The sequence below is a fragment of the Rhodococcus sp. AZ1 genome (assembly GCF_054979605.1).
In genome coordinates this window covers 282725-337886 of record NZ_JBUEQF010000001.1, presented here as the reverse complement: position 1 = coordinate 337886, position 55162 = coordinate 282725, and the positions used below count along the sequence as shown (strand labels likewise).

65 protein-coding genes (2 of these 65 cut by a window edge) are annotated in these 55162 nt (G+C 67.0%); 19 read left to right on the top strand and 46 right to left on the bottom strand.

Annotated features, from left to right (window positions below; all coding sequences use genetic code 11):
- On the bottom strand, positions 1 to 111 hold the start of the coding sequence (gene rpsH / locus ACY48E_RS01565) for a 30S ribosomal protein S8 (protein WP_462870498.1). Its footprint begins 288 nt before the window's first position; only the first 111 of its 399 coding nucleotides appear in the window; it begins with the start codon at positions 109 to 111; its stop codon lies off the left edge, out of view.
- A gap of 327 nt (positions 112 to 438) precedes the next feature.
- Here rpsH and ACY48E_RS01560 point away from each other — a divergent pair, with 327 nt between their 5' ends.
- Positions 439 to 684 (top strand): type II toxin-antitoxin system HicA family toxin, encoded by a 246-nt coding sequence (locus tag ACY48E_RS01560; RefSeq protein WP_462870287.1) that lies wholly within the window; start codon positions 439 to 441, stop codon positions 682 to 684.
- Complete coding sequence (locus tag ACY48E_RS01555) at positions 681 to 1067, top strand: HicB family toxin-antitoxin system (protein WP_462870286.1); 387 nt, start codon at positions 681 to 683, stop codon at positions 1065 to 1067. Before ACY48E_RS01560 ends, ACY48E_RS01555 begins: the two co-directional genes overlap by 4 nt.
- A 67-nt stretch (positions 1068 to 1134) precedes the next feature.
- On the opposite strand, the gene ACY48E_RS01550 is transcribed toward ACY48E_RS01555, so the two are convergent.
- Genes ACY48E_RS01550 through ACY48E_RS01540 form a run of 3 tightly spaced genes read right to left on the bottom strand, consistent with a single transcriptional unit; the run spans position 1135 to position 3225 of the window.
- Positions 1135 to 1887 (bottom strand): AIM24 family protein, encoded by a 753-nt coding sequence (locus ACY48E_RS01550; protein ID WP_462870285.1) that lies wholly within the window; start codon positions 1885 to 1887, stop codon positions 1135 to 1137.
- A 13-nt stretch (positions 1888 to 1900) separates the two neighbouring features.
- A complete protein-coding gene (locus tag ACY48E_RS01545) occupies positions 1901 to 2596 on the bottom strand; it encodes an AIM24 family protein (RefSeq protein WP_462870284.1) in 696 nt (231 codons plus the stop codon).
- 5 nt (positions 2597 to 2601) lie between these two features.
- Complete coding sequence (locus tag ACY48E_RS01540) at positions 2602 to 3225, bottom strand: AIM24 family protein (RefSeq protein ID WP_462870283.1); 624 nt, start codon at positions 3223 to 3225, stop codon at positions 2602 to 2604.
- A gap of 239 nt (positions 3226 to 3464) precedes the next feature.
- Here ACY48E_RS01540 and ACY48E_RS01535 point away from each other — a divergent pair, with 239 nt between their 5' ends.
- The 6 genes from ACY48E_RS01535 (at position 3465) to ACY48E_RS01510 (ending at position 7762) form a co-directional block, all read left to right on the top strand.
- On the top strand, positions 3465 to 3872 hold the full coding sequence (locus ACY48E_RS01535) for a VOC family protein (RefSeq protein ID WP_462870282.1): 408 nt from the start codon (positions 3465 to 3467) through the stop codon (positions 3870 to 3872).
- Positions 3873 to 4233: 361 nt separating this feature from the next.
- Entirely contained in the window at positions 4234 to 4860 is a 627-nt protein-coding gene (locus ACY48E_RS01530) for a hypothetical protein (RefSeq protein ID WP_462870281.1), read from the top strand.
- Positions 4861 to 5764: 904 nt separating this feature from the next.
- A complete protein-coding gene (locus tag ACY48E_RS01525; protein ID WP_462870280.1) occupies positions 5765 to 5977 on the top strand; it encodes a transposase in 213 nt (70 codons plus the stop codon).
- A 106-nt stretch (positions 5978 to 6083) separates the two neighbouring features.
- Entirely contained in the window at positions 6084 to 6527 is a 444-nt protein-coding gene (locus tag ACY48E_RS01520; protein WP_462870279.1) for an IS3 family transposase, read from the top strand.
- Positions 6470 to 6835: a DDE-type integrase/transposase/recombinase gene (locus ACY48E_RS01515; RefSeq protein WP_462870278.1), complete on the top strand. Its 366-nt coding sequence runs from the start codon at positions 6470 to 6472 to the stop codon at positions 6833 to 6835. The genes ACY48E_RS01520 and ACY48E_RS01515 overlap by 58 nt, the downstream gene beginning before the upstream one ends.
- 519 nt (positions 6836 to 7354) lie before the next feature.
- The gene (locus ACY48E_RS01510; protein WP_462870277.1) at positions 7355 to 7762 is read left to right on the top strand and encodes a VOC family protein; all 408 of its coding nucleotides are present in this window, start codon (positions 7355 to 7357) and stop codon (positions 7760 to 7762) included.
- A gap of 443 nt (positions 7763 to 8205) precedes the next feature.
- Here the strand turns inward: ACY48E_RS01510 and ACY48E_RS01505 are convergent, their stop codons facing one another.
- The 11 genes from ACY48E_RS01505 to ACY48E_RS01455 all read right to left on the bottom strand — a co-directional run bounded on the left by ACY48E_RS01505 (position 8206) and on the right by ACY48E_RS01455 (position 22257).
- Entirely contained in the window at positions 8206 to 8583 is a 378-nt protein-coding gene (locus ACY48E_RS01505; protein ID WP_462870276.1) for a hypothetical protein, read from the bottom strand.
- An 11-nt stretch (positions 8584 to 8594) separates the two neighbouring features.
- Positions 8595 to 9455 (bottom strand): hypothetical protein, encoded by an 861-nt coding sequence (locus ACY48E_RS01500; protein WP_462870275.1) that lies wholly within the window; start codon positions 9453 to 9455, stop codon positions 8595 to 8597.
- Positions 9456 to 9572: 117 nt separating this feature from the next.
- Positions 9573 to 10421, bottom strand: a complete 849-nt coding sequence (locus ACY48E_RS01495) for an energy-coupling factor ABC transporter ATP-binding protein (RefSeq protein WP_462870274.1) — start codon at positions 10419 to 10421, stop codon at positions 9573 to 9575.
- A complete protein-coding gene (gene cbiQ / locus ACY48E_RS01490) occupies positions 10418 to 11149 on the bottom strand; it encodes a cobalt ECF transporter T component CbiQ (protein ID WP_462870497.1) in 732 nt (243 codons plus the stop codon). The genes ACY48E_RS01495 and cbiQ overlap by 4 nt, the downstream gene beginning before the upstream one ends.
- An 11-nt stretch (positions 11150 to 11160) precedes the next feature.
- A complete protein-coding gene (locus ACY48E_RS01485; RefSeq protein ID WP_462870273.1) occupies positions 11161 to 11523 on the bottom strand; it encodes an energy-coupling factor ABC transporter substrate-binding protein in 363 nt (120 codons plus the stop codon).
- Positions 11516 to 12199 carry an energy-coupling factor ABC transporter permease gene (locus tag ACY48E_RS01480; RefSeq protein ID WP_462870272.1) on the bottom strand — a complete coding sequence of 228 codons (684 nt, stop codon included), beginning with the start codon at positions 12197 to 12199 and terminating at the stop codon, positions 11516 to 11518. The genes ACY48E_RS01485 and ACY48E_RS01480 overlap by 8 nt, the downstream gene beginning before the upstream one ends.
- A 201-nt stretch (positions 12200 to 12400) precedes the next feature.
- Positions 12401 to 15592 (bottom strand): type I restriction endonuclease subunit R, encoded by a 3192-nt coding sequence (locus tag ACY48E_RS01475; RefSeq protein WP_462870271.1) that lies wholly within the window; start codon positions 15590 to 15592, stop codon positions 12401 to 12403.
- Positions 15589 to 17349, bottom strand: coding sequence for an ATP-binding protein (locus ACY48E_RS01470; protein ID WP_462870270.1), 1761 nt, complete (start codon positions 17347 to 17349; stop codon positions 15589 to 15591). Before ACY48E_RS01470 ends, ACY48E_RS01475 begins: the two co-directional genes overlap by 4 nt.
- Before the next feature lie 168 nt (positions 17350 to 17517).
- The gene (locus ACY48E_RS01465; protein ID WP_462870269.1) at positions 17518 to 18687 is read right to left on the bottom strand and encodes a restriction endonuclease subunit S; all 1170 of its coding nucleotides are present in this window, start codon (positions 18685 to 18687) and stop codon (positions 17518 to 17520) included.
- Positions 18680 to 20305, bottom strand: a complete 1626-nt coding sequence (locus ACY48E_RS01460) for a class I SAM-dependent DNA methyltransferase (protein ID WP_462870268.1) — start codon at positions 20303 to 20305, stop codon at positions 18680 to 18682. Before ACY48E_RS01460 ends, ACY48E_RS01465 begins: the two co-directional genes overlap by 8 nt.
- A 77-nt stretch (positions 20306 to 20382) precedes the next feature.
- Positions 20383 to 22257 carry a hypothetical protein gene (locus tag ACY48E_RS01455; RefSeq protein ID WP_462870267.1) on the bottom strand — a complete coding sequence of 625 codons (1875 nt, stop codon included), beginning with the start codon at positions 22255 to 22257 and terminating at the stop codon, positions 20383 to 20385.
- Between the two features lie 140 nt (positions 22258 to 22397).
- Between ACY48E_RS01455 and ACY48E_RS01450 the strand changes: the two genes are divergently transcribed.
- On the top strand, positions 22398 to 22820 hold the full coding sequence (locus ACY48E_RS01450; protein ID WP_462870266.1) for a helix-turn-helix domain-containing protein: 423 nt from the start codon (positions 22398 to 22400) through the stop codon (positions 22818 to 22820).
- 13 nt (positions 22821 to 22833) lie between these two features.
- Here the strand turns inward: ACY48E_RS01450 and ACY48E_RS01445 are convergent, their stop codons facing one another.
- From ACY48E_RS01445 to ACY48E_RS01420, 6 genes are read right to left on the bottom strand one after another with little or no spacing between them, the layout of a single operon-like run.
- Positions 22834 to 23844, bottom strand: coding sequence for an L-tyrosine/L-tryptophan isonitrile synthase family protein (locus ACY48E_RS01445; RefSeq protein ID WP_462870265.1), 1011 nt, complete (start codon positions 23842 to 23844; stop codon positions 22834 to 22836).
- The gene (locus ACY48E_RS01440) at positions 23841 to 25142 is read right to left on the bottom strand and encodes a cytochrome P450 (protein ID WP_462870264.1); all 1302 of its coding nucleotides are present in this window, start codon (positions 25140 to 25142) and stop codon (positions 23841 to 23843) included. Before ACY48E_RS01440 ends, ACY48E_RS01445 begins: the two co-directional genes overlap by 4 nt.
- A 12-nt stretch (positions 25143 to 25154) precedes the next feature.
- Positions 25155 to 26399 (bottom strand): MFS transporter, encoded by a 1245-nt coding sequence (locus tag ACY48E_RS01435; RefSeq protein WP_462870263.1) that lies wholly within the window; start codon positions 26397 to 26399, stop codon positions 25155 to 25157.
- Positions 26396 to 27169, bottom strand: a complete 774-nt coding sequence (locus tag ACY48E_RS01430; protein WP_462870262.1) for an ABC transporter ATP-binding protein — start codon at positions 27167 to 27169, stop codon at positions 26396 to 26398. Before ACY48E_RS01430 ends, ACY48E_RS01435 begins: the two co-directional genes overlap by 4 nt.
- Positions 27166 to 28254: a FecCD family ABC transporter permease gene (locus ACY48E_RS01425; protein ID WP_462870261.1), complete on the bottom strand. Its 1089-nt coding sequence runs from the start codon at positions 28252 to 28254 to the stop codon at positions 27166 to 27168. Before ACY48E_RS01425 ends, ACY48E_RS01430 begins: the two co-directional genes overlap by 4 nt.
- Positions 28255 to 29364, bottom strand: a complete 1110-nt coding sequence (locus ACY48E_RS01420; RefSeq protein WP_462870260.1) for an ABC transporter substrate-binding protein — start codon at positions 29362 to 29364, stop codon at positions 28255 to 28257. It abuts the gene before it with no gap.
- Between the two features lie 222 nt (positions 29365 to 29586).
- On the opposite strand from ACY48E_RS01420, the gene ACY48E_RS01415 reads away from it, so the two are divergent.
- Both ACY48E_RS01415 and ACY48E_RS01410 read left to right on the top strand, forming a co-directional pair.
- Entirely contained in the window at positions 29587 to 30222 is a 636-nt protein-coding gene (locus tag ACY48E_RS01415; protein WP_462870259.1) for a DUF5134 domain-containing protein, read from the top strand.
- Positions 30223 to 30231: 9 nt separating this feature from the next.
- Positions 30232 to 32247 carry a cytochrome c oxidase assembly protein gene (locus ACY48E_RS01410; RefSeq protein WP_462870258.1) on the top strand — a complete coding sequence of 672 codons (2016 nt, stop codon included), beginning with the start codon at positions 30232 to 30234 and terminating at the stop codon, positions 32245 to 32247.
- 4 nt (positions 32248 to 32251) lie between these two features.
- On the opposite strand, the gene ACY48E_RS01405 is transcribed toward ACY48E_RS01410, so the two are convergent.
- A complete protein-coding gene (locus tag ACY48E_RS01405; protein ID WP_462870257.1) occupies positions 32252 to 32662 on the bottom strand; it encodes a heavy metal-responsive transcriptional regulator in 411 nt (136 codons plus the stop codon).
- A 75-nt stretch (positions 32663 to 32737) separates the two neighbouring features.
- Between ACY48E_RS01405 and ACY48E_RS01400 the strand changes: the two genes are divergently transcribed.
- Positions 32738 to 32956 carry a heavy-metal-associated domain-containing protein gene (locus ACY48E_RS01400; protein WP_462870256.1) on the top strand — a complete coding sequence of 73 codons (219 nt, stop codon included), beginning with the start codon at positions 32738 to 32740 and terminating at the stop codon, positions 32954 to 32956.
- Positions 32957 to 32963: 7 nt separating this feature from the next.
- Here ACY48E_RS01400 and ACY48E_RS01395 read toward each other — a convergent pair whose 3' ends face one another.
- Together ACY48E_RS01395 and ACY48E_RS01390 are read right to left on the bottom strand one after the other, a co-directional pair.
- Positions 32964 to 35201 carry a heavy metal translocating P-type ATPase gene (locus ACY48E_RS01395; protein ID WP_462870255.1) on the bottom strand — a complete coding sequence of 746 codons (2238 nt, stop codon included), beginning with the start codon at positions 35199 to 35201 and terminating at the stop codon, positions 32964 to 32966.
- Between the two features lie 16 nt (positions 35202 to 35217).
- Positions 35218 to 36000, bottom strand: a complete 783-nt coding sequence (locus ACY48E_RS01390) for a zf-HC2 domain-containing protein (protein ID WP_462870254.1) — start codon at positions 35998 to 36000, stop codon at positions 35218 to 35220.
- A 61-nt stretch (positions 36001 to 36061) separates the two neighbouring features.
- Here ACY48E_RS01390 and ACY48E_RS01385 point away from each other — a divergent pair, with 61 nt between their 5' ends.
- Positions 36062 to 36652: a sigma-70 family RNA polymerase sigma factor gene (locus ACY48E_RS01385; protein WP_462870253.1), complete on the top strand. Its 591-nt coding sequence runs from the start codon at positions 36062 to 36064 to the stop codon at positions 36650 to 36652.
- Between the two features lie 20 nt (positions 36653 to 36672).
- Here the strand turns inward: ACY48E_RS01385 and ACY48E_RS01380 are convergent, their stop codons facing one another.
- The 8 genes from ACY48E_RS01380 to rplN all read right to left on the bottom strand — a co-directional run bounded on the left by ACY48E_RS01380 (position 36673) and on the right by rplN (position 41027).
- Entirely contained in the window at positions 36673 to 37305 is a 633-nt protein-coding gene (locus ACY48E_RS01380; RefSeq protein WP_462870252.1) for a vitamin K epoxide reductase family protein, read from the bottom strand.
- Positions 37302 to 38057: a DsbA family protein gene (locus ACY48E_RS01375; RefSeq protein ID WP_462870251.1), complete on the bottom strand. Its 756-nt coding sequence runs from the start codon at positions 38055 to 38057 to the stop codon at positions 37302 to 37304. Before ACY48E_RS01375 ends, ACY48E_RS01380 begins: the two co-directional genes overlap by 4 nt.
- Positions 38054 to 38590 carry an Rv2732c family membrane protein gene (locus ACY48E_RS01370; RefSeq protein WP_462870250.1) on the bottom strand — a complete coding sequence of 179 codons (537 nt, stop codon included), beginning with the start codon at positions 38588 to 38590 and terminating at the stop codon, positions 38054 to 38056. Before ACY48E_RS01370 ends, ACY48E_RS01375 begins: the two co-directional genes overlap by 4 nt.
- A 210-nt stretch (positions 38591 to 38800) precedes the next feature.
- Positions 38801 to 39295 carry a hypothetical protein gene (locus ACY48E_RS01365; protein ID WP_462870249.1) on the bottom strand — a complete coding sequence of 165 codons (495 nt, stop codon included), beginning with the start codon at positions 39293 to 39295 and terminating at the stop codon, positions 38801 to 38803.
- A 288-nt stretch (positions 39296 to 39583) separates the two neighbouring features.
- The gene (locus tag ACY48E_RS01360; protein WP_462870248.1) at positions 39584 to 39769 is read right to left on the bottom strand and encodes a type Z 30S ribosomal protein S14; all 186 of its coding nucleotides are present in this window, start codon (positions 39767 to 39769) and stop codon (positions 39584 to 39586) included.
- A 4-nt stretch (positions 39770 to 39773) separates the two neighbouring features.
- The gene (gene rplE / locus ACY48E_RS01355) at positions 39774 to 40340 is read right to left on the bottom strand and encodes a 50S ribosomal protein L5 (RefSeq protein ID WP_462870247.1); all 567 of its coding nucleotides are present in this window, start codon (positions 40338 to 40340) and stop codon (positions 39774 to 39776) included.
- A complete protein-coding gene (gene rplX / locus ACY48E_RS01350; RefSeq protein WP_462870246.1) occupies positions 40340 to 40657 on the bottom strand; it encodes a 50S ribosomal protein L24 in 318 nt (105 codons plus the stop codon). Before rplX ends, rplE begins: the two co-directional genes overlap by 1 nt.
- Before the next feature lies 1 nt (position 40658).
- Positions 40659 to 41027 (bottom strand): 50S ribosomal protein L14, encoded by a 369-nt coding sequence (gene rplN, locus ACY48E_RS01345; RefSeq protein WP_462870245.1) that lies wholly within the window; start codon positions 41025 to 41027, stop codon positions 40659 to 40661.
- A 254-nt stretch (positions 41028 to 41281) separates the two neighbouring features.
- Here rplN and ACY48E_RS01340 point away from each other — a divergent pair, with 254 nt between their 5' ends.
- From ACY48E_RS01340 to ACY48E_RS01330, 3 genes are all read left to right on the top strand, one after another.
- Positions 41282 to 42262, top strand: coding sequence for an esterase/lipase family protein (locus ACY48E_RS01340; RefSeq protein WP_462870244.1), 981 nt, complete (start codon positions 41282 to 41284; stop codon positions 42260 to 42262).
- Between the two features lie 140 nt (positions 42263 to 42402).
- Positions 42403 to 43431, top strand: a complete 1029-nt coding sequence (locus ACY48E_RS01335; RefSeq protein WP_462870243.1) for an esterase/lipase family protein — start codon at positions 42403 to 42405, stop codon at positions 43429 to 43431.
- 52 nt (positions 43432 to 43483) lie between these two features.
- Positions 43484 to 44770, top strand: a complete 1287-nt coding sequence (locus ACY48E_RS01330; protein WP_462870242.1) for an AIM24 family protein — start codon at positions 43484 to 43486, stop codon at positions 44768 to 44770.
- Positions 44771 to 45074: 304 nt separating this feature from the next.
- Here ACY48E_RS01330 and ACY48E_RS01325 read toward each other — a convergent pair whose 3' ends face one another.
- A complete protein-coding gene (locus ACY48E_RS01325) occupies positions 45075 to 45767 on the bottom strand; it encodes a hypothetical protein (RefSeq protein ID WP_462870241.1) in 693 nt (230 codons plus the stop codon).
- Positions 45768 to 45834: 67 nt separating this feature from the next.
- Positions 45835 to 46317, bottom strand: coding sequence for a Rieske (2Fe-2S) protein (locus ACY48E_RS01320; RefSeq protein ID WP_462870240.1), 483 nt, complete (start codon positions 46315 to 46317; stop codon positions 45835 to 45837).
- Positions 46318 to 46504: 187 nt separating this feature from the next.
- On the opposite strand from ACY48E_RS01320, the gene ACY48E_RS01315 reads away from it, so the two are divergent.
- The 3 genes from ACY48E_RS01315 to ACY48E_RS01305 are packed head-to-tail and all read left to right on the top strand — an operon-like array spanning position 46505 to position 49205.
- On the top strand, positions 46505 to 48289 hold the full coding sequence (locus tag ACY48E_RS01315) for a TIGR03767 family metallophosphoesterase (protein WP_462870239.1): 1785 nt from the start codon (positions 46505 to 46507) through the stop codon (positions 48287 to 48289).
- Positions 48286 to 48627 (top strand): hypothetical protein, encoded by a 342-nt coding sequence (locus ACY48E_RS01310; protein ID WP_462870238.1) that lies wholly within the window; start codon positions 48286 to 48288, stop codon positions 48625 to 48627. The genes ACY48E_RS01315 and ACY48E_RS01310 overlap by 4 nt, the downstream gene beginning before the upstream one ends.
- Positions 48624 to 49205, top strand: a complete 582-nt coding sequence (locus ACY48E_RS01305; protein WP_462870237.1) for a hypothetical protein — start codon at positions 48624 to 48626, stop codon at positions 49203 to 49205. The genes ACY48E_RS01310 and ACY48E_RS01305 overlap by 4 nt, the downstream gene beginning before the upstream one ends.
- Before the next feature lie 67 nt (positions 49206 to 49272).
- Here the strand turns inward: ACY48E_RS01305 and rpsQ are convergent, their stop codons facing one another.
- The 12 genes from rpsQ to ACY48E_RS01245 all read right to left on the bottom strand — a co-directional run.
- On the bottom strand, positions 49273 to 49563 hold the full coding sequence (rpsQ, locus tag ACY48E_RS01300) for a 30S ribosomal protein S17 (RefSeq protein WP_462870236.1): 291 nt from the start codon (positions 49561 to 49563) through the stop codon (positions 49273 to 49275).
- Positions 49560 to 49805: a 50S ribosomal protein L29 gene (gene rpmC / locus ACY48E_RS01295; RefSeq protein ID WP_462870235.1), complete on the bottom strand. Its 246-nt coding sequence runs from the start codon at positions 49803 to 49805 to the stop codon at positions 49560 to 49562. Before rpmC ends, rpsQ begins: the two co-directional genes overlap by 4 nt.
- Positions 49805 to 50221, bottom strand: coding sequence for a 50S ribosomal protein L16 (gene rplP / locus ACY48E_RS01290; protein ID WP_462870234.1), 417 nt, complete (start codon positions 50219 to 50221; stop codon positions 49805 to 49807). The genes rpmC and rplP overlap by 1 nt, the downstream gene beginning before the upstream one ends.
- 3 nt (positions 50222 to 50224) lie before the next feature.
- The gene (gene rpsC / locus ACY48E_RS01285; protein ID WP_462870233.1) at positions 50225 to 51031 is read right to left on the bottom strand and encodes a 30S ribosomal protein S3; all 807 of its coding nucleotides are present in this window, start codon (positions 51029 to 51031) and stop codon (positions 50225 to 50227) included.
- Complete coding sequence (gene rplV, locus ACY48E_RS01280) at positions 51031 to 51435, bottom strand: 50S ribosomal protein L22 (protein ID WP_462870232.1); 405 nt, start codon at positions 51433 to 51435, stop codon at positions 51031 to 51033. Before rplV ends, rpsC begins: the two co-directional genes overlap by 1 nt.
- Positions 51432 to 51713, bottom strand: a complete 282-nt coding sequence (gene rpsS / locus ACY48E_RS01275; protein WP_042575433.1) for a 30S ribosomal protein S19 — start codon at positions 51711 to 51713, stop codon at positions 51432 to 51434. Before rpsS ends, rplV begins: the two co-directional genes overlap by 4 nt.
- A 17-nt stretch (positions 51714 to 51730) precedes the next feature.
- Positions 51731 to 52567 (bottom strand): 50S ribosomal protein L2, encoded by an 837-nt coding sequence (rplB, locus tag ACY48E_RS01270; RefSeq protein ID WP_462870231.1) that lies wholly within the window; start codon positions 52565 to 52567, stop codon positions 51731 to 51733.
- Between the two features lie 47 nt (positions 52568 to 52614).
- Positions 52615 to 52920: a 50S ribosomal protein L23 gene (rplW, locus tag ACY48E_RS01265; protein ID WP_462870230.1), complete on the bottom strand. Its 306-nt coding sequence runs from the start codon at positions 52918 to 52920 to the stop codon at positions 52615 to 52617.
- The gene (gene rplD / locus ACY48E_RS01260) at positions 52917 to 53615 is read right to left on the bottom strand and encodes a 50S ribosomal protein L4 (RefSeq protein WP_462870229.1); all 699 of its coding nucleotides are present in this window, start codon (positions 53613 to 53615) and stop codon (positions 52917 to 52919) included. The genes rplW and rplD overlap by 4 nt, the downstream gene beginning before the upstream one ends.
- On the bottom strand, positions 53612 to 54277 hold the full coding sequence (gene rplC / locus ACY48E_RS01255; RefSeq protein WP_462870228.1) for a 50S ribosomal protein L3: 666 nt from the start codon (positions 54275 to 54277) through the stop codon (positions 53612 to 53614). Before rplC ends, rplD begins: the two co-directional genes overlap by 4 nt.
- A 17-nt stretch (positions 54278 to 54294) precedes the next feature.
- Positions 54295 to 54600 (bottom strand): 30S ribosomal protein S10, encoded by a 306-nt coding sequence (gene rpsJ / locus ACY48E_RS01250; protein ID WP_003938093.1) that lies wholly within the window; start codon positions 54598 to 54600, stop codon positions 54295 to 54297.
- Between the two features lie 548 nt (positions 54601 to 55148).
- Positions 55149 to 55162, bottom strand: partial view of an alpha/beta hydrolase gene (locus tag ACY48E_RS01245; RefSeq protein ID WP_462870227.1) — the 3' portion only. 1033 nt of this gene lie beyond the right edge of the window; 14 of the gene's 1047 nt are visible here — the last part of the coding sequence; the start codon falls outside the window, past its right edge; its stop codon occupies positions 55149 to 55151.

Below are 55162 nucleotides of genomic sequence, written 5' to 3'. Positions count from 1 at the left end.
GGCGATGTTGGCCTTGAGCTTCGAGTGCGGCAGGGACACCTGATCGTGGTACGCCGAGTTGGCGTTGCGCAGACGCGTCAAGAAGTCTGCGATCGGGTCGGTCATGGTCATGACAGAGTTCATGGCCCCTTCTCGCCGCGGTTCCCATGCAGCACGCGCGACACCGGTTCCCGCTGGTGCGGGCCTCGTGCGACACGTCGTGGGCCTACGACGAAGTGATGACCTGACCGACGGTTGCCGGTCAGGGGTTGCGCTCCTCCCAATGCACGCCGAACGAGGCCGGTGAGCACTGAGAAGTGTTTCGAGCTGAGGTACGGCAGGAAACTCGTGGAGTGTCACGGACGCGCGTGCAGGCACGACGGGTCCGCGGCAACCCTCACAGTGTAGGTACCTGCGGCGATCTGGCCAAATTGCCTGTCGGTCCGCCCATTCTGTCTAATGTCCTTGACTATAAAATGTCCAGTTGGTTGGACTACAGTGGTGGTCGCGGATCAACCCACTCGAAAAGTCCTGAAAGAACTTCGCAGTGCGGGCTTCCCCCCGCTACGCACGGTCGGCTCGCACACGATGTGGTCGTCGGCCGACGGGTCGGTGAGGGTGACCGTTCCTGACGGGCACCGCACCATCTCACCGGGTGTGTACCGCACCATCGTCAAGGCCATGAAGGAGGCGCGAGGAGCGTGAGCACTACCTACGAGGTGTCGGTGACCCGCGACGGCAAGTGGTGGATGGTGGCGGTACCCGAACTGGGCGCTCTCACCCAGGCCCGCAGGCTCGGCGATGTCGACACCGCAGCCCGCGAGCTGGTGGCCCTCGAGACCGGTACCGCGCTCGACGAGGTGTCCGTCGACGTGCACGTCCACCTCGCCGCGGGAGACGGTGATCTCACTGCCCGCGTAGCCGACATCCGGGCACGCCGCGAACGCATCGAGGCGGAGGACGCGAAGGTTCGTGCGGATACCGCCGCGTTCGCCCGCGAGCTCGCCGCTGCCCAGGTACCTGTCCGCGACATCGGAACCCTGCTCGGCGTGACGTTCCAACGCGTCAGTCAGATCGTCAACACCTGACGCCCTGAGTGTGTGGGGACAGCTATCCGACGCAGGCTGCTCGAACGGGCCTCAGTTGCGACCGACGTCAGCGCTGCTGACCCAACTGCGCCTGCGCGCGGGCGAGGATGGTCTGCACACCCGCCGTCGACAGGCCGGGCAGCTGGGCCTCGATGGTGCGCACCACATCGTGGTCGTTGATCACCTTCTCGCTGGACTGGATGAGCACCGTGCCCGCCCCGGTGAAGTCGAACTGCTGCTCCTCCCCCGACGCCACACCGAACGCGGCGCCGGCCGCGGCCATGAACCCGGTGATCCAGCCCTGGTCGTAGTACTGGCTCGGCGACGGGCAGTCCGCCCACCCCACCAGCGCCTGCGGGTCCACTCGCAGCGGCGGCTCGGCGAACATCACCGGGCCGTTCGACGACGCCAGGAACGTGCCGGTGCCCAGCAACGTCAGGAAACCCGGCACGATCGACTGGTTGAGCTGCAACCCCGGCTCGAACGCCAGCAGGTTCGCCGCGCGGATCGTCAGGTTGCCGTTGTCGAGGTCGTAGGAATTGATGTCGTAACCCCGGTCGCCGATGATCAGCGTCCCCTGGCCCTCGGCGACGACGTACCCGTGCATGTACATCGGGGCACTGATGGTTCCGGCGAGGTGACCCAGCGCGCCCGCGCGGAAACTCTGCATCAGGGTGCGGAACTGCATCTGCCCGTAGTAGGCGATCATCGCGCCCTTGGACATGATCCACGGCTTGTCGAGAGTGATGTAGTAGGCGTACGGGTTGTCGGGCACATTGTCGCGGCCGACGAGGGTGCCGGGGTGGTGGACCACGCTCATGCTGATGTTCCCTTCACAGCTTCTGCTCGGAGGCCTGGACGAAGACGACGCCGTCACCGACGCAGTGCAGTTGCATGGCCTCACCCGATCCGCGCCCGACGGCATCACGCCAGCTCATCGCCGACTTCAGCTGCACCTGCACGTTGCCCCACGTACCCACGAAGGCTTGCGGGTCCACCACCACCGGGTGACCGCCGACGCGGACTTCCATGATCTCGCCGTGCGCGAGCAGCACCACCGCCCCCATGCCCTGCAGCTGGGTGGTCATCAGACCGTTGCCGGTGAGGACGCCGGTGGCCGCGCCGCGCAGGGCACCCATCAATCCGCCGCCACCGCCGCTGGTCTGACTCTGCATCGACACCGTCGAGGACTGCAGGCCCGCCGTGTGGCCCAGCAGGCGCGAGGCATCGGCGGTGACGGTGCCGCCCTGCGGCATGTCGACCACGTGCACCGCCAACCCCTTGTGCCCGTAGTGCACCTCGCCGGGACCCTGCGCGAGCATCATCCGCTCGTGCTCGCCGGCGATCATCCGACCGGCCATGTGCCCCATCGCGCCGCCGAGTCCCAGACCTCCGGCACCGGGCGCGCCGTGCGGGGAGAACATGACCTGGCCGGTGTAGAAGAGCATCGAACCCTTGCGGGCGATCACTCCCCCGGCGCGGGTGATGTCGACCTTGACGACCTTGCTGTTGACCTTCTCGAAAACCATGGCCCCTACCGTTCCGCCGGTTGGATCGACACCACGCCCTGGCCCTGCCACCGCAGGGAGAACGCCTCACCACCGCCCGCGCCGACGGCGTCACGCCAGCTGACATCGGTGACGAACGATTGCTGCAGTTGACCTTTCGCCGCCACGAAGGCGTCGGGGTCGACCACCAGCGGCAGTTCGGGTGCCACCGCCAGATGGATCAGCGGGCCCCCCGCCGACAGCAGCGCCACCTGCCCGACACCCGAGACCACGGTGGTGAACAGCCCCTGCCCGCTGGTCATGCCCCGCACGCCGGTGAAGGTCACGTTGGTCTGCAGGTTCCCGGCCATGGCGAGCAACTGATTCGACTCGACCTGCATCTGCTCGTTGTTCAACTCGAGCACCGTCACGTACTGGGCATCGACGGCCAGGTGCACCGCCCCGGTACCGGTGCACTCCATCAGCGACAGGCTCTCACCCGTCGCGCGCTGCTTCAGACCGGCGAGAACACCTGCGCCGCCACCGAATCCAGCCGACTTGAACGCCACATCGCCCTGGTAGGAGACCATCGACCCGGAGAGCGCACGGATCGCACTGTTCTGCAGGCGCGCCTCGATGATGCGTTTGGAGAACTCGACGAGCTGAGCCATACATGCCCCTTGCGCGCGGGAGGTGGTGGACCGAGAAGTGCCGGGGACACCGTACGACGGATCGGACCAGGACGTCGAGGAAGTCGACTCCGTGACGAGTGGATCGGTATCCGCGGACGGGCATGGGCACTCGACGGCGAACGAAGGTTGTCCCATACCGTCACCAGCGACGGTATGGCAGCCCAACACGACAAGCTCGTGGCCGACCCCATCCAATTGCCCGAGTGAACGGAAACACCGTGACTACCGAACAGACCACTGGCGCCGGCGCCGATTTTGCGCTCGAGGGCCTACACCACGTCCAGCTGGCGATACCGAAGGGTGCCGAGGATAAATGCCGCGCGTTCTGGGGTGATGCACTCGGTATGACCGAACTCGAGAAGCCGCCCGTGCTGGCCGCACGAGGTGGGTGTTGGTTCCGCGGAGGCGGTCTCGAAGTTCACCTCGGGGTGGAGCAGGACTTCTCGCCGGCCAAGAAGGCGCACCCCGGCATCCTCGTTCGATCCCTGAAAAACCTGGCAGACCGGCTCGAATCGACCGGCCACGAGGTCACCTGGGACGACACCTTCCCGGGCCACAACCGCTTCTACGCCTTTGATCTGCTCGGGAACCGCCTCGAGTTTCTCGAGCCCAAGGATGTCGGCTGACGTCGCTCACCGTCAGCAGGAGGCCGGGTCCGAACGGATCCTGGTTCGAGAGTTGAGTGTCGAGGTATCCGCGGGCGAAATCGCGGCGGTACTGGTGGACGACCAGGAGTCGGCGTACGCATCGACAGACGTAGTCGCCGGTGATCGTCCTATCTACTCCAGCTCAGGGGCAACAAGACCCTCAAACGAGATGGACCCGTCGGGGACATTCGAAACGCTTCACCCTGTCGTTCTCCGGCCGCGGGTTCGTGATTGTGCACCCTCGGAACTACCGCCCGACTGAGTCGATACGTCGGCAGGGACGGTTCAGATCTCGCCCGAAGCCTCCGCGCCCACCCAAAGAGCGACATCTGGCGACTCGGTGACCGCGAATTACAGCACCCTGCATTTAGGTGTGGAGGCAGCAGGCACCGCCGTGCTCGGCGACGGCGTCGACGCCGTCGCATGGACTCTGACGCTCCCCGAAAACCTCGAAGCCAGAATCACCCCCGCCGGGGGCCTGGCCTTCCGCCACCTGATCCCAGGAGCAAGGACCGCCGTGGTCGACGAATTTGCCGAGATCAGCGCCCCCTGGGCAGTGGACTCGACCGGCAAATCGCTACCCACTGCCTACGTTCTCGACGGCGACCGACTGATCCAGACGGTCGATCGATCAACCGCAGTCGGCGACGTCGTGGCAGATCCGCGCATCTCCTACGGTGCAGGCGTATACCTCAATGCCCGCGGATGGGAACTGAACGCAGCACGCGGGGCCATCATCGCCGCGGGGGGCATCGCTCAGGTTGGAACATGCGCTTTTGCCGCCCGCCTCCCGTCACCCGCCAGCGGTATCATCACCACCGCTTGCGCCGTTGCCGGACTCAACCTGATCAACGTCTACCAGGCGATTCTCGTTCCTGGACCGTTCGACCCCAGCCAGTGCTACCAGCTGCGAATCGTCCCAACAGGAACAGGATTCAACGGCGTAGGAAACGAAAACTGCGCGTAAAATCACCACTACCCGGGCCCAGAGAGAGAACGCTCATGCGAATTGATCCCATGCGGACCATACCGAATACTGACCAGTCCCGGTCTGGATTCTTGAGTCGGCTCCGCAATCGCACCTGGCCGATCACATTCCTCATTATCCTGGTTGTCACAGTCGGTCTGGGTTCAGCAACCGACATCACCTGGTGGGTTCTGGCTGGCATTGGCCTCGCCATCTACGCAGTATGGGAAATAACCGTTCAGGTCGCCTCCCGCAGCAGATAGAGTACGGCTCCACTGCTCGAACGGGACCTGCCTCCAGGGTGTGGACACGCTTCAATCTCGGTCTGAGACCGGGGGAAGCGAGATGATCAGCTCATGGCGAGGAAGCATTATTCGGAGGAGTTCCGCCGGGATGCGGTGGAGTTGTATCGCGTGACTGAGGGGCGACGGTGGCGAAGATCGCTGCTGACCTCGGTGTCGTGGAGGCCACGTTGTCGTCGTTGCTCAAGGCCGCGGGGGTCGCCACGCGTGGTGGGCGGTCGCGGTCGGCGCCGGTGGGTGATCACCTCGACGAGGCGGCTCGGTTGCGGGCACGGCTTGCCGAGCTCGAGGCCGATGCACAGACGTTGTCGGCCGAGCGTGACATTTGCGGGCGGCGGCATAAGATTTCACCGGCGAGACGAGCTGGTGAGCCGCTTCTAGTTCGTTGCCGCCCACCGTGACACCTTCGAGGTGAAGTGGCTGTGTGAGACCGTGGACGTTGAGGTTCCCCCCGGGTAGTGGACACCGAGATATCAGGATCGCCGGTTCCGCTGGGAGGATGTTCACATGTCGCGGAAGCGTCGGTCGTTTACGGGTGAGGTTCCCCCGGGTAGTGGACACCGAGATAGCGGGATCGCCGGTTCCGCTGGGAGGATGTTCACATGTCGCGGAAGCGTCGGTCGTTTACGACCGAGTACAAGGTCGATGCTGCGCATCGAGTGATCGATTCTGGCCGATCTATTGCCGAGGTCGCACGCGATCTGGGCCTCAACGTGGGCCGCTGGGCCGCTGGGTCGCTGATGAGCGGAGACGCCTGGACGCAGCGCGGCGAGAGGGTGATGAACCGCTCACCGCTGCTGAGCGTGACGAGCTGACCCGGCTACGCCGGCAGGTTGCCGATCAAGAGAAGGACATCGCGTTTCCAAAAAAAGCGTCGACGTACTTCGCGGCGAATCATCAACGGTAGAGAAGTACGCGTTGATGGCCACGGAGTGCGCCAGCACAGCAATCAGCCGCATGGCACCCCTGCTGGGTGTGTCTACGTCAGGCTATTACCGACACCTGAAATCAACGGTAGCAACTGAATTGGGGATCCAGCGGCGGCGTCGGGAAGAGTTGGCGGTGCGGATATCGTCGATACACAAAGACTCCCACGGTGTGGACGGGTCGCCGCGGATCACCGCCGAGCTACGTGCGCGGGGCGAGTTCGTGACCGAGAAGACCGTCGCCAAGATCATGGCCGAGAGGGGTCTGGCGGGCATCAGTCCACGCACCTTTTCCCCACCTACAACGATCGTGGATCCGTTCGCGACGTTCCCGCCAGACCTGGTCCATCGGATGTTCGATCAGGGCCGCATCGACGCCGTATGGACGTCAGACATCACCAATCTGACCTGCGGCGGCGAGATATGTACCTGTGCGTGATCAAAGATGAGCACTCAAAACGGGCGCTGGGGTGGGCAGTGGCCGACCACATGCGCGCCGAGCTGGTGACCGACGCGGTCGACATGGCCGCTCGTACCCGGCGCGGCCGGACCAGAGGAGAGCAAGATTTTCCCATGGCAACTCAAGTGCGGACGAGCGTGGGCCGGTTATCTTGCCTACCAAGCTCAGGGAATGTTGGTCTGCGCTCCTCTCGCTATCGCAACAGGTGGATTCGGCGGGCTGCTGTGCAATATTGTCAAGGCGGGGGTCGGCAGCCAACTCGACTTCAACTCGCTATGCTGATCTGATGGCTGACAGCCGTTCGTCCGAAAAGGCAAGGGACCCAATGGCGCGGGGGTTTCTCACCTACATTTTCCGTAGTCCCTTGAGTCGTGGAACCGCGCCTACCCGTTCTGACTACATCAACGCATTCGCGATGGGGCCAGTAGTTTCCTTGGGCTTCTCCCTGGCCTACCTTCTCGACATAAACTCGACGGCGCTCACTGTTCTGACTGGGTGCGGACTCGGTGCGGCGACCGGACTCATCTACTTGTATGTGGCTTACCGGTTGCAACGGCGGCGCCGCGAGTCCACGGAACGCCAGCAACACCAGGACAGGGGCAGTTAGGCGTTGGCTGCGCGCCCTACGACTGCGTGCGTTCTCGACGGCGGCCGCCCGATCCAAACGATCGACCGATCAGCCGCAGTCGGCGACGTCGTAGCAGATCCGCGCATCTCCCACGGAGCAGGCGTGTACCTCAACGCCAACACGACAAGCTCGTGGCCGACACCGACCCCATCCAATTGCCCGAGTGAACGGAAACACCGTGACTACCGAACAGACCACCGGCGCCGGCGCCGATTTTGCGCTCGAGGGCCTACACCACGTCCAGCTGGCGATACCGAAGGGTGCCGAGGACAAATGCCGCGCGTTCTGGGGTGACGCACTCGGTATGACCGAAATCGAGAAGCCGCCCGTGCTGGCCGCACGAGGTGGGTGCTGGTTCCGCGGAGGCGGTCTTGAAGTTCACCTCGGAGTGGAACAGAAGTTCTCGCCGGCCAAGAAGGCGCACCCCGGCATCCTCGTTCGATCCCTGACAAACCTGGCACATCGGCTCGAATCGACCGGCCACGAGTTCACCTGGGACGACACCTTCCCGGGCCACAACCGCTTCTACGCCTGTGATCTGCTCGGGAACCGCCTCGAGTTTCTCGAGCCCAAGGATGTCGGCTGATGCTTTCACCATCGGAAGGCGGCCGGAGTGTCCAGCGCAGAGGAACGCGTGGCACAGCTGCGCCTGTCCGACTTCATGGGCGCGGACGGGCCGACCGGGGCCGAACGGATCCTGGTTCACGAGTTAAGTGTCGAGGTATCCGCGGGCGGATTCGTGGCGGTTCCGATGGACGACCAGGAGTCGGCGTACGCATCGATAGACGTTGTTGCCGGTGATCGTCCTATCCACTCCAGCTCAGGGGCAACAAGACCCTAAAACGAGATGGACCCGTCTATCGGGGACATTCGAAACGCTTCACCCTGTCGTTCTCCGGCCGCGGGTTCGTGATCGTGCAACCCTCGGAACTACCGCCGAGCGGCATGATCGTCGGCAACGGCTGAGGAAAGCAAGCCGGCGTCGGCGGGGCGCCCCGCGGTCTGCTGGGGCGGTGACCGGTCGCGCCCTCAGGCCTCGCGGTGCCGGAGGAGCTTGTCCCAGCGCCTGTCCGTGAGGACAAGAGGCGCGAGCAGCATCGCGTTCGCCAGCGACACCGCAGCGACCGTGATGTCTCCGACGGCGAGTGCGCTCACCGAGCCGAACACCATGTATCCGGCAAAGGCGCGCGGAAGAAACCTCGACGGTCGGGCTTCAATGTTCCTCACCACCCACAGATTGACGAGGAAGATCACCACGGCAGCCACCGAAAGTCCAATAGCGGTTGCTCGTTCGGTAAAGGGTGTCGGACCGACGCACAGCTGAACCAGCCGCACAACTCCCGACACCGTGAACAGCGCCCCGAAGACCACGTGCCAGCGGACGTGGGTTGCCCTGAAATCAGCCACCGTCCTTCTCATCAGTAGCAGTCTGGCCCCGTGTGGTGCAGCGGGGTCACGCCCACTGTCGGCGGCCAAATCGACCCAGTGGCACCAAACTTCAGTTGCAAGCACTTACCCTGAGCCTGGGCCGCAACTGCCCACGCACCGATGTTCACCACGTTCGTGGCGATAACAGCGCTGAATGGAGGCGGCACCAGTGCGAGCCACGGAAGTGCGGCGAGACCGCCACCACCAACCGCGGCCGCTGCGATTCGGGTCTCGGATCGGTTCAAATATGCATTGCCAGAAACGATTCCCCAACTGAACCGTGGATCGGCCTGAATCGGAAACGCCGTTCCCTCATCGAAATCGACATGCTGGACCAGCTGATTTCCGTCGACTGTGAACCACGTCGGAATCGATTCTCCTTTTGCGTCGATCGCCCACGGCGCATCGAACCCACCGCCAGGAAAACGGTTGACATTGAGGCTCACCGACCCGTCGTCAAGTAGGTCCAAGCGACCACCGTCGGGGAGATCGATGTCGGAGGCGAAGGTACGGGGGGCAGATGCGTCACTGATTGTTATGATCATCTGCGCTCCGTCCGGTGAGGAATTGCTGGCGAAGCTGACCGCTTGGGCACCGTCGGCACTCGCTGCACGCGAGCTGACATTAAGGCCGGGAACGGTCCAACTGATCGACCGGTCGATCGAATTGTTCTGGGATTCAACGATTTCCGCTGATGCCCTGGGTGTGGCAACAGCGAAGATCGACAGGGCTACGCACGCTGCGACGAGCGACGAGCGACATTTACTCTCCTTTGTTTGCTTTGGATGAGTACACACCATTCGTCGACGGTCGGTCAAGCATTTGCAAAATTGAGTGCCCGGATGCTGCACGGCGCCGATCCATCGACAGCGTCCTGGGGGACGCTGTCGACTTGAACGCCACCTCACCCTGGCGCGGGAAGTGGTGGTGTGGTCGACGGGAAAGTAACGGGGACGCCGTACGACGGATCACCCGCCCCCGTCACCCGATAGTCCGACGAGTGCCTCGGTGAGCTCGGCAGCATTGCGGGGCCGACACCCCGGCTCGAGAACTCCCGCCCGCTGCAGATCCCGAGCCATCTCGAGCGGCCACGGCAGACGCAGACGCGCGCGGGTGAGCAGGTCGGAATCGGACAGCAGATCCACCGGATCACCCTGGTGCACAACGCCATCGACCACCAGCGCCACCGTGTTCGCCCAGTCCAAAGCCATCGCCACATCATGCGTGGAGAGCACCACAGTGGTGTGCGCCTTCTCCAGCCGGGCGAGCGCATCGAACATCTCCTGCACTCCCACCGGATCGAGACCGGCCGTCGGCTCGTCGAGCAGCAGCACACACGGGCGCATGGCCACCGCACCGGCCGTCGCCACCCGCTTACGCTCGCCGTAGGAGAGTTGGTGGGTGGGCCGACGGCGCAGATGATCGATACCCATCAGATGCAGGGCCTCGTCCACCCGCTCGCGGACCTCCGATTCGGTCAGGCCCAAGTTCAGCGGGCCGTACGCCACATCGCGCACCACGTCCGCGGAGAACAGCTGATCGTCGGGATCCTGCAACACCACCTGCACCTCCTGCCGATGGGCGCGCAGGGCGGCGCGACCGTACGACAGGCGCCGGCCGTCCACCTCCACATGCCCCGAGGTGGGCTCGATCGCACCGGCCAGGGTGCGCAACAGGCTGGTCTTACCCGAGCCGTTGGCCCCCAACAACGCCGTCCGCGTCGCAGCGGGCACGCTGAGTGTGGCCCCCCGCAACGCGGTGGTGCTACCGAGGTAGGTCACGGTGACGTCGACGGCCGAAATACTGCGGTGACTCACCGGATCGCCACCGACGCACCGATGATGACGACGCAGGTGATCAGCGAAAGCGCCACGAACACCGGTGAACTGGGCGCTGCGACGGTGATCGACCGCGAGTCGGTGCCGAACTCGCGGCCCGCGAGCCCGGCCTCGAGCCGTCGCGCGCGGTCCCACGATCGCGTGAGCACCGCGGCGGTGAGGGCGCCCGTCGAGACCATCGACCGCCGCCACGTGGAGTGGCCGAGGCGACCCACCTGGGTGTGGCGGATGGTGGTCGTCGAATCCAGCAGCAGGAACAGCAGGCGATACATCACGGCGGCGACGTCGACGCACACTGCGGGCACCCGCCAGCGGCGCAACCCGTCGAGCAGGTCGACCATCGGGGTGCTCACCGCCAACAACAGCACCCCGCAGGTGCCGGCCACCGCACGCAGGCTCACCTCCCCCGCGCGGCGCAGCCCCGCGTCGGTGATCGCCACCGACCACGAAGGGTCCACACGCACGGTCACCGCCACCGACACCGCCCCCAGCACGATGAACACCGCCGGGCCGCGCAACGCGCGCAGCAGCGTTCGCCACGGGGTGCGCGCACCGAGCAGCGCGCACCCGAGGGCGACGGCGATCACGGCCACACCCATCGGCCACGGCGGGGCGACGAGGGCGGTGAGGGTCAACCCCAGCGCGAGCACCGCCTTGTCCCCGACGGCCCGGTCACGCCACCGACTCGACCACGCGGCGTCGTCGATGGCCAGACCGCTCAGGGGGTACCCGTCGAGTCGGTCGGTTCGGCTGCCGCCCGCGCCCGATCGCCGGCCTCGTCGCGGCGTCGGCCCTTGAGAACCCCCACGGCGTATCCGAGGGCCACCCCGCCGAGCCCGGCCTGCACCGCGAACAGACCCGATGCGATCTCCGGGGACGGGTTGAACACCGAGGAGAACCACGGTGTGTAGCCGGGGTGGTCCTCCTCGATGCGGGTGGTGGCGGCGGAATCGGTGCCGACGAAACGTTCGGTGTCGCCACTGCGGCGCGCATCGAGCACCAGGGCGAGGCCCACGATCGCGACGACGGCGGCAACGAGGGCGAGGGTGATCAGTCGGGATCGGGTTCTCGACTCACGCATCGACGCTGCCCTTCTCACGGCGCAGCACCCCGAGCGCGGTCAGCTCCGGCACCGCCACGGATTTGAGGATGCGGATCATCAGCACACCCAGGAACCCTTCGGCGATGGCCAGGGGGATCTGCGAGACGGCGAAGATCGACAGGAACTTGCCGACGGCCCCGATCACTCCGCTGCTCGGGTCGGGGAACGCCAACGCGAGCTGCACCGAGGTGACGCAGTACGTCGACAGGTCCGCCAGCACCATCGCGGCGAACACCGACACCGACAGCCCACCCCCGAACGCGCCGACGAATCGATACGCCGCATACCCCACCCACGGGCCCACGATGGCCATCGAGAACGCATTGGCGCCGAGGGTGGTGATGCCCCCGTGCGCGAGCAGCAACGCCTGGAACAGCAGCACCACCGTGCCCAGGAACGCCATGACCGGGGGTTTGAACAGCACCGCCCCCAACCCGGTGCCCGTGGGATGGCTCGAGCTGCCCGTCACCGACGGCAACTTGATGGCCGAGAGCACGAACGTGAACGCCCCGGCGGCGCCGAGGAGCAACTTGGTTTCGGGGTGCTCGCGCACCCGGGTGACCACGGCGCGCGCGCCGTGAACGACGAACGGCGCCGCGACGCACGTCCAGACCGCCGCGTGAACGGGCGGCAGAAAACCTTCGGCGATGTGCAACTGAACTCCTGTGGATGACGCGTCCGATGATTGACACGCCGGTTCAGCAATCTGACTCACGAACATCGAACTGTGACATCCACAGCCCGCACTCCGCTCACAGTGGCGCGACCGTCCCGGAATCCCACCGGGTTCCCTGAACCGGCGCCGGGCGCAATGGTCGCACGGGTGGCGATGATCCGTGGTGTCGAGGGCGGCGACCTACACCCGGTTCCCTCGCTCGGCCGCGATCCTCGGCGCCATCATCTCCATCTGCTCGATGACGGTGCGGATTGCGGCGGGCTGCTTGTCGGGCGGATATTTGTACTTGACCAGCAGCCTCTTGACCGAGGAGCGGAGTTTGGCGCGCACATCGTCGCGGACCGTCCAGTCGAACTTGGTATCGCGCTGCATGATGTTCACCAGTTCGCGGGCAATCTGCGCGAGCACCTCCTCGCCCTGCAGCTCGACAGCCGACTCGTTCGTAGCGACGGCATCATAGAAGGCCAGTTCATCCTCCGAGAGCGGCGGTGAGAACTGTTGTCCGCGGTCCTCCTCTGCGGCAACCTCTTTCGCGAGTTCGATCAGTTCGGCAATCACCTCTGCCGAGGTCAGCTGCTGGTTGGTGTAGCGGTTCATCAGGTCGGTGATCCGTTCGGAGAACTCGCGTTGACGCACCACGTTGTTGCGCGTGACCTTCGTCGACTCCTCCGTCAGGGTCGCGCGCAGTGCCTCGATCGCCAGGTGCGCGTGGGGTGCGGTGCGTGCCTGTGCAGCGAAGTCCGACCCCAGATCGGACAGCGACGGCGTGGGGAGCCCGGCTGCGGAGTAGATATCGACGATCGACCCCGTGGTGGTGGATGTGGCGATGACAGAGGCGAGTAGTCGCTCGACCTCGTCGGGAATCGGCCTGCCCGACGCCTGCCGATCGGTGGCATCAAACTTGCCCATCCAGACGCGCACTTCCTCGTAGAACGCGATGGTTGGACGTAGAGCCTCGAGCGAGGTGGATCCGCCTGCAAGCGACCACGCCCGCGCCAGACTGCTCGACAGGCGGCGGAAGGCCGCCCCTACCGTTTCCTCCCCGTCGCCGTGCGGAACCGTGGGAGCTTCGGGTGAGCGGAGGTAGTTGGTGAGACCGATGGCCGCGGTGACCCACCCCTTGGTGCCGGCGTTGACCTTCTCGCGCCACGGGTAGTGCGAGCAGAGGGCGTCGAGCTTGCCGACGAGTTCCTCGGTGAGCGCGATCGCCTCGTCGACGTTGCGGCCCACCGGGGTGTGGGCGCGGTCGGCATCGGTGTACTCGGCCAGAGCCTCCTGGAGGTTGTCCACCAGCGGCGCGTAGGCGACGAGCAAGCCCGACGGCTTACCCCGGAACGTGCGGTTGACGCGGGCGAGGGTCTGCATCAGCAGCGCCCCCTCGAGAGAACGATCGAGGTAAAGCGTGTGCAGTGGGGGCGCGTCGAACCCGGTGAGCATCATGTCCTTGACGATCACGATCTGCAGCTCGTCGTCCGGATCCTTCAGGCGCTTCTGAATGACCTTGTTCTGCGCGCTGCGTCGAACGTGACGCGCGATGGGGTCCTGGTCCTTGGCCGACCCGGAGTAGACGACCTTGATCGCGCCCTGATCTACCGCATCGTTGTGCCACTCCGGGCGCAGCGCCACAATTTCGTCGTAGAGCCGAGCGCAGATGTCGCGCGTGGCCCCGACGATGAACGCTTTTCCGGGAGCGGAGATGAACGGTTGCATGGACGCCGAGCGCTGATCCCAGTGAGCGAGGATGTCTGCAGCGAGCACGCGCAGGCGCTCGGGTGCGCCGTACACCGCGTTGATCACCGCGACGGATTTCTCCACCTGCGCACGTTCGACGTCGTCGAGCCCGGCGGTGGCCTCGTCGGCGGCGCGGTCGAGGTCATCCTCGGTGACCCCGTCGGCCAGCGTCACCTGGATCAGCCGGGCCTCGAAGAACACGGGCACAGTGGCACCGTCGTCGACGGCGCGGCTGAGATCGTAGATGTCGATGTAAGGGCCGAACACGTCTCGGGTATCCCGCTCGGCGAGCGAGATCGGGGTGCCGGTGAAGGCGATGAGTGTGGCGTTCGGCATGGCATCGGCCAGGTGGCGGGCGTAGCCGTCGAGGTCGTCGTAATGGCTGCGGTGCGCTTCGTCGACCACCACGATCACGTTGCGCCGATCTGTGAGCAACGGATGGCCGGAACCCGATTCACGCTCGGCTGTTGTGCGGCCGAACTTCTGCAGGGTGGTGAAGTAGATGCCGCCGGTGGTGCGTTGAGCCAGTTCCTCGCGCAGCTGCTCGCGGCTGGTCACCTGGACGGGTGACTCGTCGAGCAGCCGGGAACGGTTGAAGCTCTCGAACAGCTGGCCGTCGAGATCGCGGCGATCGGTCACCACCACGATCGTGGGGTTCTTCAGTTTCGGCTGCTGGGCGACGAGGTGGGCGTAGAGCTCCATCTCCATCGACTTGCCCGAACCCTGCGTGTGCCACACGACGCCGGCCTTACCGTTGCTCTCCGCCGCAGAGACGGTGCTTCCTACGGCCTTGGTGACGGCGAAGTACTGGTGCGGCTTGGCAATTCGCTTCGCGTATCCATCGGCGCCGGCGTCGAACGCAACGAAGTTGCGGAGCAGTTGCAGGAACCTCTCGGTGTTGAACACGCCCTCGACGAGGGTTTCCAGCTCCACCCCGAGGTGCTGATCTTCGATGGGTTTGCCGAATTCTGCAGGCTGCCCGTCGTCATCGACGTTCCACGGCGAGAAGTGCTCGTACGGGGTGAAGGGACTGCCGTAGCGGGCCATGATGCCGTCGCTGATGACCGTGAGCACAGCGAAGCGGAAAGCCATCGGAAACTCGCGGAGGTAGGTCTGTAGTTGAGCGTGCGCCGACGGCAGGTCGGCAGCGGCCGATCCGGCCTGCTTGAGCTCGATGATCGAGACGGGAAGGCCGTTGAGGTAGAGCACGACGTCGAATCGGCGTTCACGCTCGGGGGTCCGCACCGTCACCTGGTTGACGGCGAGGAACTCGTTGTCCTCCGGCCGGGTGCCGATCAGTCGGATGGTGGGTGTCTGCTCGATCCCGTCGTGGTCGACGTACGAGATCCCGCGGTATCCCTTGACCAGGTACTCGTGGAGCCGGAAGTTCTCCGCGACCGGGTCCTGCGATTCGGGAGTCAGGACCGCCGACCTGGCCTGTACGAGGTAGTCGTACGGCACCGCAGGGTTGAGCTCGCGCATCTTCGCGAGCAGCCGGTCGGGCAGCGCGATCTCGTCCCATGACGGGCGCCCCAGGTCTGTCCCCGGAGCAATCGTCGCGCCTGCCAGCGGAGTCCACTCCTGTTCGGCGAGGACTTCGAGGGCTATCACTTCCCAGTCGGCCTCGCTGAAGTTGCTCATTTGTTGTCCTCATCCGTCAGTTTGTAGCTCTGAATGCGGCTGTTGCGCGGCTGGGTTGCGATAACCTCGCCCGACTCCTGGAGAACCTTCAAGCGACGAAGGACCGTGTGGTACGGCATGTCGAGTGCGCGCTCGATTTGCCGCGACGCTGTGTGTCCGGCGCGGATCGCCTGACGAATGGCGTCGAGGTCCGCAGCAATCCCAGCGGGCGGCTCTGCTACCTCCGGTTCGAACAGCGCGGGCTGCGATGCCCGCTCCGCAGTGGGCCACCTCGCCAGCCGATAGCTTGCGTACCGCTTCCCGCCCGAGGTCGCAACGATGTCCCGCTCCACGAGGTTGCGCAGAGCACTACCTGCCGCCGCGCGGTCGACGCCCCATGCCTGCAACATCGCGTTGGTCACTCGGCCGGTAGTGCGCATGATCGCCAACGCAAGGTGTTGGGCGTCCGACAGATCGGCTAGGCCGAGGGCGGAGATCCATTCGATGATGTCGACAGAGAGAAGCGCATGCTGCGGCACGGTCACGGTCATCTGCCCAGGTCGCGCGTCGAAGGCGGGCGGGCTCATTCCCGCTTGCCGCAGGCTCGTGACTACCCGCGGCAGGCCCGACCCGCGGTTCTCACTGACCACTCGTCCGGGGTCGTCCGGCAGCTCGACCTCGGACAGCAGCTGGGCGAGCGTCGCATTGCGGGAGGAGGACACCTGGTTGTCGGTTCCCAGATCGTCCACCCTGGTCGAGCCGTGGATGCCACCGGGGCTCTTGACCACCAGCCGGTCCGGGTACATCTCGACCTGCACCTGGGTACCCCTGGCCAACGGGCTGTAGTCACGGTGCATCACCGCGTTGACGATGAGTTCGCGAAAGACCTCGATCGGATAGTCGTATCGATCTTCGCGGCCCACACCCCGAACCACGGACGCCGACCGCATGTTGCGCACCAGGGCTGCTGTGGCCTGGGCAATCATCTCGGGAAGAGGGCCATCGATCTTGACGTTGTCGAGGAACCGGGTCCCATCGGCAGTGGCAGCGCCCAGAGATAGTCCGGGCAGGACAACGAAACTGACGAACAGCTGTGGGAAGAACTGCTGGGGATACCGGCCGAGACAGAGCAGGCCCGCGAGAGTCGGCCGAACCTGCTCACCCGAATGGGTTGCCGCGCCCAGTCTCACCAGCGTGGTGGTGGTGTCCAGATCCGCGAACGTTCTCGGCGATCGACGACGCACTCGACGGACAACGGCGCCGACCAGGTCGCCGTCCAGGTCGTCAATCGACGCTCGCTGGACCGGTTCGACGTCGTGGAGCGGTTGCGTTCGGTTGCTGAGAAGCTGGGTGACCTCGTAACGATTCAGATGCACATCGCCGTCACCGCTACGGATGAACGACCCCTGGTACTCCCCACGGGCGGTGACGAAGCACGGCTTGTCCAGAGGATCGAGTTCTGGGATGTCGGCCCGCACGATCGAGGCTCCCTCGAACTCTTCGATGTCGATGGGAACCCGCAGAGCGGGTGTCACCGAGGTGGAACAGAGGCTGACGAGTGCGTCCCTGACCGGGCCCGCCCGAAAGCCCGGCGCCGGCACGAATCCGGCCGGCTCATCAAGCCCGAGCAGGATGGTCCCGCCCTCACCGTTGGCAAACGCACTCAGGGTCTCCACCAGGGTTTTCGGCACGCCGCCGGCGGCCGACTTCACCTCGACGTTGCTCAGGTCGGTACCGAGGGTTCGGAGCTTCGCAACCAGTGCGGATGTCTCGATCACTGCAGCTCCTTGCCTGATTTGCACGAACTCTAACAATAACTCTAACAACCCGCCCCGTAACTCCAACAATTGTTGGAGTTACGGGGCATCGGCTCGTCGCACCACTGCTAACGAGGCACTGACATGTGTGCCCTCAATCTGCACCGCCCACATGGGTACCCCGAGCCATCACAGGATCTCCGACGCGCGTTCCTCCGCATCCTTGACGGTGAGCTTGCCCGACATGAGGAGGGGGAGGAGTTCGTCGCGCACGATCGCCAGACGCTGCGAACTCTGCCTGGCTGCTTCCGCCAGGTCGGCAGCAACGTCAATCTGGTGCTTGACGTCTTCGGGGAGTGCACGTGGGTCGCGTACCTCTGCGGCGAGGATCTCGTCCGGCTTCACACGTTGGTGACTGCTAGAAGTTCCGGCCGCCAGCATGGCGAGGTCGGACGCAACCTCCGGCGCTGCAAGTACTGACCAAAGCTGCGAGGAGGACAACCCGGCCGACGGTTCGAGCACGACAAACTCGGTGCTCGCTACAGCCGTGCAATCAGGCATACTGGGCACATTCCAAACCCTAGGAAACCTAGGGTTGAGTTTCGAGAAGAGCACACTCGCGGTTTCCAGTTTGAATTTCGCACTCTTGATTTGTTGACCCGGTTCGAGGGAGGGAACTGCCCCCTGGTCGAATGCGGGAAGGCTATAGTGCTGCACATTCGCCATCCCAGTGGGCATCAGGGTCCTCTTGACATGTACTGCCAGATCACGAACGGGCGCCATACTCGTTGAACCCGAAGCCAAGGCAACCGCGAGCCGTTCACACCGTTGAAGAACCTTCTCATCGGCCGCAATCTTGTCATCGAGGGCGCCGAGGACTTCAGCGATAGCTTTCTGCGCGAGAAGAGTTGGTAGGCGGACCGGCCACTCTGGCATAGTCGCGAGCCCAATCCGCTGCACTGTAGCGCCGTGGATCGTGTGCTTCGAGATCACTCGTTGGAACTCGGGGCTCAGGTAGAAATACAGAAGGAAGCGAGGGTCAACAATGTCGGTTCGGGGCCGAAGTAGAGCCATGCGACGTCCAAGGCATGCGGTGACTCCCTTGGGCATCAAGGCCGCTTCACCCAACCGTGTTTCGTAGGAGAAGAGAAGATCGTTCTCCGCAGGTGTGACGCGTTTCGTCCATGCTTCAAAGTCCTGGTTGCTCACATGGTCGCATTCGGCAAGGTCGAGTCGTCCTGACTTCAAGGCGGCAATGTTCAGGAAATACGGCCCGTGGGCCTCACGCTTCGGACTGGCGTGGGGGCCGTCGAAAAGCGCACCGAGGTCACCGAAGCGCAGTTCAGTCAGATCATCCATCGACCCGCTCCATCTGCTCGCGCACAACCTGCCCCAACCGATCCGACTCGTCCAGCGCCGCATACAGCTCGGCCTTCAACCGCTCGATCTTGACGTCGATCGGCTCCGCGTCCTCCGCTTCCTCGGCCGCGCCGACGTACCGGCCTGGAGTCAGTGCGTACCCAGCCTCCTTGATCTCCGCCAATGTCGCCGACTTGCAGAATCCGGCCACGTCCTCGTACTCGATCCCTTTCTTCGCCGCGGAGGCAGACCCGCGCCAGGCGTGGAAGGTATCGCCGATCCTCACGATGTCCTCATCGGTCAGCGAGCGCTCGGCCCGATCGACCATGTAACCCATGTCGCGGGCATCGATGAACAGCACCTGCCCCTGCCGATCGGCGGAACCGCGCGAGCCCGCTGCCTTGTCCTTGGCGAAGAACCACAGACACACCGGGATTCCGGTGCTGCGGAACAGTTGGGTGGGGAGAGCGACCATGCAGGAAACCAGATCGGCGTCCACGATCGCGGCGCGTATATCGCCCTCGCCATTGGAGTTCGAGGACATCGAGCCGTTGGCCAGCACCACACCGGCCTGGCCGCCCGGCGCCAGCTTGTACAGGATGTGTTGCAGCCAGGCGTAGTTGGCGTTCCGGGCCGGTGGCACGCCGTAGCGCCAGCGTGGATCCTCCTCGTTGCGCGCCCACTCCTTGATGTTGAACGGCGGGTTGGCCAACACGTAGTCCATCTGAATATCCGCGTGCTGATCCCGAGCGAAGGTATCGCCCCACCGGGCGCCGAGGCCGTTGTTGTCGATGCCGTGGATCGCGAGGTTCATCTTCGCGAGACGCCACGTCTCCTCGATGGATTCTTGCCCGTACACCGATACCTGCTTGGGATCGCCGTCGTGGTCGTAGATGAACTGCTCGGTCTGCACGAACATCCCGCCCGATCCGCAGCACGGATCGTAGATCCGGCCCCGCGTCGGTTCGAGCACCTCCACCAGTACGCGAACCACGCTGCGCGGGGTGAAGAACTCGCCTCCCCGCTTACCCTCGGCGCGGGCGAAATTGCCGAGGAAATACTCGTACACCTCACCCATCAGATCGCGGGCCTTGTGCTCGCCCTGGCGGCTGAACCGGGCACTGTTGAACAGATCGATCAACTCCCCCAGTCGCCGCTGATCGATGTTGTCGCGGTTGTAGATTCGCGGCAGGGTGCCCAGCAGCGACGGGTTCGCTCGCATGACAGCGGCCATCGCGTCATCGATCAACTCGCCGACCTGACGAGCCGGTGCACCGTCGAGCGCGGGCTGGCCCTTCGCGTTCTCGGCCAGGAACACCCAGCGCGCCACCGGCGGAACCACGAACACCCCGTATCCCTGGTACTCCTCGGGGTCGTCGATAAGTTCCTCGATCTGCTCTTCGTCGAGTCCGTCGCTCTCGAGCTCGCAGCGAATGGTGTGGCGGCGCTCGTCGAAGGCGTCGGAAACGTACTTCAGGAACACCAGCCCCAGGATCACCTCCTTGTACTGGTTGGCCGACAACGACCCTCGCAGCTTGTCGGCGGCCTTCCACAGCGTGTCCTTGAGCTCCTTCATCGTGGACGGCGCCTGAGGCGGTGTGGATCTGCGTTCGGTCATGGAAGTGTGGTCCTTTCGTTCGGCGATCAGCGCTCGGGTGGTATCGGTAGTCGGGTTGTCCGGATGCTGTGGGTGGCTCAGGGCGGCGCTGTGACATCGAGGGTCAACGCACCCGCGGCGATGCCCTCGATGAGGGCCGATTCCACTGCGTCCGTGGCCGCAAGCCGCTGCTGCAGCTCGCGGCGGTACTGCGCTGCGTCGGCAAGGGTGGTCTCGAGCCGCGTGGCCTCCTGCGGATCGGGCAGCGGGACACGCCACGATCGCCACTCTGCACCGGTGTTCGCGGCCGCGTTGATCGCAGCTGCGATCAGGTACGGGCCCACGGTGGCCTTCTCGGTGGCGCGCAGGATGAACGCCGGCGAGGCCACTAGTGCGCCGCCCGCCTCGTCGACCCAAGCGCGCGCCGGCTTCTCGACCGCGATCACATCGCCCACCTCGGTTCGTGTCGCCCGTGGATAGCGGAGTTCGGCGTCGATCGGATCGAGTGCAACGCCGGTGTTCGGCAACACCGCCACCGTGCCTGCCGGGGAGCCGAACGCGACATCGATGCGGCTGCGCCGGAACCTCCGCAGATGCCCACGCTCGACGAGTTCGCCGAGCGAGCGACGGTCCAGGACGAACCCAGAACGTGACGGTGCCACCAGAACGTCCAACGGGCGCGGCGCCTCGGAGGTGATCAGAGTGGCCGTGTGAACGCGATCGACGTGGGTGGCAGCGCCGACGGTGCGAACCACGGGGGCCGACACGCCCCGAGGAACCACTGCAGCTCCCGCCGCAGGCATCGGGGAACGAACCTGACGCGTAAAGCGGAAGGACCGCCCGATCGTTGGGCCGAGGGCACCGGCAACGTCGGCCGTGAGGTCGGTCCGCTGTTCGGGCGCCAGGTATTCGATGTCCCCGAGATGGGTGAACCCGGACGGCTCGCCCCCGCGGCACACCCACACCGCCAGGTTCTGCCGATGGGCCGAGCGCCACAGCCCACGCGGAAGCCTCAGCGCCACAACGAGATCACACGAGCTCAAAGTCTTCGCCCGTCGGAAGTGCTCGTCGCCTCGCAGACCGTCGACAAGGACGCCTCCGGAGCCGATGATCACTGCGACATCGGCACGTGAGAGTTCGAGCACGGCGACGTCGAGCGCATCGAGAGCTGTGTTCGTGTCCAGTCCGAGAAGCGACGTCACGCGAACCGCCGGCGCACCGGTGACGCCCGACGTCTCGTCCACCTCGACACCCCGAATCACACAGTGGCGGCGAACCATTCGAGCACTGTCACCATCCGCGATCACGACACGCGCCGGCGACGCCGTACGCTCTACCGTCTGCGCGACGGCGACCGCCGTCGCAGCATCCCCGCCGACCACGAGTGACCCGTGCTCGCCGACATCGCCCAGAACTGCGTCGACGATCGACCGGACGATCGCGACGCCGTCATCGGAGAGATCGCGACGGCCCTCCTGGCGCCCGAGACGACTTCCCTGCGCTCGATCCAGAGCGTCGGCGGGTCCGAACGACGCCTCGAGTAGGTCGTCGACGTACACCAGAAGGTCATCCGACGGCCTCAGAGCCTCGATTTCACGTCGAACTACGCGGTCGTCCGGATCCACGTCGTTCGCGGCGTCCCGACGGTCCTGCACGGTCGTTCCGGTCAGGTCGAGGCCGGTCAGAGCGTGCCAGGCGAGCAGTGTCACAACATCGACGAGCTTCTCACCGTCCGGCACTGCCAGGGCGGGAGCGTCGAGTACGGCAACCTTGCCCGCATTGCCTCGGCCGGTGGCATCGAGCCAGGCCACGACTTCCGACGCGCGAAAGTGTTCGATTCCTGAGACGGTCTCGATGGGTGTGGGAAATGGAATGATCCGGCCTCGGACAACAGGGCGCGAGCGCCACATGGTGACCACCGGTCGCTTCACGCATGCCAGAGCCGCAATGTCTGCCATGGTCAGTGTGGACACGAATGTTCTCCATTCCAAGGTTGGGCCTCGAACCGAGTGGTCCGTTGAGAAGAGAGTAGATCGTGGATGCGTCGCTGCAATTGCAACCCACTGATAAGTCGCCTTATCAGGTTTTCATTTGATCCAGGAAGGGAGTGGCGGTGATCGACTACAACATCGTTGCCGACCTCGACGGCCGCCTCGACGACGGCGACCACGACGAGCTGCTCGAACCCATCGCCGCGCACGCAGGGGCGATCGGACGGTCGGATTTCGGATATGTCGAGGCGACGTTCACCGTGCCGGCCTCGTCCCTGCGGCAGGCCACGGTCACCGCGCTGGCGATACTCGACACGATGCCGTTGCCTGCACGGTCGGTCCGGGTCATGCCCACCGGGGACTACGACCGGATCGTCGACACCATCGGCTCCCGGCCGCTGTCGGTGACGCAGGCCGCGGAACGGTTGACCGTCTCACGACAGGCGGTACACAAGATGATCGAATCGGGTCGACTGGCCGCCCGCCGAGTCGGTACGCGCTGGCAGATCTCCGAAGCCGAGGTCGAGCGCGTGTCGGGTCGCTGAGTCGAGGCGGGGTTCAGTCGGCGACGAAGCACCACACCCGACCGTGCCGAAACTCCGGTCGAGCATCCGCGGGGATGTCACGTCGAGGCACCAGCTGCGGGCCGGCCGGTGTGTACAGCACCACCGAGTGCCACGGTGTGGCCCAACCGGTCTCGGTGCCTCCGGCTCGAATCAACTGGACACCGAACTTCGCCGAACCCCACGGCTGCGGATGAATGGACAGCCGGACCGCCCGCGGCATGTGGTGAGCGACGACGGCGCCCCACGCGCGCGAGCGGGCGAGAACCTGGTAGGCGCGCCTCTTGGCCTCGCGCTGTCGCTGCGAGGCGGTTCCGGACATCGCCACCGCGTCCTCGAGCAGGAATCGGGTCATTCCCCGCAGCATGCGGGCCACCTCACCGCCCTGCCGAGCCTGCTGCCGCAGGTCGGCGACCGACTCCATCCATCCATGAACGAGCCTGTCGCGCTTGACCTCGAGCGTCTCGTCCGACCACGCCTCGCGCAGGTCGAACATCGAGATGTGGGTCAGGGCCTCGGCATCGACGAGGCGCCGCAGTTCGCGGCCGTAGTCGTCCACGTGAGCATCGCTGACCCCGATGACATCGGAGAACACGTGGCCGTCCGAGCACAGCACCACACGGGCGCCGGGTGGGTAGACCCGCTCGATCTCCGAGCACAACGACTCGAGCTCGAGCAGAGCCAGGCGCTCGCCCTCGTCCGGCAGTCGACCGGCCACCTTCGCGGGGCTGGGCGACTTGCAGGGGAACGCCGGGAGGGTGAACTCGACGGGTTCCCCGCCGAGAACGAAGTCGAGGATCCGAATCCACTGTGGGTGCGCGCGCAGCGAGAGCGCGCCCTCCCCGGCACGGCGAACCTCGTCACCGTCGACCCCGTCCGCAGCCAGATCGTGGTCGACGAACGGCCGCCGATGCCGGGCGAGAACACCCAACACCTCCTCGGCGACACCACAGGCGACGACGGTGTCGACCGAGACGGTGCTCCCGCGGGTGATGCTGCGTGTCATCGGCGCGGGCCCTTCGTGCGGTACCTGGCCGGAAGCGACGCCACCGCCCTGGTCAGCGGCGCGGGCGACCACGACAGGTCAGTGCGCTCGGCGGTGATCTCCAGATCGGGGAATCGGGTCAGGACGGCCTCGATCGCCTCCTGCAGCTGAATACGAGCCAGGGCTGCGCCGGGGCACGCATGCGGCCCCGCACCGAAGGCCAGGTGAGCGTTCGCGGGGCGGTCGATGTCCACGGTGTCGGGGTCGGGAAACTGCGCCGGGTCCCGGTTGGCAGCCCCCAGGGCGATGATCACCGAGTCGCCGCCGGGAACCGGGCATCCGGACAACTCACCGTCGGCGGCCAGGAATCGCCACGTGGTGAGGTTGAACGCGCTGTCGTGCCGCAGGAGTTCCTCCACGGCCGAGCCGATGGCGGCGGTGTCGCGGCGCAGCCGGTCGCACAACTCGGGCCGCTCCGCGAGATCGAGCAGGCACAGTTGCAGTTGCGCCGACACCGGATCCTGACCGGCCACCAGCAGCTGGAAGATCATGGAGTCGCGCTCGGCTGCGGTGATCCGATCACGCTGTGCGGCAGCGACGATCGAGTGCAGAACACTCTCCTCCCCGCCGCCCGGGGGGTCGGTGAGGGTGTCGACGATCTCGGCAATGTAGTCCTGAAGTTCACGCAGGCGGCTTCGATAGAGGTTGCGGTCGGGATGATCGGGACCCACCGGCGCCACCACCGTCCCCCACACCGGATCGAATCTCTCGCGCAGGTGATCGGGCAACCCGATGGCCCGCGCCAGCGCCCGCAACGGCAACAGAGCGGTGAACTCACGCACCAGATCGACCTCCGCGACCCCCGCCCGGTCCGCCGGGTCGGGGAACCGGTCCAGGAGGTCGTCGACATCGGATCGCACTGCTGCGCGCAAGGATTCGCTTCGCCGAGCCGACAGCGGCCCGGCGACCAGGCTCCGCATGCGAGTGTGCCGATCACCGTCCACGTGCAGCAGGTGCACCTGGAGCTGCGAGTGCTGCGGCTCGGGCATGATCGAGGCATGCGCGTGGAAGTACGCGCTGGCACGGTCGTGACTCTTGCCCAGCGCAGGGTCGGTGCACGCACTACGCGCAGCGGCGTAGCCGGTGACCAACCACGCGTGGACGGCCGGGAACTGCACCGGATGCACCTCGCCGGCCGCCACCATTCGCGCGAACAGCGGATACGGATCCCGGTGGTATTCCTCGCCGGACAGCGGCGTCCGATACAGCCCTTCCCGCGGGGCTCCCCACAGCTCGGTGGTCGCGCGGTTCGATATCACGGTGACAGCTCCTCAGATAGCGGTGTGGACGTGGTCCGATGGGCGACGGCGCCGCGCGGCACCGAGCGCGGCCGCGACGAGCAGGGCCGCACCGATTGCGGCGGATCCCGCTGCCACAGCGAGTGCGGTGCCCGGTGACTGCCCGTCGGCAACCGTCGTCGATGCCAGGAACGGCCCCGTGGCGAACCCGACGGATCGAGCGAGCTGCATCCGCGCGGCGTAGGCGGCCAGGCGCGGCGGCGGGCTCGACGACATCACCCATGCCTGGGTGGGGCCGCCGTACAGGCCCATGCCGACTCCCACCACGGCAGCGACGGCGGCGAACACCACCGGCTCCGCAGCGGCGCGCGACCACGGCGCCAGCGCCAACGCCGCCGCACCCGCGGCAACCACGAGCGCCCCGGTGATGGCCACCGGCGCAGGCCCCCGGCGGTCGGCCAGCCGTCCGGCCGGGAACCCCGTGACGGCCATCGCGGCGGACAGCGCCACCAGTGCCAGCGCGGCGGCGGACGCGCTGGCGCCGCGGAACTGGATGGTCACGGACGTGGTGAGCTGCACCGCCGACGCAGCCTGCGCGAGCAGGGCCACGGCGACGACGACCATCAGCACGCCGGGCGTGGCGGCATCGGTGCCGCGGCCCGGCCGTGCAGCACGGGCGGCACCGTCGAGGCGCATCGCGAGGATCACCGCCGCCACCACACAGAGCGGCAGCTTGACCAGCAGCACCCACCGCCACCCGAGGGTGTCGACGATCGGGCCCGACGCCGCCGGGCCGAGAACCGCTCCGAGGGGACCGAGGGTCGCGGTGACCGACAGTGCGGCTGCGCGCCGACCCGGCTCGACCGCGCGCGTGGCCAACACCGGCATCGCCACGAACAGCACGGCCGCGGCCAGGCCCTGCAGACCTCGAACACCGACGAGCCACGACAGACCAGCGACCGCGCCGGTGGGCGCGAGAGCGGCCAGAACACCGCTGGCCGCGAACACCGCGAGCGCGCCGAGCACCAGCGCGCGCAGAGTGCGACCGTCCATGATTCGGCCCGCGGGCAGCAGCGCCACCGCGAGCGGGATCTGGTAGGCGAGCACCACCACCTGTGCGCTCGACGTGGGAACGCCGTAGTCGATGGCCAGAGCAGGCAGAGCCACGGTCATCGAACTCATGTCGAACATCGCGACGAACGACAGGGCACCCGCGGCGCCGACGAGGTACCAGTCGTTGCCCGATCGCCGACCCGGTGCCTGATCCCCGGCGCTCACGCCGTGCCCGAATAATCGACGGCCACGAGGGGGGTTCCCGTGAGGGGGTTCTCCACCAGAACCGCGCGGACCCCGTACACCTTCAGCAGCAGCTCACTGGTCAGCACGGCGCGGGGGTGCCCGTCGGCCACCACGCGCCCGCCGTCGAGCACGTAGAGGTGATCGCACGCGGCCGCCAACGCGAGGTCGTGCAGGGTGATCACGGTTGTGCGAGCGCGCGTGCGCAGTAGCGCCAGCAACTGCACCTGGTGCGCCGGATCGAGATGGTTGGTGGGCTCGTCCAGCACCACCACCTCCCCGTCCTGGGCGATCGCCCGAGCGAGGTGGACGCGTTGGCGTTCGCCGCCGGAGAGGGTGCCCACCGTTCGGTGTGCCAGCTCGGTCAGCCCCGCGTCGCGCAGCGCCCCGTCGATCGCGGCGCGGTCCGCACTCGACGCGCCTCGCAGCGCACCCTGGTACGGGATACGGCCGAGCGCCACGGTCTCGCGGACGGTCATGTCCACAGCCGCGGCGCGTTCCTGCGGGATGGCACTGATGGTTCTGGCCGCCTCCGCGCGCGAGAGACCGAGCACGTCGCGGTCGTCGACCGTGATCACCCCTGCCGTCGGTGTCACGTGTCGGTAGATCGAGCGGAGCAGGGTCGACTTGCCACTGCCGTTCGGGCCGATCACGGCGGTGATCGACGCACTCGGTGCACGCATGGACACCTGATCGAGAACCAGACGCCCGGCGAACCGGACGTCGATCCCGGTGACCTCGAGCGCACTCATGTTCCCTCGCCGTGATCCGGACGGCGAGCGAGCAGGATCAGCAGGAGCGGTCCACCGATCAGAGCCGTCACCACGTTCACCGGCAACTCCTGATGCACCGCCCGCGCCGCGACGCGGCAGCCCAGGTCGACCCACACCATCAGCACGGCGCCGCCGAGCATGGCCGCGGGGATCAACCGCCGATGATCGGAGCCGACGAGCAGCCGACACACGTGTGGGACGATCAGACCCACGAAGCCGATCGCGCCCGACACCGCCACCACGGCCCCGGTGACCACGCTGCTGACCACGAACATCTCCCGGCGAAGGCGAATCACCCCCACACCCACCGCGGCCGCGGTCTCGTCACCGATCGCCAGGGCATTGAGCGAGCGGGCGCGGGCGAACACCACGGCACTGCCGAGGAGCACCACGGCCGCGGTGAGCGGCAGCTGGCCCCACGTGGCACCTCCGAGGCTGCCCATCAGCCAGTACAGGACACCGCGGGTCTGCGCCTGATCGTCGGTCTGCAGAACCAGGAAACTGGTCACCGCGGAGAACATGTGGCCCACCGCGACACCGGCCAGGATCAGCCGCAACGGTGAGAAGCCGTCGACGGCGCCCCGCGAGGCCGCCGTGGTCACCGCCCACACTGCTCCGAACGCCGCGGCGGCCCCCACGAACGCCGCGATCGGGAGCACCGCGGCGGCGCCGACGGCCGTCACCACCGTTGCCGACGTTCCCAGCACCAGAACCCACACCGCACCCAGCGAGGCGCCGGACGAGATCCCCAGGACGTACGGGTCGGCCAGCGGGTTACGCACCAGGGCCTGCACCGCCACACCCACCACGCCCAACCCGGCGCCCACGACGATCGCCAGCAGGGGGCGCGGTATTCGGATGCGCCAGACGATCAGCTCGGTGGTGCCCGCCGCGAAGCTCTGCCCACCGATCCCCCGCGCCAGCGTGGACCACACGGCGCTGGGCGCGATGGCGGTGGATCCGTAGCTGATCGCCAGGGTCAGACCGACCACGAGGAGCACCACCGCCACGACGGTCGACGCGGCCGCGGTACGTGACCGCAGAACCGCGGTGACGGCGGCCACCTACGAACCCGGTCGCGTCTGCCGGACGATGGTGGCGACGGCGTCGGCGTTCGCGACCCCCGGCAACGTGGTCTCCTCGGCGCCGAGCACGATGATCCGCCCCTCACGCACAGCCCGGAGTCCGCTGCTGCGAGGGTCGGTCCGCAAGGTCGCGACGGCTGCATCCTCCGCTGCCTTCTGCTCGGCGTCGCTCGGCTGGTTCCGCACCGCCACCTGCACGTAGTCGGGGTCCGCCGCGAGAACGTCCTCCCAGGACACCGCCGCGAAGGGCTGCGGGCGATCACCGAACACGTTGCGAACACCGGCCAGGGTGTAGATGGCGTTGCCGATCTGCGAGTTCCCGATCGTGGTCAGGCCCGCGTTGGTGGGATCGGGCGAGTAGTAGAACATCGAGGGCGCCGCCGCAGGCAGGTCTGCAGTCGCTCCCGCGCTGTCGACCTGCGGTAACCTCGCCGTCGAGCGGGCCTTGTCGATCGTCTGCTTCATCGTGGAGACGAGGTTCGCGGCCGCGTCCGGGCGCGCGGTCAGTGCGCCGAGGGTGGTGATGTCGCCGTAGACGTCGGCGAGGGTGGACCGCGGGGCGGGCCGCACCGAGGGGCAGGCGGACGACCGCAGGAACACGTGGGCCATCGAGGCGTTGCGGAAATCGTCGGCCGTCGGACTGTCGCCACCCATCATCTGCATGGTCCCGAACGCGTCGATGAACGCATCGGCCCCCGAGGTCAGCAGGGTCTCCTTCGGAATACCTCGGGTTCCGAGCGACGGGACTGCGGTGGCCGCGGCGCGCACGTCGGCCGGAAGGGTTGCGGCCCCGGCCGAGAATCCCGTGCCGATCACCGAACCCTGCGCGCCGAGACGAATCAGCAACTCCAGACCGGCGGTGTTGGCGGTGGCGATCCGGGTGGGGAGGGTGCTCAGGGTGGTCGAGTTGCCCATGCAGTCCTCGAACGTCACCGCACCGGCGTTGCTGGTGGACGAGGTGTCGCTGCCGCAGGCTGTCGCCAGGACGGTAGCGGTGGTGACGATGGCCGCGACGGCCGTGAACCGCCTCGTGCGGCGGAAGCGCGCTGCGGGGCCGGCGGTGCGATCGAGTACCGATCGACGATGCATGATGGGTCCTTCGATGTGTGGTGGGTCTGTCGACTGGATAGGGGTCCGTCGACTGGGGGTGGGTCCGGGGATGGTGGTTCGTTCGCAGCAGTAGTCGCCTGGCGCGCCGACAAAGTTCCGCTCATCTCACACCGGATCGAACTGCGGAACTTTTCGCATCGTCGTCCGACCTCTGTGAGACGGGTGGCCACAGCGCCGTCCGCGCCGAACAGGAGAGTGTCGATGATCTCGGACCCGACCGTACGCATTGCCGTGACGTTGCTCTTCGGCTACGCCGCCGCGTACTGCGTTGCTCGACTTGCGATGCCGCAGCACGCGATCCGCCGCGTCGACCACCTGCTGCACCTGGCGATGGCAGTTGCCATGGTCGCGATGGCCTGGCCGGCCTCGTCGACGTTCGCGCTGACACCGCTCGGGGTGTTCTTCACAGCGGCGACGGCATGGTTCGTCGCGCGGGCCGCCGGCTCGCGTCGCCACGCCCGCGTCTGCGCCTATCACGCTGTGATGATGGCTGCGATGGTGTGGATGTACGCCGTGATGGCGGGGTGGACGGGCGGAACCGACCACACCGGCCACAGCGCCCATATGCCGGGCATGGACATGACGAGCGGGGATCACGCGCACGGCACTGCGGGGTGGATCTCCGGGGTGTCCCTCGCGTTGACGGTGGCGTTCGCGATAGCCGCTCTGGTGTGGCTATCGGCACTGTTCGCTCGGCAGCCGCGAAACGTATCGTCGGACATGGACCCCGGTTCCCCCACAACCGCCGAACCGCGGGTGACGATGCGTACTGCCGCTCTGGCCTGTGAGGTAGCCATGGCGGTCGGCATGTCGGTGATGATGGCGGCCCTGGTGTAGAGGTAGGTCATGGTCGAGGCGAGCACCACCGCACGGACCGGTACCGCGCACCGACCCGCACGGGTCGGCGCCACTGTCGTCGCAGTCGCCGTGGTACTCGCGGTGGTCGCACTCGTCGTCCTCACCGTGGTCAGCGGCGACAGCCGCTTCGTCGCGACCGGGGACAGCTACCCCGGGATTCTCACCCCGATCCTGACGGTCACCCTGCGCTTCGCCGCCGCCCTGAGTGTGGCCGTCACACTCGGCTCGCTGGCCTACACGCTGGTGTGCACCCGCGTCGGCCGCGACGGTCGAATCGGTCCCGACGGATTCTCCGGCGTTCTGATGGCCGGGCGCGCATCGCTGGTGTGGTTGGTCGCCTCGATCGTCTCGATCCCGGTATCGGCGTCCGACGCCCTGGGCGCCGACGTTCTGGAAACGGTGTCCAAGGGTGTCGTCGGAGACGCGATCGCCGCCACCGAGCAGCCGAAGGCCTGGATCGTCTCGGCGGTGGCCGCGGCGGTCGCCGCGATCGCGATCCGGCTGAGTCTGTCCTGGGTTCCCCTGGCCATCGCCGCGATGATCAGCGTCATCGGGTCCCTGCCCATCTGGATGGTCGGCAGCGCCGCGCAGGGGCGCGACCACGACCTGGGCACCAGCGCAGCGATCCTCGCCGTGGTGGCCCTGGCCGTGTGGACCGGCATGGCCTGGGGGATCCGCGCACAGCTCGGCCGCATCGGCGGGCGGGCCGACTCGGACGCGTCCGCCGACATCGCCACGGCTGTGCGTCGCTACGCCGTCGTGTCGACAGCAGCTGTGGCCGTACTGCTGCTGACCGCACCGATGCTCGCGGTCAAGGTGCTCACCGTCGCGTCGATTCCGACCACCGGGTACGGCCGCCTGGCGATGGGATGCGCCGGTGCGGTGGCGCTGGCCGTGATCTCGACGGTGGTGGTGATTCGCAGTCGACGCCCTCGCACACAGCACCTGTGGGCATGTGTGACACCGGTGGCTCTGATCGCCGCATGGGCCACCGCGGTGGCGATGGACGTCCAGCCCTCGCCCACCCTGCTCGCCCGCCAGTCCACCATCACCGACATCTTCCTGGGCTACGAGCTGCCGGGGCCACCGTCGGTGACCCGCTTCCTGACCTTCTGGCGCTTCGATTTCGTCACCGGAACCGCCGCCGTGGTGCTCGCCCTGCTCTACGTGTGGGGTGTAGTGAGACTGCGGCGACGCGGCGATTCATGGCCGGTGGGGCGCACGCTGTCATGGCTGGTGGGCTGCGCGGTTCTGCTGGTGGCCACCAGCTCCGGCGTCGCCGCCTACGGTTCGGCGATGTTCAGCGTGCACATGGGTGTGCACATGACGCTCAACATGTTCGTGCCCGTGCTGCTGGTGCTCGGCGGCCCGGTGACCTTGGCGCTGCGGGCGTTGCCGGTGGCGAGCAAGGGGTCGGCACCCGGGGTGCGCGAGTGGATCGTGCTGACCGTGCACTCGGCTCCGATGCGGGCGCTGTCCAACCCCGCCGTGGCGGTGGCACTGTTCGTCTCATCGCTGTACGCGGTGTACTTCACCCCTCTGTTCGACACCCTCGTGCGCTACCACTGGGGCCACGAGCTGATGAACATCCACTTCCTGATCACCGGCTACCTGTACTACTGGGTGATCATCGGAATCGACCCCGGCCCCAAGCGCCTGCCCCACCTGGGCCGGCTGGGCCTGCTCTTCGCCGTCATGCCGTTCCACGCGTTCTTCGGCATCGCCACGATGACCATGGACTCGGTGATCGGCGAGCAGTTCTACCGGTTCCTGACACTGCCGTGGGTACCGGACCTGTCCGCCGACCAACGAGTCGGTGGAGCGCTGGCGTGGGCGTCGAGCGAAGTGCCGTTGCTCATCGTGGTGATTGCCCTGGTCACGCAGTGGGCTCGGCAGGACAGACGGGTGGAGGTGCGCGAGGACCGCGCTGCCGATACCCGCGGCGACGACGAACTCGACGCCTACAACGCCATGCTCGCCCAGTTGGCCAAGACCAGGAAGTGATCGGTCACTTCCCGCCGTCGGGCGTCTCCAGAATCCAGCACACCGCCGCATTCTCCTGCTGCTGAGCAGATTCGGTCTCGGCCCGTGCCAACAGCGACTGAAGGTGCCGTTGCAACGCCTGCAGGTCACGCATCTGCGCGGTGATGTTCTCGAGCCGTTCGGCGAGCACCTCCTGCACGTGGCTGCAGGGGGCCTGACCCGAATCGTGGATGCCGAGAATGTCCTTGACGTCCACCAGCGCCAGGCCGGCGTCCTGCGCACGCCGAACGAAGACGATGCGATCGACGATGTCGTCGTCGTACACCCGATAACCGCTGCTCGTGCGCGGTGCCGGAGGGATCAGGCCCTCCCGCTCGTAGAACCGGATCGCCGACGCCGAGACGCCGGTCGACTCGGCCACCTCACCAATTTTCATGGAGCACTTGACCTTCAACTCGACTTCAGGGTTCACACTGGACCACGTAAGCACAACCCCTCGAAGGAGAACATCATGGCCACCTGGACCGTGCCCGTATCCGGACTCACCTGCCACCGCTGCGTCGACACCGTCACCGAGCAGCTCACCGGCATCGATGCAGTCGAGAGCGTGTCCGTCGACCTGGTCACCGGCGGTGTGTCGCAGGTGACGATCGATGCATCGACCGAGGTCCCCGACGCCGACCTGCAGGCCGCACTCACCGAGGGCGGCGCGTTCAGCATCAGCCGCTGATCGCTGCTCAGGCGCGGAACCGTCGCAGCCGCAGGCTGTTGGACACCACGAAGAACGACGAGAACGCCATCGCGGCACCGGCGATCAGTGGGTTCAACAGCCCGGCTGCGGCCACCGGGATCGCCGCGACGTTGTAGCCGAAGGCCCACGCCATGTTCCCTCGAATGGTGCGCAGCGTGGCGCGGGCCAAGGTCAGCGAATTCACCACGGCGCCCAGATCGTCGCGCACCACGATGATGTCGGCAGCACCGATGGCCACATCGGTGCCCGCGCCGATGGCCAACCCGAGATCCGCCGTCGCGAGAGCCGGCCCGTCGTTGATGCCGTCGCCGACCATCGCCACGGTTCGCCCGGACTCCTGCAGGGACCGGATCACCTCGACCTTGCCGTCGGGCATCACCTCGGCGATCACCTCGTCGATTCCCAGCGTGTCGGCGACGGCCTGGGCTGCGAACGCGTTGTCGCCGGTCACCAGCAGCGTGCGCAGACCCATCTCGCGTAGCCGGCTCACCGCCTCGCGCGCGGACGGCTTGACCGTGTCGGTGACCGTGATGGCGGCGCGCACCTGCCCGTCCATCGCGACGTAGACCGTGGTGGCGCCGGCTCGGTCCCCGCGCAGACGAGCGGAACGGATCGTCGGCGGCACCGTGCAGCCCCGGTCCTCGAACATCGACGGTCGCCCGATCTCGACGAAGCGGCCCGCGACGTTCCCCGTCGCCCCGAGCCCGGGCAGCGCTACAAAGTCGACGACATCGGCCAGATCACCCGTGCGTTCGCGGGCGGCCGAGGCGACGGCCGCGGCGATCACGTGTTCGGACGCGTGTTCCACCGCACCGGCCACTGCCAAGATCTCGTCCTCGGAACCGGGCGGATCGGCCGTGACGGACTCCACGGCCACAGCTCCGGTGGTGACGGTCCCGGTCTTGTCGAACACCACCGTGTCGACCGTGCGAGTCGCCTCCAGAGCCTGATGGCCCTTGATGAAGATGCCGAGCTGAGCACCGCGCCCGGATGCGACCATCAGCGCCGTCGGGGTGGCCAGCCCGAGAGCGCACGGGCAGGCGATCACCAGCACGGCCAATGCCGCACCGAACGCCCGGTCGACGTCGCCGGTACCGACGAACCACCCGACCGCGGTGAGAGCGGCGAGGACGAAGACCACCGGAACGAACACCCCGGAGATCCGATCGGCGAGCCGCTGGAGGTCCGCCTTGCCGGACTGCGCCTCGTCGACGAGGCGAATCATGCCCGCCAGCGCGGTGTTCGGGCCGACGGCGGCGGCCTCGACCACCAGTCGCCCGTCGAGCACCACGGTGCCGCCAGTCACCGAGGTCCCGACTTCGATGTCCACCGGCACCGACTCGCCGGTCATCGCACTGGTGTCGAGGGTGCATCGGCCCTCGACGGTCAACCCGTCGGCCGCGATCACCTCGCCCGGACGAACGACGAAGCGCTGCCCCTCCTTCAACTCCCCGACCGGCAGCCGCATCTCACGGCCGTCGCGCAACAGCACGCACACCTCGCGTGCCCCGAGCTCGGCGAGTGCTCGCAGGGCGCCTCCTGCCCGACGCTTGGCCTTGGCCTCGAAGTAGCGGCCGGCCAGCACGAACACCGTGACCCCGGCGGCCACCTCGAGGTAGATCGAATCTGCGGACGTGATGGCCGCCCAGATGCCGCGGGCGTCGGTGGCCGTGCTGGGCCGGACGAAGATCGAGTAGATCGACCACACCGTTGCCGCGACGATGCCGGTGGATATCAGCGTGTCCATCGTGGCGGTGCGGTGGCGCAGCCCGGTCGCCGCGGCGCGGTGGAACGGCAGCGCCGACCAGACCACGACGGGCAGAGCGAGCGCGAGAAGCACCACCTGCCACCCGGGAAACCGGGTGCCGGGTACCACCGCGAACATGATGGACAGATCGGCCAGCGGGACGAACAGCACCAGCGCGACGACCAGGCGCACGAAGATGTCGCGGGTGTGCGCATCCTCGTCGGAGGTGTCCACGCGTGCGGTGTCCTCGAACGGTCGGGCGCCGTACCCGGCGTCCTCGACCACACCCACCAGGTGCTCGACCGATAGCGCCGGCGGTGCCTCGATGGTCGCGACGGCGGTGGCGTAGTTGACCGATGCGCGTACCCCGTCGACCTTGTTGAGCTTGCGTTCGACTCGAGTTGCGCACGCACCACAGGTCATCCCGGTGACCGTCAGCGCGGTGCGCTTGGTGTCGATCTCGGTGGTCGTTGTCATGCTCGCTCCTGTTCGATCATGCAGCCGGGTCCGTGACGTTGCCCAGGTGTCCGCGCCGTCGGCCGTGGCGCGCGCCGTCCGGCAGTTCGACCGAGTCCGGCCCGGTCGCCCTCACGGTGCCCGGCGGATGATGATCGGTGCCCCGATCCCACCGGTGCACCGCGACCGTGATCAGAGCCCCCACGGCGATCACCGCGTGCGAGGCGACCCGCGCCGCGGTGACCTGACCGGCCACGGAGTCGGTGATCACGAAGACGGTGAGAACGGCGGTGAACGACAGCAGCACCGGGATCAGCCCGGTGGTCGCGGTGGGCCGCAGCGCGGCCACCACGAAACCGACGCCGACAGCGAGATTCCAGGCCGTGCTCTCGTTGAACAAATGCCCGGCCATGTCGCCGCCGGCACCCATATCGCCGGCCATCGCCGGGGAATCGCCGACGACGGACCCGAGGGCCTGGCCGAGACCGAGGGCCACCTGCACGATGGCCGTCACCAGCAGGGCTGCCCGCCACGGGTGCTCGTGCACAGCCCACCGGTACGCACGCTGGGCGCGGGTGCGCGGGATGCGCACCCCGGCGGCCGCCATGATGTCGGCCGTGCGATCGGGCACCTTCGCCGCCGCACCGATCCGGATCTGCCGGGTGAGCGCAACGGCGGCGACGTACCAGTGGCGGCACGAAGCGCACTGGTCGACGTGCTCGTCGACCCGCGCCGAGGGCACGGGTTCGCGCTCGCCGTCCATGCGCGCCGACAGCGCCTCACGCGCCGTGGCGCAACCCACCCTCGGTTCGCTCTCCACACCTACATTGTCGTCCACAGGCGCCGCGAAGTTCCCCGCAGGTGGGCGGTAGCCTGGACCTGTGAGCAGCCGGGAGGACCACGACGCGCGCACCACGGCGCTCGCCCTCGCGGCCGGCCGCGGCGATCGCCGTGCACTCGAATCCTTCGTCCGCGAGACCCAGTCCGATGTCTGGCGTTTCGTCGCCCACCTGACCTCGGTGGCGCACGCCGACGACCTGACGCAGGAGACCTACCTCCGGGCCATGACGTCGCTTCCGCGCTTCGCCGCCCGGTCGTCGGCCCGCACGTGGTTGCTCTCCATCGCCCGACGTGTGGTGGTCGATCAGGTGCGCTCTGCTCTGGCCCGTCCTCGACTGGCCGGTGGAGCCGACTGGATCGCCGCGGCGGACGCCCACCAGGTGGCTCGCCCGGCGTCCGCCTCGGCCGAGGACGTGGTGGAACTCGGCATCAGCCTGGCCGCGCTGCCCGAGGATCGGCGGGAAGCCCTGATCCTCACCCAGGTCCTCGGCCTGTCGTACGCCGAGGCCGCTGCCGTCTGCGGATGCCCGATCGGCACCGTACGGTCACGAGTTGCCCGTGGTCGCGAACAACTGGTGAGCAGCCACCGCGTCGACGCGAGCCCCGACTCGATCGAGCGCGACATCGGTTGAGCTGAGCTCTCCCGCAGGGCTCAGATCAACGTGGACCAGTAGTCCCAGAAGCGCTCGGCGACCAGCAGCAGCACCACCGTCAGCCAGATGGCCAGCAGCGACCAGCGCCAGCGCCGAATCTGCTCGGCCAGGCGGGGCGCGCCGAGGCCGTCGGCCGCTGTGGGCATGACGAGGAGCCACAGCACCATCGTCGAACCCCACACCACCATGCAGTAGGGGCACAGAGCGCCGATGCGGTAGATGCTCTGGAACATCAACCAGTGCACGAACCCGACGCCCACGCTCAACCCGGCCACCAACCCCACCGGATACCAGCGCGGCAGCGCCGTGCGCGCGAGCGCGAGCACCGCCGTCACCAGGACCACCGTGAACGCGACGATGCCGACGATGGAGTTGGGGAAGCCGAGCACCGACGCCTGCGGCGTGGTCATCACCGACCCGCACGAGATCACCGGGTTGAGGTTGCACGAGGGCACGTACGACGGGTCGATCAGCAGGTCGATCTTCTCGATCGTCAGCGTCAGCGCCGACGCCAACCCCAGTGCACCGGTGACGGCCAGCGTCACCCCGGCGGAGCGGCTGAATCGAACCGCGGCGTCGGCCGGGACGTCGGGAGTCGAGGCGGTCGAGGCCTCGGGAGCTGCGGTGCTCACGCGAGCGCAGCGTTCACGGCGTCGGCCAGGGCCTGCGGTGTGCTCAGCTCGATCTTGTTCCCGTTGAGCAGAACCGTCGGAGTGGCGTTGATTCCCTTGTCGAGAACATCCTTGGTGGTCTTGGCGACGTAATCCGCGTACGGGCGCGAGGAGATGCACGAGCCCACCGACTCCGGTGCGCCGGCTGCTCGCGCGATCGCGGTGATCTGCTCGTCGGTCAGCCCGTTGCCGCCCTCGGGCGGCTGCTGGGCGTAGATGTCGGAGTGGAACTTCAGCCACACGTTCTTGTCGGCCTCGGCCACGCACAGCGAAGCGTTGGCGGCGGCCGACGAGTACTTGGTGGTGGAGGCACGGTCGAGGATCGCGATGGGCTGGTAGTCGACCACCAGGCCCTTCTCCCGCAGCTGGTCGATGGTGGGCCCGAAACCGGCCTCGAACTGCTTGCACACCGGGCACTGGAAGTCCTCGTACACCGTCAGAACCGCCTTGGGCTGCGCGGGCGGCGGCGTGGCACCGGCGAACCGCAGCGCACCGGTTTCGGTGACGGCGGTGGGGGTGGACTGGGGTGTGTCGCTAGAGTTCCGGTTGCCGATCACGATGACCCCGACGACGACCGCGAACACGATCACCACCAGTGTCAGGCCACCGCGAATGAGCATGTCACGACGCTTCTCCGCAGCCGCGAAGGACGAGGTGGGCTTCTTCGAGCCACCGCGCTTGGTGTTCGTCTTCTTCGCGTTCTGGGCGCTCACCGAGATACTTCTCCTCTCGGGGCACCGCTGCCCCGCGTTGTTGTCGCCGCGAGGGCGGGAATCGTGGAACCGAGGACGGCCGCCGCCCACAGTGCAGTGAGCACCGCGCCCGTCACGAGAATCAGTGCCGCGCCGACCCCGGGTCCGCTGGGAGCGACGTGCGAGGACTGCCTGGCCCAGAATGCCAGGAACGAGAACACCGTGGTGATGGCGCACCCGGCGAGGGCGAGGACCATCACCGGGAAGCTCGCCGAACGCACCGCCGCGCAGCTGACCATCACACAGAAGATCAGCGAACCGTGCAGAGCGATCCGGGCGAGAACACCGACCATCTCCGAGCGCGCGGCGTCGGCGGCGACCAGGGACGCCCAGCCGTCGGCTGCCCCGGCCTGCGGCAGGAACATCACGCACACCTCGACCAGCACGGCGACGAGAATCGCCACCCGTAGTCGAGGGGTGATCTCCACACGACGGAGCACGCGCGACTCGATGCGGTCGAACATCGCCCGGTACTCGCGCAGCTCGTCGCTCACACCGTCCCCTTCGTCCTCAAGTGCACGCGCGTCCATGATGCCCGTTTCAGTTTAGCCGCGCGGTTCACACGAACGCCTGTGGGCGCAGACCACGGATGGTCTGCGCCCACAGGACGGTAATTCGGTGGAGCCGGTCAGCTCACCACGAGCTCTTGTGCACTCCAGGGAGTTCACTGCGGTGCCGAGTACCAAACACTCGACGGTCGACGGCTACAGCTCGTCACGGGATACCCGATACATGAAGGTGAAGTTGCTGTAGTGGTCTGTTGTCCCGAACATCCAGACGAAGCCCGGGGTGTAGACGCGCACAAGCCGCCAAGGATTTCTGGCTTGGTCGAGCGGCGTGTATACGACGTCGTACTCGTACATGGTGGCATAGACAACTGGTCGCCCCAGGAAGCCGGAAATGTAGTTACGAAGCTGCGTGTCTCGATCGAAGTACGGACCGCCGCCAGTCATCGTTGTGTAGCCCTGCGTGAGGGTGACGCGCCCCTGCGGCCACCCTCTTCGGCTCCATGTGACGACCGCTTGGGTCATCCTGTCCATCTGCCCGCAGTTCATCGTGGCGTTAGGACATCGGTCGTAGACGCGCGCGTCTGCAGACGGGGGAGCGACGAGTGTTCCCACGGAGGAGAGGACGACGAGCAGAGCCGCGATGAGGGCGGTTCTCAGCCTCAAACTCGTGCGGTTGACGATGCGGGGCATGGGTGATCGGATTCCTTTCCGACAGGGACGGTTTCGTGATTGTCGGCGCTTTCGCCGGACGGCTCTCCCGCCGTCGCCATCAGTAGAGCGCGCCCAAAGGAAAAGTACAAGGCTTCCAATGCAAGTTATTAAGCGAAAGACGATCCGTAGTGAGTTGTCCCAGAACAGGATTCGGTGACTACCGGTCCGTAACGGGGCTGAGTGTCGGAGCAGGCACACAGACGCCAGTGGGCGCAGACCACGGATGGTCTGCGCCCACAGGACGGTACTTCGATGGAGCCGGTCAGCTCACCAGGAGCTCTTGTGCACTCCGGGGAGTTCACCGCGGTGCGCCATCTCGCGCACGCACACACGGCACAGCCCGAACTTGCGGTACACCGCGTGCGGACGGCCGCAGCGCTGGCAGCGCGTGTAGGCGCGCACCGCGAACTTCGGCTTCTTGTTGGCCTTGTTGATCAGTGCCTTCTTTGCCATGCGCTCAGTTCTCCTTGAACGGGAAGCCGAGGTGCTTGAGCAGCGCGCGTCCCTCGTCGTTGTTGGTTGCCGTGGTGACGACCGTGATGTCCATACCGCGCGGGCGATCGATCTTGTCGACGTCGATCTCGTGGAACATCGACTGCTCGTTGAGGCCGAACGTGTAGTTGCCGTTGCCGTCGAACTGGGTGCCCGACAGACCGCGGAAGTCTCTGATGCGCGGCAGCGCGATGGAGACCAGGCGATCGAGGAACTCCCACATGCGGTCGCCGCGCAGGGTCACGCGGGCACCGATGGGCATGCCCTCGCGCAGCTTGAACTGCGCAATGGACTTGCGGGCCTTGCGGATCTCCGGCTTCTGACCGGTGATGGCGGCCAGATCGGCCACCGCCCCGTTGATGAGCTTGGCGTCGCGAGCGGCGTCGCCGACACCCATGTTGACGACGACCTTGACCACGCCGGGTATCTGCATCACGTTGGCGTAGTCGAACTCGGCGTTGAGCGCGTCGCGAATCTCCTCGCGGTAGCGCGTCTTCAGTCGCGGAACGATCTTGTTCTCGGTGGTGGTCATCAGATGTCCTTCCCGTTCTTACGGGAGATGCGCACGTTCTTGCCCGTCTCGGGGTCCTTGCGGTAGCCCACGCGGGTGGGGTTGCCGTCGGAATCGACCACGGCGACGTTGGAGACGTGGATGGGGGCTTCCTGGGTGACGATGCCGCCCGAGGATGCGCCGCGCTCGTTGGCCGAAACGGCGGTGTGCTTCTTGATTCGGTTGACGCCCTCGACGAGAACCTTGGACTCGGCGGGGTAGGCCGCGATGACCTTGCCCTTCGCGCCCTTGTCCTTGCCCGAGATGACGAGAACCGTGTCGCCCTTGTGGACCTTCATCTCACAACACCTCCGGAGCAAGAGAGACGATGCGCATGAACTTCTTCTCGCGCAGTTCGCGGCCCACCGGCCCGAAGATGCGAGTTCCGCGCGGATCGTTGTCGGCCTTGATCAGGACGGCAGCGTTCTCGTCGAACTTGATGTAGGAGCCGTCCGCACGGCGGCGCTCCTTGGTGGTGCGGACGATGACGGCCTTGACGACCTCGCCCTTCTTGATGTTGCCGCCGGGGATGGCGTCCTTGACGGTGGCGACGATGATGTCGCCGATCCCGGCGTAGCGGCGCGAGGAACCGCCGAGAACGCGGATGCACAGAATTTCCTTCGCACCCGTGTTGTCGGCGACACGAAGCCGCGACTCCTGCTGAATCACTCGATTTCTCCTGGACCTGGATGTGCGCACGTAGCGGATACCGACCCGATACGCATGGTCTGTCACCGGCGGCAGGCGCGCGGAAGCGCACCTGGCGTGCAGGCAACCGCTCAAGTGTAGGAAACGCGCAGGTGATTCGCAAAATCCTCGAACGGGTAACACCCCCGAAACACACACGTGAATCGAGGAAGAAGTCCATGTTCGACACAGTTCTCCGCCGACCGACGCCCGGTTGGGCCACCGTACCGGCGCTCGTGACGACGGTAGTGGTGCTCATGTGCACCGCACTGGTGACCATCGGCGCGGGAAGGGCGGGCGCGGACAGCCGCTCCGACCTCGCGAGCGACCTCGGCCCCGCCCAGCAGTCCTATCTGCCAGCCCTCGCCTACAACGTCCAACATCCCGGCACCATGCCGGCGGGAACCAACGATCCGCGGTGCCGCCCCGGCCGCGCGGCACCACGCCCGGTGATCCTGGTGCACGGCACCTGGGTGGGCGAATACGGCAGCTATGCGCGACTGGCGCCCGATCTGGCAGCACGCGGAGTGTGCGTCTACGCCTTCGAACACGGCGAGGAGAACGCCTCGACACTCGGCCGAATCGCCGCCGTTCGCGGCACCGATGACATCGACACCTCCAGCGAACAGCTCGCCCGGTTCGTCGGCACCGTGCAGCGGGTCACCGGGCAGAAGCAGGTGGACCTCGTGGGGTACTCACTCGGTGGTCCCCTGATTCGCAACTACCTGCGTTTCCACGGCGGCGCAGCCTCGGGTGCGGTGCACTCTGTGGTTTCGCTGGCCGGCACCAATCACGGAACCACCTTCGGCGGCATCACCGACCTCGGGGCCGCCCTGAGTCGTCTGGGTGTGCCCACCGGCGATGCCGGTCGGGGCACCGTCGGGATCTCCCCCACCCAGCAGGTGGTGGGCTCGCCGTTCCTCACCCGCCTGAACGCGGCAGGCGACACCGAACCGGGCGTCATCTACACCGCTCTGGTCACCGAGACCGACACCATCGCCACTCCGTACACCACCGGGTATCTCTCCGCCGGGCCCGGTGCCACCGTGACCAATGTGAGGTTGCAGGACGGGTGTCCGGTCGATCTGTCCGACCACCTCTCGCTCAACTATTCCCCCCGCACCCTGAGCATCGTGGCCAGCGCCCTCAGCCACAACGGGGTTCCCGACCCTCGCGATTACGTGTGCGTTCCGGCACTGCCCGTCCTGGGCGGCTGACCGGGCGCAACCCTGCGAATTCATTCGCGCGGTCTCTTTCATCCCGCGTAGACCTGCCTTTGCCCCGTTTCGACACGGTCCGCTACTGTTCTCAACAGTAATGAGCCGGTCGGGGACCGACGACAAGAAACGAGAACGGCGTGCGCCACCCGAAGTACCTGCGACACCTGCTCGTCCCCGCCGCATCCCTGCTGGTCACCGCATCCATCGCGCTGGGCGCCCCCGGCGTCGCGATGGCCGCCCCGCCGGCACCGGACACCGTCGGCGTCGGCCCGGTGCAGCAGAACTTCTCCGACGCGATGGCCTTCAGCATGGCCAACCCGACGGTCGCGCCCACCGGATCGAACGACTTCTCCTGCAAGCCGTCGGCGGCGCACCCGCGGCCGGTGGTGCTGGTGCACGGCACCTGGGTTAACCAGTACAGCAGCTTCGCCCGCCTGGCACCGGCCCTGCGCGATCAGGGCTACTGCGTGTTCACCCCGGTCCACGGCAAGGAGACCGTCTCGCTGATCGGTCGCGTGCCTGCCGTGCAGGGAACGGATTTCATCGACAACTCCAGCGCCCAGGTGGCCACCTTCGTCGACCGCGTGCTCGCCGCCACCGGAGCTCCGGCGGTGGACATGGTGGGCTTCTCCCTCGGCGGCCCGGTGATCTCGAACTACCTGCGCTTCTTCGGCGGCACCGATGCGCAGAACCCGTCGCGGAACAAGGTTCGCTCGGTGGTGACCCTCGGCGCCACCTCGCACGGCACCGAGCTCTCCGGCATCGGAACCCTCGCCAAGCAGCTCGACAGCCTGGGGCTGCCCGCGACGGGCGCGGGCAGTGGCGCCGTGGGCTTCTCGATCGTCCAGGAACTGTCCGGCTCGGCGTTCCTGACCAGGCTCAACGCCGGCGGCGACACCCAGCCCGGGGTCCGGTACACCGCAGTCGGAACTGCGTACGACCAGATCACCACCCCGTTCACCTCCGGATTCCTCACCGCCGGACCGGGGGCGACCGTCACCAACATTCGGCTGCAGGACGGGTGCGAAGCCGATCGGGCCGAGCACCTGAACCTGCCGTACTCGGCGCGTGCGATCAGCATCGTCTCCAGCGCCCTCGCTCGCGACGGCGTTCCGAACCCGACCGACTTCGCCTGCCCCGTCGGCGCATCGCCGTTCGGTAGCTGACCGGACGACAGGACGGCGGCGCGGGCAGCGAACTTCGGCCACACTGGGAACCATGAAGTTGCTCGCCCGCGGTGAGAACTGTCCGGTTCCCGCCGACGTCGTGACCATCACGGTCGGATCCGCCACACCCGTCGACATCTCCGCCCTGCTCCTGGCCGCCGACGGGAAGGTGCGTGGCGACGCCGACCTGGTGTTCTTCAACAACCCGTCGGCACCCGGTGTGCAGTACGACGGCACCGAGGTGCGCGTGGACACCCGCGCCGTGCCGGCAGAGGTGACCACCATCGCCGTCACCGCCAGCCTCGACGGGTCCGGTCCGGCCACCTTCGCCGGGGCCGGATCGTTGTCGATCACCGTTGCCGATCAGGTGCGCTTCGACGTCTCCGGGCTGACCACCGAGTCGGCCCTGGTGTGCGTCGAGATCTACCGCCGCGGGCCGGAGTGGAAGATCCGCGCCGTGGGGCAGGGCTTCGACAACGGGTTGGCCGGTATCGCAACGGCTTTCGGGATCGTGATCGACGACGCACCCCCGCCCGTTCAACCTCCTGCCAGCACTCCACCAGCCAATCCACAGCCACCGCAACCGAATTCGGGAGTGACCCCCATGAACAGCGAACTGTTCGCCCCCACCTACGCCGAGGTCAGCGCACCCGGTCTGTCCAAGCAGGGCAGCAAGATGTGCAAGATCGGGATGAACGGCGAGATGTTCGCCCGCTCCGGGTCGATGGTCGCCTACCAGGGTGACCTGCGGTTCGAGGCGCTCGGTTCCGGCGGAGTGGGCAACCTCATCCGCCAGAAGCTCACCGGTGAGGGCGTGCCCCTGATGAAGGTGACCGGACGTGGAGATCTGTTCCTGGCCAACGCCGCCCAGGACGTTCACCTGATCGACCTCGACGGCTCCGACGGGCTCACCATCAACGGCTCCAACGTCCTCGCCTTCGAACCCACACTGTCCTACCGGATCGAGCGGGTTCGCGGCGCGGGAGCCGCGGGCAACGCAGGCTTCTTCAACTGCGTGTTCACCGGACGCGGTCGCATCGCGATCACCACCGACGGGGTTCCGGTGGTGCTCAACGTGGATCAACCCACCTTCGCAGACCCGCAGGCCGCCGTCGCCTGGTCGTCGAGCCTGCAGACGGGGGTCAAGACCAACGACTCCTTCAACCTCGGCACCCTGATCGGTCGCAGCACCGGCGAGCGGTTCACCCTCTCGTTCTCAGGGCACGGTTTCGTGATCGTGCAGCCCTCGGAACTGCCGCCGGGCGGGATGATCGGCGGCACCGGCGGCGGCGAGCAGTCCGGCGTGGGCGGGGCGCTCGGTGGTCTGCTGGGGCGGTGAGCTGGTCCGCCGTCACGGTTGACTACCAACGCCGCCGGCGCCGGCGCAGCCTGAGCAGTACGGCGAGGCAACACAGGGCCACCACCGCAAGCACGACGAAGGCTGCCGCAGCTGAGGAAATCTCCGAGATAGACGTACACCAGCTACAACAGCGACGCGACCAGAACGAGGTAGGCAGCGCGTGCACGCCGGACATAAGGCTCTGTCGGAGGGCCTACGCCGTGGTCACCGTGTTCGTTGCTGCGAGCCATCTGATCCACCCCGTTCGACGTCGACGCGCTTGTCGGTCGTTCCGAAGCCCGGCTCAGGCCTCGATCGCGCCGGCGATGCGCTGCTCGATCTGCGCGTAGGCCACCGTGGGTAGCGTGACGAGGCCGTCGAGTTCCTCGCGGGCCTTGCGGTAGGAGGCCTGGCGTTCGGCGGGGGTCGACGCTGAATCGAGCGCCATCCGTAGCAGTGCTTGCGCGCGGTTGAGGCGATTCTGCTCGGCCTCGGAGAAGTCGCCGCGACGACGTCGCTTGGCCTCGGATTCCGCGGCGGTGAAGGCCACGTAGTAGTCGTGCACCGCCGCGCGGTACGCCGTCTGCGCGTCCGGATTGTCGGCGATCTCCGCGGCGGAGGACGGCCGTAGCGAATCCGCGTCGAGTTTGGCGCGGTGGAAGGCGACGGTGAGCGGGTCGCGCATGTTCGTCATCATCGGGTACTCGAGCAGGTTCACCACGTCGGTCTCGTAGGCGAACCAGCGCGCGTTCACCTCGTCGTGTTCGGCGAGGGTCTTCTCGATGGTGCGTGACTGAACCTCGGCGTCGAGCTTGCGCCTCCCGGCGATCTCCATTGCCGCCAAACGAGTCTGCTGCTTGATGCGGTAGCGCTCGAGGCGCCGTTCCGCACGCCGCTCGTTGGCTGCACCGACATAGCGCAGCCCACCGGCGATCGAGCCTCCGAAGATGAACGCCAACCACCAGTACTGACCCGCGAACTGCAGGACCTCACCCATATCAACCCACCGATCGTGTCTTGTGCGAACAGACTAGCCAGTGTCGCGTGGGGTGCGCAGGGTGTTCCTAGGTGATGGTGAGGGTTCCACCGGCGTTGGTGACGGTGGCCGAGGCCAGGGCCGTCTTGGCCGGACCCCTGGTGGCCGCGCCGGTGGTGGCGTCGAACCGGCTGCCGTGCGCGGGGCACGAGAGCGTGGTGCCCTCCTGAACCTTCACGATCACGCCCTCATGGGTGCACGCCGCGGAGAAGGCGACGAACTGACCGGCGGTGGGTTGCGCGACGACGAACGACTTGCCCTCGCCCTTGGCGATGACGGCCGAGCCGACGGGAACATCGGATTCCTTGACCTGCACGCCCTGAGCCGCGCCGGACCCGGCGGATCCAGTGCTGCCGGAACCGCTGGTCGCGGGGGTGTTCGAGGTGGTGGAGGTGGCAGTATCGGAGTCCGACGACGAGCACGCCGCCACGACGCCGGGGAGCAACACGATTCCGGGGAGAGCCAGCAGAATCGAGCGGCGCTGGAAGCAACGATCGGTGATTGAGGTCATAGCTACAACATAGCGACGTTCGACCCCGCGCGCCCGTCTCGGTGCGAAACAACTTCTGGCGGTCCGTCGACGGGAAATGCCGCAATTCGGACCGAGTACCCGTCACACTGTCTCTCAACAACGACCGGCCCCAGCCGGCCGTTCCCGGCCGTACCGTCCCCCGCCCGATCGTCAACGAGGAGCGCCGATGGGCACGATGTCCCGACGCCAGTTCGCGGCCAGGGTCGCAGCGCTCGGCGCGGCCTGGACGCTGGCTCCGGAGCTCCTCGGGCGCACCCTGCTCGCGCAGGCTCAACCCACCGCAGCGCCACCACCGGTCGCCACCCTGGGACGGACCATCCTTCGGCGGGCGACGGGCGAGAAGCGCTACCGCACCCTCGTCGCCGCGGCCGGTGAGCCGTACATCGAGCGGCTCGACGTGCTCGGCCGGGCAGCCGACCCAGGGCGCGTGCAGGCCCGCCGCTCGCTGCTGTACCTGGCACACCTGTCCGATCTCCATGTGATCGACGCCCAGTCGCCGGGCCGCATCGAGCCGATGATCGTGCAGGACCACGCGGCGTGGGGTTCGGCCTTCCACCCGCAGGATCCGTTGACGGTGCACGTCACGGCGGCCATGGTGAAGGCCTTCGCCGACGCTCGCTACAGCCCGGTCACCGGAGCCCCGATGGGTGCGGCGATCGTCACCGGCGACAGCGCCGACATGCACTCGCATCTCGAACTGCGTTGGTACATCGACATCCTCGACGGCAAACCCGTGCGACCGACCAGCGGTGGTGGAACGAGCTTCGAGGGTGTGCAGGCCTGGGCCGAGGCGCAGTGGGCGTACCGACCGGCAGATCCGTCGGGTGGATCGTTCGGCGACTACGGCTTTCCGCGCCTGCCGGATCTACTCCCACAGGCCGTCGCCGGCACGGTCGAGTCGGTGGGGCTGCCCGTGCCCTGGTACGCCGTATACGGCAATCACGACACGTTGCTCCTGGGCACCTTCGACCTCTCGTCGCAACTGCATGCCCTCGCCGTGGGCGGCCGCAAGGCGTACACCCTCGAGGCGACGGCCACCTCCGCGCTCGCCGGCTACGCCGCCACCGCCAGCCCGCTACAGCGGATGATGGATGCGCTGGGCCACGGGTTGCGACCCGGCTTCCGCAGTGTCACAGCTGATCCCGCGCGCTACCTCTTCGAGCAGCGCGACTTCATGGCCGAGCACATGCGCACCGAACCCACACCCGGTCCGATCGGGCACGGGTTCACCCAGCGCAACCTCGATACCGGCGAGACGTGGTGGACCGCGGACCCCACCCCACAGGTGCGCACCTTCGGGCTCGACACCTGCAACCAGGTCGCCGGACCCGACGGCGCGGTGCCGGGCAATCAGTTCGACTGGCTCCGAGGGGAACTGGAGAAGGCGCAGGCCCAGAACAAGCTGTGTCTGATCTACACCCACCACAACAGCCTCACCCTCGAGAACCGGGCGCAACGGCCTGGCAACAGCGAGAAACTCTACGGTGCAGAGGAGTTCATCGATCTCCTGCTCCAGTTCCCGGTGGTGATCGGTTGGCTCAACGGGCACACCCACCAGAACCAGATCCTGGCGCACCGCCGCGATGGCCGCGGATTCTGGGAGATCACCACCGCCTCCTGCATCGACTTCCCGCAGCAGCAACAGGTGGTCGAGATCGTCGACAACCGCGACGGCACCCTGTCGCTGTTCACCACCGTGCTCGACCACGCCTCCCCCGTCACCCCGGGAAACTCGGGCAGCTACCTCGACCTCGCCTCGCGCAGCAGGGAACTCGCCGCCAACGACTGGGCGGAGAACCCCCTGATGCGACGCGGATCGCCGCTCGACCGCAACACCGAACTGCTGCTGCCCGCCCCGTTCGACACGGCCCTGATCTCCGACGCCGACCTCGAGAAGCAGCGCATGGACCAGACCGCACGGCTGCTGGCCTACGAAGGGAGGCAGCGGTGAGGCGCGCGGCGGCGGGGTTCGCCCTCGTGGCCGTCGTCGTCGCCGGGTGTTCGCAAACCGCGGCTCTCGCCCCGGTCGGTGGCGCCGAGCGGGCGAACCTGCGCTACGCCGTCAACGACGTACTGGCCGACCGCGCCATCGCACTCCTCGCCGCCCCGGTCTGCACCGGCAACGGCGGCGACATCCGCTGCGAGGGAACCACATCCGACGGGCGGCCCATCACGGCGGTTGCCACCGCACCGGACGCGTCGACGGTGCGGGTGAGCGTCGGCGCGGACGTGCTCTACGACGGGTCGGTGCAGGAGATCCTCGACGCCGCCGGGACGCAGCCCCGATGAGGCCGGCGGCGGCGGTGCTGGCCGGAGTGGTCGTGGTGCACGCGGTGATCCAGGCGCTGCTGGTGGTGGGCGATCCCGTGCCGACGGCATCGCTGTCGTTCGCCGCGCGCGTCGTGGCGTCGGCCGTGGCGGTGGTCCTCGCCGTGTGGCTCACCGCGTCCACCGCTCATGACCTCGTGCGGCGGGCGGGGCCCGGAGTGATCGGGCGCGCTCTCGATCGCAGCCGAGTGGTGGTGTGGGTCGTCGGTCTCCTCGCGGGGGCGGTGCTGCTCGGCATCGCCTCGCCCCCGGCGACGCTGGTCGTGATGATCGTCGGGGTTCTCGTGATCCCCGCGGTGATCGACGGCGAGCCGCACCCGCTGCGCATCGCAGGCGCACGTGCGCGCGCTCACCCGTGGCGCACGGCGTCGACCGTCGCCCTGGTGATCCTGGCAGCGGCGGTGGGGTGGGTCGCGGCTCTGCTGCTGGGGTTCTTCGTCACCGGCGTGATCTCCGCTGCGCTGACCTTCGTGGTGTTCGGCCTCCTGCTGGCGGGGCTACTGATCCGCGCGAGCCGGGTCCCCGTCACTACCCCCTGAGCGCACGACAGCCCGGCACCGTCGAGCGGTGCCGGGCTGTGGCGGGTGATGCTGTGTCGAGCTGGTGCTACTTGGCCTTCTCGAGAACCTCGACCAGTCGCCAGTGCTTGGTGGCGGACAGCGGGCGGGTCTCCATGAGCTGCACGCGGTCGCCGACGCCGGCGATCTCGTTCTCGTCATGGGCCTTGACCTTGGTGGTGCGGCGGATGATCTTGCCGTAGAGGGCGTGCTTCACACGATCCTCGAGCTCCACCACGATGGTCTTGTTCATCTTGTCCGAGACCACGTAGCCGATACGCACCTTGCGGCGGTTGCGGGTCTCGCTTGCGGTTTCCTGGGTCACTGCTTCCTCGCTCATGCTGCGTCACCTGCGGTGTCGTCGGCCGGGCCGCTGGCCAGCCCGAGCTCACGCTCGCGCATGACGGTGTAGATGCGCGCGATCTCGTGACGCACCACGCGCAGTCGACGGTTGTTGGTCAGCTGGCCGGTGGCCATCTGGAAGCGGAGGTTGAACAGCTCCTCCTTGGACTCACGAAGGCGGGTGATCAGCTCTTCCTCGGTGAGCTCGCGGATCTCTGCCGCGGGGGTACCGGCTGCCATCAGAACTGCACCTCCCTCGTGATGATGCGTGCCTTGATCGGCAACTTGTGGATGGCGCGGGTGAGCGCCTCACGGGCGATCGCCTCGTCCGGGTAGCTGAGCTCGAAGAGCACACGACCGGGCTTGACGTTGGCCACCCACCACTCCGGCGAACCCTTACCGGAACCCATGCGGGTCTCGGCGGGCTTCTTGGTCAGCGGACGGTCCGGGTAGATGTTGATCCACACCTTGCCGCCACGCTTGATGTGGCGGGTGACGGCAATACGGGCCGACTCGATCTGCCGGTTGGTGATGTAGGCCGGCTCGAGGGCCTGGATGCCGTAGTCACCGAACGTCACGGCCGTGCCGCCCTTGGCGGCGCCGCTACGACCGGGGTGGTGCTGCTTGCGGTGCTTGACTCGACGGGGAATCAGCATGCGTCAGCCCTCCTTCGTGGGCTCTGCCGCGGCAGGAGCCTCGGCGGTTGCGGTTGCTGCGCGACCGGCCTCGGTGCTGGTCGCCGTGGTGCCCGAGGCGCCACTGCGACGCGGCCGGGCCGGACGCTCGCGACGGGGACGGTCACCGGCGGGTGCCGACGGGGCAACGAGCTCACGCTTGCCACCGACGATGTCGCCCTTGTAGATCCAGACCTTCACACCGATGCGGCCGAAGGTGGTCTTGGCCTCGTAGAGCCCGTAGTCGATGTCCGCACGCAGCGTGTGCAGCGGCACCCGACCCTCGCGGTAGAACTCCGAGCGGCTCATCTCCGCGCCGCCGAGGCGACCGGAGCACTGCACGCGGATGCCCTTGACGTTGGGCTGACGCATGGCCGACTGGATGGCCTTGCGCATGGCCCGACGGAACGCGACGCGGTTGCTGAGCTGCTCGGCGACACCCTGGGCCACCAGCTGGGCCTCGGACTCGGCGTTCTTGACCTCGAGGATGTTGAGCTGAACCTGCTTGCCGGTCAGCTTCTCGAGCTCGGAGCGGATGCGGTCGGCCTCGGCGCCGCGGCGGCCGATGACGATGCCCGGACGCGCGGTGTGGATGTCCACGCGAACCCGATCACGGGTGCGCTCGATCTCCACCTTCGCGATGCCGGCCCGCTCCATGCCACTGGCGAGGAGCTTGCGGATGGCGACGTCTTCCTTGACGTACTCCGAGTACTGCTTGTCTGCGTACCAGCGCGACTTCCACTCGGTGGTGATGCCGAGGCGGAAGCCGTGCGGGTTGATCTTCTGGCCCACTACTGAGCTCCCTTCCGGCGACCCCGTGCAGATCCGCCCGACTTGGGCAGGCTCTCCACGATGACCGTGATGTGAGATGTGCGCTTGCGGATGCGGAACGCACGACCCTGGGCACGCGGCTGGAAACGCTTGAGGGTGGCACCCTCGTCGACGTAGGCAGCGGCAACGATCAGCGTGCTCGGATCGAGGTTCAGGTTGTTCTCGGCGTTGGCCGCGGCACTGGCCACGACCTTGGCGACGGGCTCGCTGGCGGCCTGCGGCGCGAACTTGAGGATGTTCAGGGCATCCTCGACGCTGCGACCACGCACGAGATCGACCACGCGACGAGCCTTCATCGGCGTCACGCGAACGTGCTTGGCCGTGGCCCGGGCGACGGGGTTCTCGGTCACGGTGTAGTTGGTCATCGCCTCTTCGCCTTCCGGTCGTCCTTGATGTGACCCTTGAAGGTCCTCGTCGGCGCGAACTCACCGAGCTTGTGCCCGACCATGGCGTCGGAGACGAACACCGGCACGTGCTTGCGACCGTCGTGGACGGCGAAGGTGTGACCGATGAAATCGGGCGTGATGGTCGAGCGGCGCGACCAGGTCTTGATGACCTGCTTGGTGCCCTTCTCGTTCTGCACGTCCACCTTCTTCAGGAGGTGGTCGTCGACGAACGGGCCTTTCTTCAGACTGCGTGGCATCTGCTACTCCCTCCTGGTTATCGCTTGTTCTTGCCGGTGCGGCGGCGGCGGACGATGAGCTGATCGCTCGGCTTGTTGCGGCGGGTGCGGCCTTCCGGCTGACCCCACGGGCTGACCGGGTGGCGACCACCGGAGGTCTTGCCCTCACCACCACCGTGCGGGTGGTCGACGGGGTTCATCACGACACCACGAACGGTGGGGCGCTTGCCCTTCCAGCGCATACGGCCGGCCTTGCCCCAGTTGATGTTCGACTGCTCGGCGTTGCCCACCTCACCGACGGTGGCGCGGCAGCGCACGTCGACGCGACGGATCTCACCGGAGGGCATACGCAGCGTGGCGTAGGCGCCTTCCTTACCGAGCAGCTGGATGCCGGCACCGGCCGAGCGGGCCATCTTGGCCCCGCCACCCGGGCGCAGCTCAACCGCGTGGACGGTGGTGCCGGTGGGGATGTTGCGCAGCGGCAGGTTGTTGCCGGGCTTGATGTCGGCCGTCGGACCGGACTCGATGGGCGAACCCTGCGAGATGCCCTTGGGCGCAATGATGTAGCGCTTCTCGCCGTCCACGTAGTGCAGGAGGGCGATGTTCGCCGTGCGGTTGGGGTCGTACTCGATGTGAGCGACCTTGGCCGGCACGCCGTCCTTGTCGTTGCGACGGAAATCGATCAGACGGTAGGCCCGCTTGTGGCCACCACCCTTGTGGCGAGTGGTGATGCGGCCGTGCGCGTTACGGCCACCGCGGCCGTGCAGCGGTCGGATGAGCGACTTCTCTGGAGTCGTCCGGGTGATCTCCGCGAAATCGGAGACACTCGCGCCACGACGACCAGGAGTGGTCGGCTTGTACTTACGAATTGCCATGTTTGTCTCGTCCCTTGATCCTCGAGGACCCTCGGTGCTCCGGCCGCCTAGGCGACCGGGCCTCCGAAGATCTCGATGGGCTTGCTGTCGGCCGAGATGGTCACGAGCGCGCGCTTGGTGCTCTTGCGCGTGCCGTAGCCGTATCGGGTCCGCTTCCGCTTGCCCTGCCGGTTGGCGGTGTTGACGCTGGTGACCTTCACTCCGAAGACCTTCTCGACCGCGATCTTGATCTGCGTCTTGTTCGAGTCGGGGTGCACGATGAACGTGTACGTGCCCTCCTCGATCAGGCCGTAGGACTTCTCCGAGATGACCGGGGCCAACAGGATGTCGCGGGGGTCGGCAATGGTGCTCACTTGCTCTCCTCCTTGGTGGACTCGACGCTCGCTGCACCGGTCTTGGCGGCCACGAACGTGTGCAGGGCCTCGACGCTGAAGACCACGTCGTCGGCCTCGAGCACGTCGTAGGTGTTGAGCTGATCCGGTGCGATGGGGTGGACGCCGTCCAGGTTCTGCACGGACTTCCACGCCGCGAGATCCTCGCGGCCGATGACCAGCAGCGTCTTCTTGCGATCGGAGAGCTCGGCCAGGAAGGTACGGGCACCCTTGGTGGAGGGCACCTGACCGGGAACCAGCTCGGTGATCACGTGGATGCGCTCGTTGCGCGCCCGGTCGGAGAGCGCACCGCGCAGGGCGGCGGCGATCATCTTCTTGGGGGTGCGCTGGCTGTAGTCACGCGGCTTGGGGCCGTGGACGGTGCCACCACCGACGAACTGCGGTGCGCGGGTCGAACCCTGACGGGCGCGACCGGTGCCCTTCTGGCGGTACGGCTTCTTGCCGCCGCCGCGAACCTCACCGCGGGTCTTGGTGGAGTGTGTGCCCTGACGCGCCGCAGCGAGCTGAGCGACGACGACCTGGTGCATCAGCGCAATGTTGGCCTGCACGTCGAAGATCTCTGCGGGCAGGTCGACGGTGCCGTTGGTCTTGCCGCCGGCTTCCTTGACCTCGAGCGTGAGCTTGGTTTCGGACTTGGTCTTCTCGAGACTGGTCATGCGCGCGCACCACCCTTCACTGCGCTCTTGACGATCACGACGCCGCCCTTGCGGCCCGGGATCGCACCCTTGATCAGGAGCAGGCCGTTCTCGGCGTCCACCTTGTGGACCGAGAGGTTCTGCGTGGTGACGCGGTCGCTGCCCATGCGACCCGACATGCGCATGCCCTTGAACACGCGGCCGGGGGTGGCGCAGCCACCGATGGAGCCGGGGCGACGGTGCACGGCCTGCGCGCCGTGGCTCGCGCCCTGACCCGCGAAGCCGTGGCGCTTCATGGTTCCGGCGTAGCCCTTGCCCTTGCTGATGCCGGTGACGTCGACGTAGCCGCCGTCCTCGAACTCCACGACCGTGAGCTCCTGGCCCACCTCGAAGGACGAGGTGTCGGCCAGACGCAGCTCGGCGAGGTGGCGACGGGGGGTGACGCCGGCCTTGGCGAACTGGCCCGAGACGGGCTTGTTCACCTTGCGGGGGTCGATGGCGCCGAAGGCGACCTGCACGGCGTTGTAGCCGTCGCGCTCCTCGGTGCGGATGGCGGTGACCACGTTGGGATCGGCCTTGACCACGGTCACGGGGACCACGCGGTTGTTCTCGTCGAACACCTGGGTCATGCCGAGCTTGGTGCCCAGAATGCCCTTGGCGGGACGGTTCTTGTTGTCAGTCATCGTTTGGTCTTCCGCGCTCACTGAATGTTGACGTCGACGCTGGCCGGCAGATCGATGCGCATGAGCGCGTCGACCGTCTTCGGCGTGGGGTCGAGGATGTCGATGAGCCGCTTGTGGGTGCGCATCTCGAAGTGCTCGCGCGAATCCTTGTACTTGTGCGGCGAACGGATGACGCAGTACACGTTCTTCTCGGTGGGCAACGGCACAGGTCCGACCACGCGCGCCCCGGTGCGGGTCACGGTCTCGACGATCTTGCGCGCGGACGCGTCGATCGCCTCGTGGTCGTAGGCCTTGAGCCTGATGCGGATCTTTTGTCCCGCCACGCTGATGTCCTCTTCCTAGCCCGGTGAATCTCGTGGACCAGTTCCTGCGAAAGGAACTGCTTTTCGTGCTTCGCTCTTCTCGTGCTTCGCTGAACGCCTGGCGTGGGTCGAACCGTGACCACCACCCGCGCGAGCGGGGGTGCCCATGAGAAGTCGAACGAGGCGTCGCGGCGGCACGCGTGAGCGTGACCAACGTGTCGTTGCCACTGTTCATCTGTCATGGATCACCAGTCCACGCGGTCGGGCGTGTCGCATGCCCTTTTTTTCGCGGCTCGACCTGCGAGCCGCGAGTTGCGTGGATCGGACGCACCGGCCGAAGCCGACACTGTAATCACTGTCCAGCCAAAATCACTGTTCCAGCCTTCTTGCCTGCTGACGTTCTCGTCAGCCGACGTGCAGCGAAAGCTTTCCCTCGACCTGCGGCACGGCCCGTGCGAAGGCCGCACGGACTCGCACCTCGGACGAGGCAACCCGACAAGTATTACCTACGGGACCCCGCGGATTCAAATCGCCTGAACCCTGCCCCGTACAGACCCGGCTTCGGCCCCCTACAGACCCAACG

Coding starts and splice junctions, on each gene's coding strand:
- ACY48E_RS01515 (WP_462870278.1), top strand. CDS start 6,470: ATGGACGTCAGACATCACCAATCTGACCTGCGGCGGCGAGATATGTAC.
- ACY48E_RS01485 (WP_462870273.1), bottom strand. CDS start 11,523: ATGCGTGAGTCGAGAACCCGATCCCGACTGATCACCCTCGCCCTCGTT.
- rpmC (WP_462870235.1), bottom strand. CDS start 49,805: ATGGCAGCCGGTACCCCCGCGGCAGAGATCCGCGAGCTCACCGAGGAA.
- rplX (WP_462870246.1), bottom strand. CDS start 40,657: ATGAAGGTCCACAAGGGCGACACGGTTCTCGTCATCTCGGGCAAGGAC.
- rpsS (WP_042575433.1), bottom strand. CDS start 51,713: ATGCCACGCAGTCTGAAGAAAGGCCCGTTCGTCGACGACCACCTCCTG.
- ACY48E_RS01560 (WP_462870287.1), top strand. CDS start 439: ATGTCCTTGACTATAAAATGTCCAGTTGGTTGGACTACAGTGGTGGTC.
- ACY48E_RS01395 (WP_462870255.1), bottom strand. CDS start 35,201: ATGACAACGACCACCGAGATCGACACCAAGCGCACCGCGCTGACGGTC.
- rplC (WP_462870228.1), bottom strand. CDS start 54,277: ATGACTGACAACAAGAACCGTCCCGCCAAGGGCATTCTGGGCACCAAG.
- rpsQ (WP_462870236.1), bottom strand. CDS start 49,563: ATGAGCGAGGAAGCAGTGACCCAGGAAACCGCAAGCGAGACCCGCAAC.
- ACY48E_RS01305 (WP_462870237.1), top strand. CDS start 48,624: ATGAGGCCGGCGGCGGCGGTGCTGGCCGGAGTGGTCGTGGTGCACGCG.
- ACY48E_RS01365 (WP_462870249.1), bottom strand. CDS start 39,295: ATGCCCCGCATCGTCAACCGCACGAGTTTGAGGCTGAGAACCGCCCTC.
- ACY48E_RS01360 (WP_462870248.1), bottom strand. CDS start 39,769: ATGGCAAAGAAGGCACTGATCAACAAGGCCAACAAGAAGCCGAAGTTC.
- rplV (WP_462870232.1), bottom strand. CDS start 51,435: ATGACCAACTACACCGTGACCGAGAACCCCGTCGCCCGGGCCACGGCC.
- ACY48E_RS01420 (WP_462870260.1), bottom strand. CDS start 29,364: ATGCATCGTCGATCGGTACTCGATCGCACCGCCGGCCCCGCAGCGCGC.
- ACY48E_RS01415 (WP_462870259.1), top strand. CDS start 29,587: ATGATCTCGGACCCGACCGTACGCATTGCCGTGACGTTGCTCTTCGGC.
- ACY48E_RS01400 (WP_462870256.1), top strand. CDS start 32,738: ATGGCCACCTGGACCGTGCCCGTATCCGGACTCACCTGCCACCGCTGC.
- ACY48E_RS01540 (WP_462870283.1), bottom strand. CDS start 3,225: ATGGCTCAGCTCGTCGAGTTCTCCAAACGCATCATCGAGGCGCGCCTG.
- ACY48E_RS01410 (WP_462870258.1), top strand. CDS start 30,232: ATGGTCGAGGCGAGCACCACCGCACGGACCGGTACCGCGCACCGACCC.
- ACY48E_RS01475 (WP_462870271.1), bottom strand. CDS start 15,592: ATGAGCAACTTCAGCGAGGCCGACTGGGAAGTGATAGCCCTCGAAGTC.
- ACY48E_RS01430 (WP_462870262.1), bottom strand. CDS start 27,169: ATGAGTGCGCTCGAGGTCACCGGGATCGACGTCCGGTTCGCCGGGCGT.
- rplD (WP_462870229.1), bottom strand. CDS start 53,615: ATGACCAGTCTCGAGAAGACCAAGTCCGAAACCAAGCTCACGCTCGAG.
- ACY48E_RS01405 (WP_462870257.1), bottom strand. CDS start 32,662: ATGAAAATTGGTGAGGTGGCCGAGTCGACCGGCGTCTCGGCGTCGGCG.
- ACY48E_RS01460 (WP_462870268.1), bottom strand. CDS start 20,305: ATGACCGAACGCAGATCCACACCGCCTCAGGCGCCGTCCACGATGAAG.
- ACY48E_RS01320 (WP_462870240.1), bottom strand. CDS start 46,317: ATGACCTCAATCACCGATCGTTGCTTCCAGCGCCGCTCGATTCTGCTG.
- ACY48E_RS01325 (WP_462870241.1), bottom strand. CDS start 45,767: ATGGGTGAGGTCCTGCAGTTCGCGGGTCAGTACTGGTGGTTGGCGTTC.
- ACY48E_RS01465 (WP_462870269.1), bottom strand. CDS start 18,687: ATGGATGATCTGACTGAACTGCGCTTCGGTGACCTCGGTGCGCTTTTC.
- ACY48E_RS01330 (WP_462870242.1), top strand. CDS start 43,484: ATGAAGTTGCTCGCCCGCGGTGAGAACTGTCCGGTTCCCGCCGACGTC.
- ACY48E_RS01525 (WP_462870280.1), top strand. CDS start 5,765: ATGTCGCGGAAGCGTCGGTCGTTTACGACCGAGTACAAGGTCGATGCT.
- ACY48E_RS01520 (WP_462870279.1), top strand. CDS start 6,084: ATGGCCACGGAGTGCGCCAGCACAGCAATCAGCCGCATGGCACCCCTG.
- ACY48E_RS01445 (WP_462870265.1), bottom strand. CDS start 23,844: ATGACACGCAGCATCACCCGCGGGAGCACCGTCTCGGTCGACACCGTC.
- ACY48E_RS01315 (WP_462870239.1), top strand. CDS start 46,505: ATGGGCACGATGTCCCGACGCCAGTTCGCGGCCAGGGTCGCAGCGCTC.
- rplP (WP_462870234.1), bottom strand. CDS start 50,221: ATGCTGATTCCCCGTCGAGTCAAGCACCGCAAGCAGCACCACCCCGGT.
- ACY48E_RS01550 (WP_462870285.1), bottom strand. CDS start 1,887: ATGAGCGTGGTCCACCACCCCGGCACCCTCGTCGGCCGCGACAATGTG.
- ACY48E_RS01545 (WP_462870284.1), bottom strand. CDS start 2,596: ATGGTTTTCGAGAAGGTCAACAGCAAGGTCGTCAAGGTCGACATCACC.
- rplB (WP_462870231.1), bottom strand. CDS start 52,567: ATGGCAATTCGTAAGTACAAGCCGACCACTCCTGGTCGTCGTGGCGCG.
- rplE (WP_462870247.1), bottom strand. CDS start 40,340: ATGACCACCACCGAGAACAAGATCGTTCCGCGACTGAAGACGCGCTAC.